At 41.3% G+C, this 57671-nt stretch carries 49 protein-coding genes (1 of these 49 running past the window's edge); 29 read left to right on the forward strand and 20 right to left on the reverse strand.

Going from position 1 to position 57671, the window contains the following annotated elements:
• From D3222_RS15610 to D3222_RS15645, 8 genes are all read left to right on the forward strand, one after another.
• Nucleotides 1-269, forward strand: a 269-nt coding sequence (locus D3222_RS15610; RefSeq protein WP_118986978.1) for an ISAs1 family transposase, incomplete at its 5' end; no start/stop codon positions are given.
• 279 nt (nt 270-548) lie between these two features.
• Nucleotides 549-1559, forward strand: a complete 1011-nt coding sequence (locus tag D3222_RS15615) for a hypothetical protein (RefSeq protein ID WP_118986979.1) — start codon at nt 549-551, stop codon at nt 1557-1559.
• Nucleotides 1556-2050 (forward strand): hypothetical protein, encoded by a 495-nt coding sequence (locus D3222_RS15620; RefSeq protein ID WP_118986980.1) that lies wholly within the window; start codon nt 1556-1558, stop codon nt 2048-2050. Before D3222_RS15615 ends, D3222_RS15620 begins: the two co-directional genes overlap by 4 nt.
• 17 nt (nt 2051-2067) lie before the next feature.
• A complete protein-coding gene (locus D3222_RS15625) occupies nt 2068-6468 on the forward strand; it encodes a condensation domain-containing protein (protein ID WP_118986981.1) in 4401 nt (1466 codons plus the stop codon).
• Nucleotides 6469-6483: 15 nt separating this feature from the next.
• On the forward strand, nt 6484-7650 hold the full coding sequence (locus tag D3222_RS15630) for an efflux RND transporter periplasmic adaptor subunit (RefSeq protein ID WP_232832542.1): 1167 nt from the start codon (nt 6484-6486) through the stop codon (nt 7648-7650).
• Nucleotides 7634-8299 carry an ABC transporter ATP-binding protein gene (locus D3222_RS15635; RefSeq protein ID WP_118986982.1) on the forward strand — a complete coding sequence of 222 codons (666 nt, stop codon included), beginning with the start codon at nt 7634-7636 and terminating at the stop codon, nt 8297-8299. The genes D3222_RS15630 and D3222_RS15635 overlap by 17 nt, the downstream gene beginning before the upstream one ends.
• A gap of 2 nt (nt 8300-8301) precedes the next feature.
• Nucleotides 8302-9525: an ABC transporter permease gene (locus tag D3222_RS15640; RefSeq protein WP_118987026.1), complete on the forward strand. Its 1224-nt coding sequence runs from the start codon at nt 8302-8304 to the stop codon at nt 9523-9525.
• Nucleotides 9526-9561: 36 nt separating this feature from the next.
• Nucleotides 9562-9792 carry a phosphopantetheine-binding protein gene (locus D3222_RS15645; protein WP_118986983.1) on the forward strand — a complete coding sequence of 77 codons (231 nt, stop codon included), beginning with the start codon at nt 9562-9564 and terminating at the stop codon, nt 9790-9792.
• 6 nt (nt 9793-9798) lie between these two features.
• Here D3222_RS15645 and D3222_RS15650 read toward each other — a convergent pair whose 3' ends face one another.
• The 10 genes from D3222_RS15650 to dapA all read right to left on the reverse strand — a co-directional run bounded on the left by D3222_RS15650 (nt 9799) and on the right by dapA (nt 20910).
• The gene (locus tag D3222_RS15650) at nt 9799-10977 is read right to left on the reverse strand and encodes an alpha/beta hydrolase family protein (protein ID WP_118986984.1); all 1179 of its coding nucleotides are present in this window, start codon (nt 10975-10977) and stop codon (nt 9799-9801) included.
• Nucleotides 10978-10993: 16 nt separating this feature from the next.
• The gene (locus D3222_RS15655; RefSeq protein ID WP_118986985.1) at nt 10994-11266 is read right to left on the reverse strand and encodes a type II toxin-antitoxin system RelE/ParE family toxin; all 273 of its coding nucleotides are present in this window, start codon (nt 11264-11266) and stop codon (nt 10994-10996) included.
• Complete coding sequence (locus tag D3222_RS15660) at nt 11263-11529, reverse strand: antitoxin of toxin-antitoxin stability system (protein WP_088374396.1); 267 nt, start codon at nt 11527-11529, stop codon at nt 11263-11265. Before D3222_RS15660 ends, D3222_RS15655 begins: the two co-directional genes overlap by 4 nt.
• A gap of 91 nt (nt 11530-11620) precedes the next feature.
• Nucleotides 11621-13276, reverse strand: a complete 1656-nt coding sequence (locus D3222_RS15665; RefSeq protein ID WP_118986986.1) for an ATP-binding cassette domain-containing protein — start codon at nt 13274-13276, stop codon at nt 11621-11623.
• Entirely contained in the window at nt 13273-14988 is a 1716-nt protein-coding gene (locus tag D3222_RS15670; protein WP_232832543.1) for an ABC transporter ATP-binding protein, read from the reverse strand. Before D3222_RS15670 ends, D3222_RS15665 begins: the two co-directional genes overlap by 4 nt.
• 877 nt (nt 14989-15865) lie before the next feature.
• A complete protein-coding gene (gene purC, locus D3222_RS15685) occupies nt 15866-16579 on the reverse strand; it encodes a phosphoribosylaminoimidazolesuccinocarboxamide synthase (protein ID WP_118986989.1) in 714 nt (237 codons plus the stop codon).
• 409 nt (nt 16580-16988) lie between these two features.
• Nucleotides 16989-18155 (reverse strand): VopS family T3SS effector adenosine monophosphate-protein transferase, encoded by a 1167-nt coding sequence (locus D3222_RS15690; protein ID WP_118986990.1) that lies wholly within the window; start codon nt 18153-18155, stop codon nt 16989-16991.
• Nucleotides 18142-18585, reverse strand: coding sequence for a type III secretion system chaperone (locus D3222_RS15695; RefSeq protein WP_198672832.1), 444 nt, complete (start codon nt 18583-18585; stop codon nt 18142-18144). Before D3222_RS15695 ends, D3222_RS15690 begins: the two co-directional genes overlap by 14 nt.
• Before the next feature lie 359 nt (nt 18586-18944).
• A complete protein-coding gene (gene bamC / locus D3222_RS15700; RefSeq protein ID WP_118986992.1) occupies nt 18945-19994 on the reverse strand; it encodes an outer membrane protein assembly factor BamC in 1050 nt (349 codons plus the stop codon).
• A gap of 16 nt (nt 19995-20010) precedes the next feature.
• Nucleotides 20011-20910 carry a 4-hydroxy-tetrahydrodipicolinate synthase gene (gene dapA / locus D3222_RS15705; protein WP_118986993.1) on the reverse strand — a complete coding sequence of 300 codons (900 nt, stop codon included), beginning with the start codon at nt 20908-20910 and terminating at the stop codon, nt 20011-20013.
• Nucleotides 20911-21168: 258 nt separating this feature from the next.
• On the opposite strand from dapA, the gene D3222_RS15710 reads away from it, so the two are divergent.
• A complete protein-coding gene (locus D3222_RS15710) occupies nt 21169-21714 on the forward strand; it encodes a glycine cleavage system transcriptional repressor (RefSeq protein WP_118986994.1) in 546 nt (181 codons plus the stop codon).
• 26 nt (nt 21715-21740) lie between these two features.
• Nucleotides 21741-22211, forward strand: coding sequence for a thioredoxin-dependent thiol peroxidase (gene bcp / locus D3222_RS15715; RefSeq protein WP_118986995.1), 471 nt, complete (start codon nt 21741-21743; stop codon nt 22209-22211).
• A gap of 115 nt (nt 22212-22326) precedes the next feature.
• On the opposite strand, the gene D3222_RS15720 is transcribed toward bcp, so the two are convergent.
• Nucleotides 22327-23406, reverse strand: coding sequence for an AI-2E family transporter (locus tag D3222_RS15720; protein ID WP_118986996.1), 1080 nt, complete (start codon nt 23404-23406; stop codon nt 22327-22329).
• Nucleotides 23407-23542: 136 nt separating this feature from the next.
• Between D3222_RS15720 and D3222_RS15725 the strand changes: the two genes are divergently transcribed.
• Nucleotides 23543-25006, forward strand: a complete 1464-nt coding sequence (locus D3222_RS15725) for a beta-barrel assembly-enhancing protease (protein ID WP_118986997.1) — start codon at nt 23543-23545, stop codon at nt 25004-25006.
• 9 nt (nt 25007-25015) lie between these two features.
• Nucleotides 25016-25372, forward strand: a complete 357-nt coding sequence (gene arsC / locus D3222_RS15730; protein WP_118986998.1) for an arsenate reductase (glutaredoxin) — start codon at nt 25016-25018, stop codon at nt 25370-25372.
• Nucleotides 25373-25410: 38 nt separating this feature from the next.
• On the opposite strand, the gene hda is transcribed toward arsC, so the two are convergent.
• Nucleotides 25411-26118, reverse strand: a complete 708-nt coding sequence (gene hda / locus D3222_RS15735; RefSeq protein WP_118986999.1) for a DnaA inactivator Hda — start codon at nt 26116-26118, stop codon at nt 25411-25413.
• A gap of 291 nt (nt 26119-26409) precedes the next feature.
• Nucleotides 26410-27042 carry a hypothetical protein gene (locus D3222_RS15740; RefSeq protein ID WP_198672833.1) on the reverse strand — a complete coding sequence of 211 codons (633 nt, stop codon included), beginning with the start codon at nt 27040-27042 and terminating at the stop codon, nt 26410-26412.
• A gap of 383 nt (nt 27043-27425) precedes the next feature.
• Between D3222_RS15740 and D3222_RS15745 the strand changes: the two genes are divergently transcribed.
• The 5 genes from D3222_RS15745 to D3222_RS15770 all read left to right on the forward strand — a co-directional run bounded on the left by D3222_RS15745 (nt 27426) and on the right by D3222_RS15770 (nt 31552).
• A complete protein-coding gene (locus tag D3222_RS15745) occupies nt 27426-27731 on the forward strand; it encodes a PTS sugar transporter subunit IIB (RefSeq protein ID WP_118987000.1) in 306 nt (101 codons plus the stop codon).
• A 28-nt stretch (nt 27732-27759) separates the two neighbouring features.
• Nucleotides 27760-29088 (forward strand): PTS sugar transporter subunit IIC, encoded by a 1329-nt coding sequence (locus D3222_RS15750; RefSeq protein WP_118987001.1) that lies wholly within the window; start codon nt 27760-27762, stop codon nt 29086-29088.
• A 17-nt stretch (nt 29089-29105) separates the two neighbouring features.
• Nucleotides 29106-29447: a PTS lactose/cellobiose transporter subunit IIA gene (locus D3222_RS15755; RefSeq protein WP_198672834.1), complete on the forward strand. Its 342-nt coding sequence runs from the start codon at nt 29106-29108 to the stop codon at nt 29445-29447.
• On the forward strand, nt 29444-30751 hold the full coding sequence (locus tag D3222_RS15760) for a 6-phospho-beta-glucosidase (RefSeq protein ID WP_118987002.1): 1308 nt from the start codon (nt 29444-29446) through the stop codon (nt 30749-30751). Before D3222_RS15755 ends, D3222_RS15760 begins: the two co-directional genes overlap by 4 nt.
• Before the next feature lie 453 nt (nt 30752-31204).
• A complete protein-coding gene (locus D3222_RS15770) occupies nt 31205-31552 on the forward strand; it encodes a type II toxin-antitoxin system HicB family antitoxin (protein WP_011146978.1) in 348 nt (115 codons plus the stop codon).
• 177 nt (nt 31553-31729) lie between these two features.
• Here the strand turns inward: D3222_RS15770 and uraA are convergent, their stop codons facing one another.
• Complete coding sequence (uraA, locus tag D3222_RS15775) at nt 31730-33022, reverse strand: uracil permease (protein ID WP_118987003.1); 1293 nt, start codon at nt 33020-33022, stop codon at nt 31730-31732.
• Between the two features lie 71 nt (nt 33023-33093).
• Nucleotides 33094-33720: a uracil phosphoribosyltransferase gene (upp, locus tag D3222_RS15780; protein WP_118987004.1), complete on the reverse strand. Its 627-nt coding sequence runs from the start codon at nt 33718-33720 to the stop codon at nt 33094-33096.
• Between the two features lie 226 nt (nt 33721-33946).
• Here upp and purM point away from each other — a divergent pair, with 226 nt between their 5' ends.
• The 5 genes from purM (at nt 33947) to ppx (ending at nt 40109) form a co-directional block, all read left to right on the forward strand.
• The gene (gene purM, locus D3222_RS15785) at nt 33947-34987 is read left to right on the forward strand and encodes a phosphoribosylformylglycinamidine cyclo-ligase (RefSeq protein WP_118987005.1); all 1041 of its coding nucleotides are present in this window, start codon (nt 33947-33949) and stop codon (nt 34985-34987) included.
• The gene (purN, locus tag D3222_RS15790; RefSeq protein ID WP_118987006.1) at nt 34984-35622 is read left to right on the forward strand and encodes a phosphoribosylglycinamide formyltransferase; all 639 of its coding nucleotides are present in this window, start codon (nt 34984-34986) and stop codon (nt 35620-35622) included. Before purM ends, purN begins: the two co-directional genes overlap by 4 nt.
• A gap of 123 nt (nt 35623-35745) precedes the next feature.
• Nucleotides 35746-36321 (forward strand): spermidine N1-acetyltransferase, encoded by a 576-nt coding sequence (gene speG / locus D3222_RS15795; RefSeq protein ID WP_118987007.1) that lies wholly within the window; start codon nt 35746-35748, stop codon nt 36319-36321.
• Between the two features lie 182 nt (nt 36322-36503).
• Nucleotides 36504-38573 (forward strand): polyphosphate kinase 1, encoded by a 2070-nt coding sequence (gene ppk1, locus D3222_RS15800; RefSeq protein WP_118987008.1) that lies wholly within the window; start codon nt 36504-36506, stop codon nt 38571-38573.
• Between the two features lie 3 nt (nt 38574-38576).
• On the forward strand, nt 38577-40109 hold the full coding sequence (gene ppx / locus D3222_RS15805) for an exopolyphosphatase (RefSeq protein ID WP_118987009.1): 1533 nt from the start codon (nt 38577-38579) through the stop codon (nt 40107-40109).
• A gap of 50 nt (nt 40110-40159) precedes the next feature.
• Here ppx and D3222_RS15810 read toward each other — a convergent pair whose 3' ends face one another.
• Together D3222_RS15810 and D3222_RS15815 are read right to left on the reverse strand one after the other, a co-directional pair.
• Nucleotides 40160-41008: a DMT family transporter gene (locus D3222_RS15810; protein ID WP_232832544.1), complete on the reverse strand. Its 849-nt coding sequence runs from the start codon at nt 41006-41008 to the stop codon at nt 40160-40162.
• Nucleotides 41009-41020: 12 nt separating this feature from the next.
• Entirely contained in the window at nt 41021-42277 is a 1257-nt protein-coding gene (locus tag D3222_RS15815; RefSeq protein WP_118987010.1) for an ATP-grasp domain-containing protein, read from the reverse strand.
• Between the two features lie 450 nt (nt 42278-42727).
• On the opposite strand from D3222_RS15815, the gene D3222_RS15820 reads away from it, so the two are divergent.
• From D3222_RS15820 to asnB, 4 genes are read left to right on the forward strand one after another with little or no spacing between them, the layout of a single operon-like run.
• Nucleotides 42728-43126, forward strand: coding sequence for a RidA family protein (locus D3222_RS15820; protein ID WP_118987011.1), 399 nt, complete (start codon nt 42728-42730; stop codon nt 43124-43126).
• A 52-nt stretch (nt 43127-43178) separates the two neighbouring features.
• Entirely contained in the window at nt 43179-44483 is a 1305-nt protein-coding gene (locus D3222_RS15825) for a 3-phosphoshikimate 1-carboxyvinyltransferase (protein ID WP_118987012.1), read from the forward strand.
• 27 nt (nt 44484-44510) lie between these two features.
• A complete protein-coding gene (gene aroA / locus D3222_RS15830; protein WP_118987013.1) occupies nt 44511-45866 on the forward strand; it encodes a 3-phosphoshikimate 1-carboxyvinyltransferase in 1356 nt (451 codons plus the stop codon).
• Nucleotides 45867-45901: 35 nt separating this feature from the next.
• Nucleotides 45902-47434: an asparagine synthase (glutamine-hydrolyzing) gene (gene asnB / locus D3222_RS15835; protein WP_118987014.1), complete on the forward strand. Its 1533-nt coding sequence runs from the start codon at nt 45902-45904 to the stop codon at nt 47432-47434.
• A gap of 188 nt (nt 47435-47622) precedes the next feature.
• Here the strand turns inward: asnB and D3222_RS15845 are convergent, their stop codons facing one another.
• The 3 genes from D3222_RS15845 to D3222_RS15855 all read right to left on the reverse strand — a co-directional run bounded on the left by D3222_RS15845 (nt 47623) and on the right by D3222_RS15855 (nt 50550).
• Nucleotides 47623-48285 (reverse strand): Crp/Fnr family transcriptional regulator, encoded by a 663-nt coding sequence (locus tag D3222_RS15845; protein WP_118987031.1) that lies wholly within the window; start codon nt 48283-48285, stop codon nt 47623-47625.
• Between the two features lie 317 nt (nt 48286-48602).
• Nucleotides 48603-49595 (reverse strand): adenosine deaminase, encoded by a 993-nt coding sequence (gene add / locus D3222_RS15850; RefSeq protein WP_118987016.1) that lies wholly within the window; start codon nt 49593-49595, stop codon nt 48603-48605.
• Between the two features lie 25 nt (nt 49596-49620).
• A complete protein-coding gene (locus tag D3222_RS15855) occupies nt 49621-50550 on the reverse strand; it encodes a nucleoside hydrolase (protein ID WP_118987017.1) in 930 nt (309 codons plus the stop codon).
• Nucleotides 50551-51153: 603 nt separating this feature from the next.
• Between D3222_RS15855 and D3222_RS15860 the strand changes: the two genes are divergently transcribed.
• The 3 genes in view from D3222_RS15860 to mdtC are tightly spaced (each overlapping or abutting the next) and all read left to right on the forward strand, a layout consistent with a single transcriptional unit that may run on beyond the window.
• A complete protein-coding gene (locus tag D3222_RS15860) occupies nt 51154-52371 on the forward strand; it encodes an MdtA/MuxA family multidrug efflux RND transporter periplasmic adaptor subunit (RefSeq protein WP_118987018.1) in 1218 nt (405 codons plus the stop codon).
• Nucleotides 52371-55502, forward strand: coding sequence for an MdtB/MuxB family multidrug efflux RND transporter permease subunit (locus D3222_RS15865; protein ID WP_118987019.1), 3132 nt, complete (start codon nt 52371-52373; stop codon nt 55500-55502). Before D3222_RS15860 ends, D3222_RS15865 begins: the two co-directional genes overlap by 1 nt.
• Nucleotides 55499-57671 carry the 5' portion of a multidrug efflux RND transporter permease subunit MdtC gene (gene mdtC, locus D3222_RS15870; RefSeq protein WP_118987020.1) on the forward strand. It continues 914 nt past the right edge of the window, so only the first 2173 of its 3087 coding nucleotides appear in the window; the start codon lies at nt 55499-55501; the stop codon falls past the right edge of the window. The genes D3222_RS15865 and mdtC overlap by 4 nt, the downstream gene beginning before the upstream one ends.

Genomic DNA, 57671 nt, shown 5'->3' on the forward strand with positions numbered 1-57671 from the left:
GTTCGTTGCCTTTAGATGTGGAGCGGGCTGCCACGGCAATAAGAAAGCATTGGTCAGTGGAAAATGAGCTACACTGGGTTTTAGACGTCATCTTTCGGGAAGATGCTATCTCGCTTAAAGATCCTGATGGTGCAGCACAAATGGCTCTTTTTAATCGAATAGCATTAAATGTGATTAAACAAAATACGAGTATAAAAGATAGTCAAGCAGCGAAACGTCGAAGAGCGACTTGGTCAGGAGAATTTCGTAGCCAGCTTCTCTTTGATTAAATTAAATACAAAGTGGAATCCCGCCCTGCCATCCAGCTAATAGTTAGTATCGTCTAACCTTTAATCGAACGGAGGGTAAATTATTCTATGTTTTCCCATTGAGTACTCAGTATGATACCCAAATACCATTATGATAATCATAATATATACTTACAATGAATATCTCTGGTAAGAAATATCAATTAGATAATTATTTCAGTAATGAAAAAATTTAACAAAGAAAGGTTACATATTATCTTAATAAAAAAAGAATTCCGTTAACTTATAAAGGAACGAATTATGAAAAGACGTACATTTATTGGCGTGGCTGCGGGTGCGGCTATTGGCAGTGTCATACCCACCGTTAACGCTCGCACTGATAGTAACCGCCTGTTTGGCGTGCCACGTTCATTACTCTCTCCGGGGGAAGTTGAAGAAAATAAGCTCAGGCTGTCAATGTCAAACGCCAAACTCCCGGTTGAAGTTTGGGAAGAGATCATCACCTATAACCGATTCTGGGAAACCCTACGACAGCAGCCCGATTTAGCATTAGAATACCGGGAATCACCGGAAAAAGTGTTGGCTGAATTTGGCATAGACAAAGATATCGTTAGCCCCGGCTCCGCAGAGGAATTACTGTTATTCATCACTTATGACAAAGACTTAATGAATGCGGTAAAAACCAACGACTATGAAGCGCTCTTTTCCCACCTAAAAACCTATGGTTTAAACGAAAGGGGCTCAAGTCTGAGAAGCCGAATCAATCATCATCTCAATCAAGATGCCAGCCTTGTCGCACATTTTAAAGAACACATCGACTCCTATCAGCTCCAAGATACCGACAGTCCTCCTCTTATCCGGCTGAAAGAAATTCTGGAACCCTTAAACCATGAAGATGACACCAGTATTGAGATTGCTCGCCTGGTGGTAGGGGCAAATGTCGTTGCTGCGGTTAACGTGGCTGTCGGCACCCGAGTTGTCGCGGCAGTGAATGCGGCGGCGGCAGTTAACGTAGCAGCCTACTTGAGCCTGGCGGTACAAGTAGCGGTCACTGTATGCATGGCAAATTATTTACCCAAAATTGATCATAGCGACCTTTCAACCGGCACGGCTTCTCTTCACCTTGCCAGACTCTATAACAACCAAGAAATGGTCGATACACTGGTCAAAGAAGCGGTCAGAAGGGAAATCACCGCTTGCCTGTTTGCAGCGCAAAAGTGTGGTTATATCAATCTGCCCACAACACGCGAAGAACGCAAAGAAGTGATTCATCTCTTTACCGAATTGTCTTTAGGAATGGCAGCAGCATGAATAATATCGTGGGATTAAATCCAGACTTCAAAGTCATATTAATGAATGTCGCGACGCTCGTCCTGATCGCTTTAGTTTTTCTGCCTGTACCATACTGGCTCAGTAACAGCAATCCCAATAAGCTGGCGGCAAGTATTGCGACAACTCTCTTTGTCATCATTGCCTTATTTGTAGGCTATCAACTGTTATCAAATAAAGCCGTGGTCAAGGAAGGAAAATTATTGATGAAGTCCGGGGTATATTCACACGAATGGGTTATTTCCTCATTACGCCAGGAAGAAGGCGTTTCCCTGGAAGATTTTAGTCGCAGTAATGGTATACATATTATCCATTATTCGTCTGGATACTACCACAAGGGACAAAACAAATATTTCATTCTGCGTGTCAGCAAGCGCCCTCTGATCTGCTTTAGCTCAGAAGGTAATATTGGGTTATGCATAGATGAATCTATTTTTGGAAAAATAAAGGGCGAGTTGCAAGGTGAAATATAGTCTGGAGCCGCAAGATAATGGAATATAGTGACAATTATTGGCCGTTGAATTATACCCAGCTCCGCTTAGCTATTGCTAACACTGTTGCTGACGATAAGTCTGTCTTCAATGTCGGTGAATTCGTCAGCTTCCGTGATAATATTAATCTGGCAAGATTGAAGCAGTCCATTATCACCATTCATCACTTCAATGATGGTTTTTCCTTACGTTACCGTATTGCTGAACACAATATTTTTCAGGAAAAGGGATCTACACCCGTCGAAATTATACCAATAAAACTGTCGGATCCCGCAGTAGAACCAGCAGCAAAAGCTGATTTTGCCAAAAGAACAGCTCAACCGCTAGCGCCTGAAAAAGGGGTGACGATAAGGCATTATCTTTATTTTAATGATGTTGGTTGCTGTTTTTGGGGGATCATTGCTCACCATATCGCCACAGATTATTGGGGCATAGGTCAGTTGATTCACGATGTTTTGTCTTGCTATGAACAACAAGCATTCCACTCAACATCAGCGCCTATTTTTACCTATCAGGCTTACCTTGACGATGTTAAATATAAAGCAAACGTGCATTATGCCAACAACAAAGAGTATTGGAATAACTACCTCAACCAACTGCCCAAATTAGAGGATTATGCCCGTAAACGCCTATTTCCCTCAAAAGCAATTAAAGTAAGCCGGACGCTCACCGCAAACAACGGTGGTTTTACCTTTAATGATAAATTAATGATGATATTGGCACTATGTCTGCAAATGACCAAACGAGGTCGCTTATCAACAAGTATCATCAATTTACCTTTCTCTAATCGACGTGATAAAGGAGAATACCGCTATTATCGCCCGACAATGAACACCTTGCCTCTTATGGTTTCTTTAGCCCCGCAAGCAACAATAAAACAGATCCTCGTAGCAATGCAGTCGCAAATTAGCCTGCATAGCAAGCATAGCCGTATTGATATAAATGATTTAAATCATGAAGCAATCAGTCGAGCAGATCAATTCACTGCCGCTCCCTATGTTAATCTGCTACATGAGCTTGAACATGATCTTATGAAAGATAATCGCGCCATTCGCGGTTGTATGACTTCCGGCGCAGTCAACAATTATGGTATTAATATCCGGTTTTCTCCTGATGGAAAATCAGCATTAGTTGAATTGGATGTGGGGAGCCGACTATATAGTTATTTTGCCGCCCATACTCTGATCGACGATTATTTACGTATTTATAGTACTATTGCAGAAAATATTAATGAAACGGTTGAGATATATTGGGGAAAATATAAAGAAATTGAACCAATGGATAATATTATATCTAGCCTGGATAACCCCGAAAATATTGTCATTAATCACCCTATTAAAGAGAATATTATTGCCAGAATAGCACAAGTCGTTGCAGTATCGCCGGACAAAAAATCAGTCATTTATGGGGATCAAGCAGAAATAAACGCCGTGCATTGCCTTAATTACCATGAACTTTACCACAAATTATTAACTTTCAGTCAATTGATATTATCCTGCCCTCTACAAAACCGAAGGGTAGCAGTGTTATTACCCAGAGGGATGGATTCCTTATTATCTCTATTATCAATCCATACTGCGGGACTCTGTTTTGTCCCAATCAATATGACATTTGGGCAAGAAGAAATTAATAGCATATTAGATGGCCTGAATATTTCTTTATTAATTACTGCCTATCGCTACCATGAAAAAGTAAGCGGTATTAATAATACTCATCTTCTCTTTATTGAAGATATAGAAAATCGCCCTTCCGAAATATTCCTGGGGAATGATATAAAACGCCCCGCGGCTCAAGAGGATGAAGCCTATATCTTTCTCACATCAGGCACCACGGGTGTACCGAAAGCAGTACCGATAACGTTTAAGGGGCTTTATGCCTATTTAGCTGCAATGACAGAGCAGTATGATATTAAACAAGATGACGTTATTCTCAATTTCAGCACACCCGTTTTCGATGCTTATATTGAAGAGGTGTTTGGCTGTTTTTATCAAAGCGCCACGTTAGCCATTGCCAGTGATCACATGATCGTTGAGCTTAATGCACTGTTTTCATTTTGCCATGCACAATCAGTCACTATAGTTAATTTTCCTACCAATTATTGGCATCAAATTGTCTTTTTCCTACATGCAGCCATTAAAGAATTAGCGCCTTCGATTAGAATAACAATTATCGGTGGCGATCTGGCAATGGATAAAGCCATTCATCATTGGTTGGAAAAAGTAGGATGTGGCATTTCTCTGATTAACTCTTATGGCCCAACAGAATGTTGCGTTGTGGCTAGCAGTCACAAAATAGATGATAAATTTCAACCCGGTAATATCATTGGCAAAGCGCTAGCAAATACCACTATCGTTATTCGGGAATATGGAACTGACAAGATCATCAATGGCAGTAATGGAGAAATATGTATCCGTGGCGATTCTATCTGTACCGGATATATTAACGATAATCAGTCAACTTCACGTAAATTCTTACAATTGAACGATGGAGAAATCTATTATTTAACCGGAGACCGTGGATTTTACGATGCCCAAGGGAATTTAAATTTTATTGGCCGCCTGGATAAAGAGCGTAAAATTGACGGAAAACGTGTCGATCTGGATGAAATGCAAAAATTACTTACAACGGCGATTAATATTGATGACATTCATTTAACGATAAAAGAAAATGAAACGGGGTACCAATATATTAATATATTTATACCTGATGGATCATGCTCAATTACACGTCACGAAATCGTTTCATTCTTGCGTGGATGTTATCCAAAATTACAGGTGCCTTTTATTGTCGAATTAGCCTCATCCAACGATGCTGCTCCAGTGTCAGAGTTGAATAAAGAAGATAATATTTCTCAAATTAAAAGGGAAAAACGAGAAATATTTTTTACTCTATGGCGAGAAGTTTTTGGCGATAGCGATAGCGTTATTAATGAAGAGACTAATTTCTTTGACGCAGGTGGTACTTCGCTTAAAGCATTATTGTTAATTAATAAGATCCAGCAACGTTTTAATTGTTCTATTCACCTGGAAGATTTCTATCACGCTCCTAGATTAGGTTATCTATTACAATCTGTCATTCAACAAGGGAAAATACCGGTTTTAATCGATAAAAATAGCACTTGCCTGACAGAACAACACGACCAGTATTATTGGATCATCGATACTATCTCTAATCGTTCAGGCGCTCATAATATCCCGTTATATTATCATCTAACCGGTGATATTGATTTAAAGAAACTACGTTATGCTTTGCTGTATACCATGCAATATTTCCCTGCTCTCTGCCAAAGAGTCACCATAACAGATGGGCAACTCTCTTTAACCTTCTCACCGGCTATCGAAGAGAACCTACCTTTCGAATATATCGATTTAACTCATGCTACCGGCATCAATATTGAAATTTCATTACGCAAGATCTTAAATGATATGGCATTTAAGCCGATGGCGTTACAGGATAATCCACCGGTATATTTTAAGTTATTGAAAATAGCAGAACATGAGCACTACCTTTTATTAAATTTCCATCATGCATTTTGTGACGGGATGTCGATTGCTCACGTGTTGCAAAAATTATCTTCCGCTTACGCAGATAATGTACCAAAGATTGCAGCCGCGACGGAAACAGGCATTAATGTCATTAATGTCATTAATCAGCGCATGTCAGACGAAACATTAAATTTTTGGACAGAAAAATTGTTCAATGTACTTTCAGTTGCCGGACAGCGTAATGATACATCAGAAACTCATCAGAGGATCCGGGGCCGACGTTATTCAATGCCGTTGTCTCCTCAATTAATTGCCGCACTATCCAGCACGCGGAAAAAATATGCGGTGACTCTGGAACATATTGTGATTGGCGCATTTCTAATGACCATTAACTCATTACTCAATAAAGATGAGATTATCGTAGGTATTCCTTGTGCCAACCGCGTTCCTCCCATACCGTTTGACAATGTTGGTAGCTTCGCAACAACACTACTGCTGCCCTATATTACGGCGGAAACTTCGCTGATTAACGTATCCAGATATGTCCGCGATTTTCTGGCGGACGCGAATAAACATTCCAATATCTCACTGGCCTATTTAAAACAACATCTTCATCACCACCACAGTATGCAATTACCGGAAATCACCTATTATTTTTCTTCTCAAATAGGATTTGAGACTGGTTTATATCTTGGTGAAATCCATTGCACCAAGGAAAAAATCAAGGGGCTTAAGCCTAAAGGAGATATTGCGCTCGAACTGATCAATTCACCAACTGGGATAGGTCTGGAATGGCTCTACGATGATGATATTTTCTCTGAAGATATCATCAGCGACATGGGGCTGTTTTTGATTGATTTATTGGATTGCATAGGCACTCAGCATGACCTGATGCCTGACGATTCGAAACGATAACAAATAGTAAAGTGGATGCTGATTGTGCTGGTCAAAAAAAAGAAATGGGTGGTTATCACCATCGCCATGATCGTTTTTCTTACCGTGCTTTATAACAACTTTAGCCAAAAAGAGACATCTACGGTTATGGCAGAACAAATCGTCACCGGAACATTAGGTGATGTTATTACTACGGTAAATGCTGCCGGTGTTATACAACCAACCAGTCAGGTCAATGTTGGTAGCCAAATCTCAGGCCAGTTAACCAAGTTATATGTTGAAGTCGGGGATATCGTCGAAACAGGTAAGCGGGTCGCCAGCATTGATGATACTTTTTATCGTACTAAAGTTGAGGCAAGCCGAGCGCGACTAGAAAAATTGCGAGCCATGTTGCAGGAGGAGCAATACGCTTATCAACTTCTGGTCATCACGGAAAAGCGCCAAAGAGAGCTTAACTTGCGCTCCGCAACCAGCCAGCAACTGCTGGATGAGGCTGCTTTTGGCGTCAAGAAAAGTCAGGCAAGAATTGAAAGCCTCAAAGCAGACATCAGGCAAAATGAACATATTTTGCATAGTGAAGAAGTCAGCCTCAGTTATACCCAAATCTATTCGCCTATTGCCGGCGTAGTGACTGCAATCCATGTTGACCCTGGGCAAACTCTGAATGTCAATCAACAGACACCGGTCCTCATGCAAATTGCCGACCTCAAAAATATGACTGTTTATGCAAAAGTTTCCGAAGCAGATATTAACCAAATCGTCACGGGGCAAAAAGCCTCCTTCAAGATCTATAGTACAAATCAGCATATATGGCACGGTAATGTTAAGAAGATTATGTATAAGCCCGATCTCATTAATAATGCCGTTTATTATACGGTGCTATTCGATGTCCCTAATGATAATTTCCTGCTCAAGCCCAGTATGAGCGCGGATGTCACTATTGTGACCCACGAAAGCATCGGAGTAGTAACCATACCCAGTGACATACTGAATAATAAACGACATCAACCTTTGAACGATGATCTAACGACCTATTTTTTACGTGAAATGAGAGAGGAAAATATCGTAGTAAGAAAATTACTCATCGGTCATAACAATGGAAGACGTTCAGTCGTTGTCAGCGGATTGCAGAATAACGAGCAGATCGTTGTACTTTCCAAACAAGATAATCTTGGGAAGAGCCAAAATGATAACGCTAAATAATATCTGCAAAACCTACGGCAATGAGGGTAAACAGCATCTTGTCTTGAAAGATATTTGCTTAACCATAGACCAGAATGATTATGTTGCTATTCTTGGTCGCTCCGGTTCAGGGAAAAGTACCTTATTGAATATAATAGGGCTTTTGGATCTCGCCAGTGCGGGAGAATATCTTATTGACGATCTCACGGTAATTCAGCAAAAGATCCACTCATTGGCGCTTTTACGGCGAAAATATTTTGGCTTTGTCTTCCAGAATTATAACCTGCTCGAAAACTACCGCATTGATGAAAACATCTTGATGCCCATGTACTACTTAAAAAGAAACTTCGATTATGACAGAGAACATTTTCATTACTTAATCGATCGCCTCCAACTTGACAATTTATTAGATAAATACCCGCGCCATCTGTCAGGAGGAGAACAACAACGCGTTGCTGTCGCTCGCGCTTTGATCAACAATCCAAAGTTTATTATTGCCGATGAACCTACCGGCGCGTTAGATACCACTAATGCGACCAATCTCATGCAGCTTTTTGCTGAATTACATCATAATGGATGCGGCATTATCCTAGTAACACATGATCAAGCTATCGCCAAATATGCCAAACGCAAACTATATTTAGATAATGGTTGTCTGGTGACTCAATGAGTATGAGTAAAATAACCTTAAAATTCAACATTTATTCGATGGTTATCCTGTTTAACCTCAAGATGACGGTACGCTCTCTTACCGCTCATAAAACACGGGTCTTCTTGACGCTATTATGCATTGCTATCGGGGTAGCTTCGATTGTGATCATGCAAGCAATTGGTACAGAAACCAAGCATCATATTGTTAAGATGGTCTCTTCAATGGGAAGCAATATCATTTCAGTAAAATACAAGAGACAAGAAAACGGCGCTTTCGATTCCCATCATGATTATCTGACACCAGAGGATATAACGTCACTTTCAGGTAATCCCCATATTAGCCACAGCACCCTATTTTACGCTGCGCCAGGAACGATAGTTTCTCCACAAGGCACTGCTGATGTTCAATTAATTGGTGCCAATGCAGATATCGCGATTATCCGTAATCTGGTAATTGATCGTGGACGTTTTTACACATTACAAGACGATGCTGCCCTAGCAAATGTTGTTGTTTTGGGGGCCTCTCTGGCCGAACGACTTTTTCCACAAAAAGAAACCGCATTCGAGCAAAGCATCAAGATCAACGACATCTCAATGCAAGTTATCGGTATCTTGACACAGAAAGGCGAAGGTATGGATGCAGGAGTAGATAATGCCGCCTTTTTGCCAAGCAACAGCTATCTGGTACGGCTGTTCGGCAATACGCCTCCTAGTGGCATGGCGTTGAAAGCCAAAGACGCCTCTCATATTGAATCAGTTAAATACGCTGTTGAAGAACGGTTGTCACGGTTTAAACATCAACAAAGCTACGAGATACGTAATACCACGGAATTGTTGAAAACGTTGCATGAAACTCAGTCAAAAATTAATCTTTTCCTATTGTCAATATCGTCAGTAACCCTCTTTGTCGCGGGTGTCAGTGTCATGAATACCATTCTCATCAGTGTTAGAGAACGTAGAAGAGAGATAGGTATACGGCTTGCCGTAGGAGCAAGTTATTCTGATATTTTTTACCAGTTTCTTACTGAAGCATTTTTGATTTCATTATCGGGAACACTATTAGGGCTGTTATTCTCATTTATCGGTTTCAGAATTTTATTACTATTTGATATTACGGTTGGTTTCTCTTTCTATTCCTTTTTATTAGCTTCCCTTGCAGCCTGCTTCATTACCGTCGTGTTTGGTGTATATCCATCACATCGCGCAGCCGCATCGGCGCCAATCGAAGGGATCAGAGAGTTGTAGCTTGTTTTATTTAATACAAATTTTTTTGGAGGAATAATGAAAGATCAGCTTCTCTATGAGATTTTACATCGAGAAATCAGAGCACTTTACCCGGAAGTAGAGACAATACCGGAGGATGAAAATCTTTTTGATATCGGTTTCGATTCGATAAAAATGCTGATGCTGGTTGATCGGCTAAATTATGCGGGGTACCCAATTAACTTTGCAGATTTAGCCCGCTGGCCGACAATCAACGATTGGGTCAAACTGCTCGAAAAAGATAAATAGCGCTGTCTATTTCATTGACGAATGGTGGATGATCCATACAGCCAAATCTGCAATTACCTGCACCGGGATCTGACCTGGTTGCAGATAATCCTCTCCACCATCACATCCTATTGTAGGCAATAAAATATGATTCAATCCAGTGTAGAGTTTGAACTCTGCCTGCTTATTATTTTGCAGGGCAGTTTGCCACATCGTGAAATCAACATTATGCAAAATCTGGAAATCCTGATCTCCCTGAGCAAAAAATAACGGTATTGCAGGCAAGCTGTTTAAGCAGCCAAATGCATGATAATTCTCAATCTGTTTGAGATAACTATCCGGCACTGACAAAAAGCTCTCAAGAGATACTGTATCTTGCCCTTTCCCACTGGGTAATTGGGATAAAATCACCCGGAGTAAATTACGGAAAGGCGCCGCCAACATCGCAATGCCCGTAACATTTAAACCCGATTTTTGCTGTAAGTTCTTTGCAATTAATGGGCTGACATATCCGCCGAAACTGTGCCCAACCAGAAATACTGGCATATCGTGAAATTCAATATGTCCCATTAAACCGGTCAGAATATTACAAGCATCGTCAACAATTTCCGTATTGAGATCGACAACCTCAGGGCCCATATTTCTCTGCCGGATACGGTAATAGCGTTTGTCAAAACGTACACTCGCAATGCCATATTGACTTAATTCATGTGCCAACATACGAAATAGTGGATTAGGCCCAACATCATAATCCATCGAATGCGGACCAGAACCCGCAAGCAATAGTACAAGTGCTTTGGCAGTATGGGGTGATGGTAAACATACCAAACCATCCGGGACATCTCTAAGACCAAACGTCTTTAACGTTTTTTCGATAAAAATACCCTGTTTTGCATACGCATCAGGTATTGGGCATTGAGATAATGTGAGAGAATCAATTTGCCGATCTTTAATCCCAATATAAAGATTGAGCTTTCCATTGAGAGTATTTAGCCGTAGATGACAAGCACCTTGCTGCTGATAAATAATATCAATATCTGAGTTACACAAACTGTCTGCCAATATAGTTAAAGCTAAATCATCAGCCGCCATACGCAATGATTCATTCATTAATTCCCTGGCTACTTCCCATTGCTCATTAAGCAATGTGGTTATTAATATCTGTATTTCACTTTCCAATGTGGCAATTAAGTTCTTAATAAGCATGTAATTACTCAACTTCCTACGGCCACAACCGCGATGTATGCACTAAAGCTAAAATCCAGACAGTTTCACTACTAATCTCATAAACCAGTCGATAGTGTTCGTGTGGAAAAAATTCCAAAGTACCAGAGATCTCTCCGGCATGACCGATATAAGGGAAATCTGCTAATCGATCAGCCGCTGACTCAAACAGTTCGTCCATTTTGAGTGCAGCGTCTGGATTTCTTACAATAAGGTACTCCCATATTGCCTCGCTATCGCAAAGCGCCTGAGGTGTCCAAATTACGTTCACTTACGAGCCTTAACCTGTTCTCTTCGAGCCGCAAAAATCGCTTTTACGTCGCTATGTTCAACACCATTACCCTCTTTTACAGATTGGCGTGCGATATCAACCTTTTCCTGAAGGAAAGCACGATATTTATGACGCTGGACATATTCATGCATCAGTTCACGGACAACTTGAGAAGCTGGGCGGTGTTCTGCTGCCGTAGCAGCCATAAAGTGATCACGCAGATCTGATTCAAGTTTCATAGTAAAAACAGCTTGTTTACCCATAGTCCCTCCTCGTTTGATATAAAAAAATATATACCATTTCATTATTGACATCCACTCCTACCGACTTAGCCAGGAGTGGATATCCAATGGATTATGGTGACTCTCTCCGCTGTTGAACGGTAACAATATGATCCGCTTTAGCGAGAAGATCGGCATTATGCGAGACAACAATCCACAAACCAGGCCAATGCTCAGGTAAAACAGTCCATAAACGACGGGCTGTATCCATATCTAATGACGAATCGCAGTTATCAACAATATAAACATCAGCGGGACGACATAACATCCGGGCTAATGCCAAACGCTGACGCTGGCCGCCAGATAATTGACCGGCACGACCAGAATTAATGACGGTATCGAGCCCTCCTGGCAATTCATATGAGCCGGGCGTCAAACCTACCGCCTCCAGCGCCCGCACCATGACATCATCATCGATATCTTTATCACCCAACGCGAGGTTTTGCCTTACAGTTCCACCAAAAAAACCGGCTTTCTGTCTGGCATATCCAATACGTGGATTCCGCCACCAGTTTTCATTTCCCAGAACTTCTCGGTTATTCCAAAGTACACTGCCGGAACTGGATTTTTCCAGACCAATCAGGTAACGCAAAAAGGTGGTTTTACCCGAACCAATATCACCAACAATGCCAATAACCTGATTAGCTGTTGCCTCAAATGAAACAGGGAGTTGAGTTTTTGAATATGCCAGATGATTAACGCTCAGCTTATGCAGAATTTCATCTTGCTCATACTCTTTGGTCTCTTTTTTATCTACTTTATTCGCCAGAAACTGTCTGATTCGCCCATAACACACATCAGCATTTTTATAATAGGCAACTGACCGACCAAAGAAGAGTATCTGTTCACTGATCCAACCGATATAGGTCAAAAATAGTGCCAGATTCCCTACAGTAAAACTGCCATCAACGATTCGTTTACTCACTATCAATAAGACAGCCGACGTCCCAAGTATGACAATATTTTTGAACAACCCAGAAAGAAGGTCAGTAAATACCTGATGTTTGGCTTGAATAGCTCGTCGATTGACAAATTTCTGCGATAACCGCTCAATCTGCCCCTCCATTTTGTTGCCAAGGCGCAGGTCGCGTATACCCGTTAAGACGTCAGTAATCTTGCCGGCAATATCCCCTTGCGATTGACGTTTACTCTGCTGTAAATTCCCTACCTTGCGTTTAAGTATCACCCCGACCCAGAGGCCCACAATCATAGGCATAAGAGCAAGTGTGGTTATTATGTCAGTGTTGATAAGCACAACTAATGCGATAATTAAAAGTAATGCACGGTAAATAAAATCAGAGGTCCAACTCAGAAATTCCGCAATTTCATCACTATCATCACGGATACGGTTTAAAATATCGCCTTGAGAAAAAGTCTGTCTCTGATTGCGGGAACAATGGCTCACGCCCCATAAAACCCGCTCTTTCAGGTAAGCACTGACTTTGAAAATTAACGTAAAGTCAAAGGTTAACCCTAGGAATAGAAACAATGATCGCAAGACCATTGTGGCAATCGCCGAGGCAAGTAACCACCAGACCACAGGGTTAGTCGGCTCATTCATCGCTCTATCGAGTAATTTACTGATTAAGTAACCAATCAACAGAGGAAAACCATGCATCAGTGTCCACACGAACATGGTAATGAAATAGAGAGGAGCAAACTTTTTTATCAGCTCAATCAAGGCTGGTAACATTTTAAGTTTAGTTGATACATTGGAGGATATAGTCATACCATAAGCCCATGATTACTCGTTAACATTGCGATTTCTGTTTCAGGGATTCGTTGTTGAATCCGCCCATCATCGATAATGATAATTTCATCAACCACCGAAAGTGTGTGAAGGCGATGTGCAACCATCACGACAGTACGATTGTGGCTTAACTTTTCAAGTAATTTCAGCCAACTCTCTTCCGTTCGCGGATCAAGTTGAGAAGTTCCTTCATCAATAATGACCAACGAGCAATGCTGTAACATCACTCTGGCACCCGCTATCATTTGAATTTCTCCTGCTGATAGCATCAGACCATTAGTACCAACCGGTGTATCAAGACCATCAGGTAATGCCCTAACCCATTCAAGCGCATCTAATTCCTGGAGAACCTCCCAAATTTGATCGTCAGATATTTCATTGCTGAAAAGCGTTAAATTTTCCCGCAATGTTGCGGAAAACAGATGAGTACGCTGACTCAAGACAGCAATCTTTTTCGCAAACTCTTCCGGCTTAATCGTTGAGACATCGACATTACCCATTGTTACTCTGCCTGAATCGGGTCGCGCGAATCCACACATCAAATTAAGAAGGGTACTTTTCCCCGCCCCCGTTCTACCAATAATGCCAATTTTGCTCCCCGGAGCGACGTAAAAATTAACGCCATGCAAAATCTGCGTTTCTTTTCCGTTATAACTGAAATCAACATTATCGAAATGGATAGAGAGAGGACCATCAGGCAGTAAATTATCCGATGATTTACCCGGGACGCCTTCATTTAACATTTTTGCCGAAAGTGACAAAGCAGCAAATAATTTCTGTATCAGCTCTATTTCTGATGACATATCCTCCACCGGCTCCCGAAGTTTATCAACGTAGAGATAAACCATCGTTAATGTACCGATGCTTAAGCTGTTCTCACCAAGTAATTGCAGCCCAAAACCAAAACCTATACCAAAACAGAGTGCAAAGAAGATCTGAGTAATTGGCCAAAAAGCCCTGCCACCAATATAAGCACTGCGTTCAAATTTGAGCAACATTGACAGCATCTTACGAAATGCAATAGCAGGCCAATGCGCCTGCGACAATGGTTGTAAATCATCCATTGCATGTAATGAATCACCGACAAAACCAAAGATTCGGGCTTTTTCATTTCGCGCAATTAACCAACGACGAACAGAAAGTCTGGTTAACTGAATCAATACATACGCCACCAGTATGACGACGACTGCTATGGCAATACCTGCCTGAGGCATGACGCTGAATATAATAACCAATGTCCCTAATGTCAGCGCTAAATTAGCAATGGCCTTGAAACCTGCTTTAGAAATCGTTTTTCCTATAATATCAGCATTACCTTCAATATTTTCCAGCAATTCTCCCTGTGATCGCCGTTCTATTTCCAATACAGGTAAAACTGTCATCACATGGTGAAAGAGCTTATATCTAATGGTATCAGCAATACCCCAACCGGCTTTGGTGCTCATGTAACTGGTTACCAAACTACCGATAACACCAATCGATGCAATAAAAACATAAATAATTGCCAACACGATAAGTTGATCAACAGTCGTTCCTGATGTCGCCTTATCAACATAATTCCGGATAATATAAGGACCGCTTAGATCGCACGATAATGTAACGGTTAAGGCCAAAAACGCACATACAACTGTCCCCTTAAATGGTATGGCACTCTGTAACAGTATCCGCCATACAGTTAAATTCTTTGACATGACGCTTTTCATCTTTAGGTTATGGCACCTCATTAAAATTAGCGATGTTATTTGCAACAATCAGTATATACCCGTTATCTTTCAAGCTGCCTCTTTGTTGGCTGCACTCACTCACCCCGGTCACATAGTTATCTATGCTCCCGGGGATTCGCTCCCTTGCCGTCGCGATGCAACTCGAAATCTATTAGGTATATGCAGCCAACATCAAGGTTATTAATAACAGATCGATCACAACAGCAAGATCTGGTTCACATTTAGCAAAATGCAATTATCGCAAAATACCCGCATTTATCACGATCTGATTGAAATGTTTATAAACGCTATCACAAGAAAATAACCGAACAATAAAATCGAGACCTTATTCTACAATGTCAATACCTTTATCAGGTCATTTAATAACCTAATTGTCAGGTACATTCTCAATACGAATAATGAACAATATATCCTTCATCTTTCAAGCTGCTGCTTTGTTGGCTGCTTTCACTCACCCCAGTCACATAGTTATCTATGCTCCCTGGGATTCATTCACTTGCCGCCGCGCTGCAACTCGAAATCTATTAGGTATAAATAACTTATTCCAAACAATGAATCATAAATGGAGTAAAAAATAGCAATAATTCCAATGAATTATAATGATTTTTACAAATATATAGCGACTATATAAATGAATTCCTATTCAATATTAACTGCCTTAAATTGCGCGTAATTTAAACAATTCATTACTACAAAGCCCTAGTCTATTCTATATCGAATTAATTCATATTAACTATTCATATTGTCAGATAATATTTGATCATAAAAGGCCAATGAAAAAATCACAACCAGAATCACTTGTGCCAATAAAAGGGCCTTTCGGCCCAAGTAATCGTTTGCGCAATTAGTCCAAAATAACACCGATACGGCGCGCTACCTCTTCATACGCTTCAATCAGACCACCAAGACTTTGGCGAAAGCGATCTTTATCCATTTTGTTCAACGTCTCTTTGTCCCACAAACGGCTACCATCAGGAGAAAATTCATCCCCCAGAACTATCTGCCCTTTGAACAAACCAAATTCCAGTTTGAAATCAACCAAAATCAAACCCGCATCATCAAACAATTTGCTCAATACCTCATTGGCCTTGTAGCTCAATTCTTTCATTTCAGCCAGATGTTCCTTGCTAACCCAATCAAAAGTTTCACAATAAGATTCATTCACCATTGGATCGTGCTTAGCATCATTTTTCAGAAACAGATCGAACAGAGGTGGATTCAATACCAGACCTTCCTCAACACCAAGGCGTCTAACTAATGACCCCGCAGCCCGATTACGCACAACACATTCAACCGGCACCATATCCAGCTTTTTAACTAATACCTCAGTGTCCGATAACAGTCGTTCCATTTGCGTCGGAACCCCTGCTTCCGCCAATTTGCTCATAATGAAATGGTTAAATTTATTATTCACCATCCCCTTACGATCAAACTGTTCAATACGTTCACCATCCAATGCTGATGTATCATTACGGAACTCCAACACTAACAAATCAGGATCATCCGTGGTGTACACCGTTTTTGCCTTTCCACGATACAACTCAGCTTTTTTTTGCATCTTATATACTCCAGAGATATTACTACCATAGATAAATAATAAAACAGATTGTCGATAAAATCCTGTCCAAAGGGCTGATTTTTTCTATAATTATCTGATTAGTCTAAAAAACAGCCAAATTTCATGCTAAAAAACCGTCTGCCTATCAATCTCAAGGCAAGCTGATGACCTTCGAAAAACTTATCCTCAAAGGTCATCTGGTAAGTAAAGCTAACAAAAAAATTGCTCGATTCTGTATTTCTGGAGCGTTAAAAACTCAAAATATCGTGAATATCTTAGCAATATGGTAACCAACGATAGTCAGCGATATTAATTTGAATTTCCTGAGTTTCAGGAAGAAATTATATGAAGGGGATATTCTTAACACAGCGCTATGTTAATAAGCTGGCCTGCACACGCAGGCCCCTTTTCAGTGAATCCCATGCAAAGCATTTTCTGTCTTGACAGAAAGGGGGGAGAATTGACCCGCTCTCAGTTCTGTCAGCGCATAAAGGAGACGTCCCATCCGGCCATTACCATCAGTGAAACCGTGAAAACCGACGACAGCAGCAAAAAGCTGTTTCCCAATCTGAGGATCTTCCTTGTCCAATGTCTCCAAATGATGTGCCAGCATTGCTGCACCGCCTATACTAGAAGGAAGGCTCCCACCGCTGATTGCTGGACCACGATAATCACGCTCTATGTTTGGAACCAGTCGATGATGAAGCTCCTTGAGGGCTTGGCTATCAGTGAGATCTTTTCCATTATGGGTATACTCCTTGAGTAGCGCTGTGAAGTTACTCCATTCGTTCCCCCCCGAAGTGGATGCCTTAAGGATCCAGGCGGTAGCACGGTCAGCATTATCCGTTAACTTACCTGGGTTATAAAACTCTTCAGAAAGGGTTTCTGCATAAATGCCCTGGCTAAGATCTTGGCCTCTTATTGCTTCTTGATGATGTTGGGCTGCCAGCAAGTTCTTCTCTTCCATCATCAAAACTGGCTCAAGACTGTCAACAGCTTTAGCAGCCGAAGGTTGCGTACGTAATTGTTCAAAACTGACAAAAGACTGCTCAGGGGCCGCCAATTTATTGGTCAGTTGAGCTGCGGCCTGGTGCCCTATCAGATCCTGTAATTTCTTACCCGTTTCTGTATTCAGTAGTGACTCGGACATAGCACACTGTAGCAAAAGAGAATGTTCAGCCAACGTTGCTTCCGTCATTTTATGGGTATCTGCTGTTTTTAACCTCTCCAGTACTTGTTCTGGTGTCCGCAAACTGCCATCCTTAAACAACATACGAGCATGGCTAACCGAATCCGTGCTCTGTAGACGCTGCTGTTGCGCCCCTTCGGTAGAAAAGAGGGTTTTAGTCACCTCTTTAGCCACTGAGGCACTACTGCCATGTAAGAAAAATTTACCTACCCCTTCAAGGAAACGGGCAAAGTGATTGCCTTTTGGATGTGTACGCAAAACCTGTTGCAGATCTGCATTAATATGATATGCATGCCCAGCAACTTGCAATTTACCTTCGTTACGAACCTGCTCTTGTATTTGTGATGAGGCATGTTGTAATGCGGTAAGATTCTTAAATTCGATCATAAATTATTCTCCTGTCATAAGACGACGGCAAGGTATTTTTCTGTGATAGTGACGATGGAAATGTATTTGCCCAAGTAATAAATTCAGACAATTCATGCTCCAACTTATTGGCCGTGAGAGGTAGCAAGGGTAATATTCTATACGCAACGACCCCAAGCTCTTGATGCCAACCAACACCAGGTAACTGATTATTTAATGGATTAAGTGCTATATTGAGCAAATAACGAAGAGTGTCAGCATCAGCTGAATCTGGAAGTACCATATCTATCTGGCCAATAATGACTAAATGTTCTTCCTGACGACGCAAAATAACAGGCATAGAGTTATCGATGAGTAAGAAGCAATTTCCCTCTTCATCAAAAGAGAGTCCATTCATACCCAATTTGGTTGCCAGTTCGGTCATTAATATATTAGTGAGATAATCATTCATAGTGGAGAAAGGAAACCCAAGCATCTTGATGATAGGATTTTAAGCTTTCAGCAATATGATGACTGTCAGATCTAGTCTATCTTTTGTATATTGGCAACCAATATTAAGCAGTTATAGATAACAGCCTTACCACAAATAAATTCAAAATTAACAATCGAATCAATTACATAGACTAGATAATATTTAGGCGCCGACTTTTCAGTAGTACCCTTTCCAAGGGAAATTGCGCTGGAAGAGACCATCTTAACCTCGCGGCAAGACCATCTTTTGTACGAGAATTCAATGAAATCAAAGCGCTCACTTAAACAGCCAGCGCTTTGTCAATAATCCGAGGGGGCTTTTCGCCCCTTTAATTAGACCTATAATCCTGTGGTCTGGCTGAAAGCAGCCTTCAACGCTGCAACCAATTCGTCATTTTGTGACTGGGTCAACGGCTTACCTTTATCACTGATAAACTGTAAGCTGCTCCGGTTATTCAAATCACCAACCTGTAATTTGTAATCACCTTCATTAATGGATGGTTCATTAACACCCATTGATTTCCAGCCAGATGAACCGAGGCTTTTATAAGTTACAGTAATAGAGCCCGTTGAACGGCTGCGGCTACCCACTTTCATACCGACTTTTTCCAGTGCTGCCGGTAATCTATCCCAAACAATATTATATGGCGCCCGAACAATCATCTGAGGTAATCCAGATGTATCACCGCCACTCCGTACATCCAATGAACCTAGATTACGCGCCACAGAGTCATCGCTAATGCGTTCACGCTGCTGGTTTACACCTTCAATTAATTCATTGAGCATCAGTGTGTTATAACGTTGGATTTCAAGAGGATCAGTTATCTGATGATCACCTTGTCTCAGCCCTTCATTAGTAACGGATAATTCAATCTGATAGCTCTGGCGTGCAACACTAATACGATGACGAGTCTGATATGGAACATTTTCATCCGCACGCGGCCAATCGAGCCAATCGGTTGTCAATGTCTGGCTAGCATCATCGCGTTGGCTAACTTGGTAACCTTTTTTCAATAGCACATTGTTAATCTGTGACCACAGATGACTATTCTCAGGCGTGCTTTCAAATAGCAACTTACTGCTCTTTGCACTGTTTTCAGTACGGGAACCACTCAATAGGGCGAGTGTCTGAGATGGCGGGCGAATATCAAGCGCTTTCCCAACCTGCCCCTTAGAGGCTATTGCTGGAATATCATATTCACCATTCTGCAATGGCAATACCATACCCGCAGGAACTTTCAACGCCTTCAGGGAAGGAGTTTCAAGATATGTCTCATCATCATTGACTTGGCGCTTATAGCTCTGGTCGTTGGAACAGGCTGCCAATAACATGACAAGTGACATACCAGCAACCTTCATCACCTTCGATTTTTGCAACAATATTGCCATTAAAATTCCCTAAATTTTACAATAATCCGGCCGTTTTCAAGGCTTTTTCAACTGAGACTTTTCCTGCATCCGTCAATGGCGTCATCGGCAGACGCACGGTGTCATCAGCAATCAAACCCAATTTGTGACATCCCCATTTAACTGGAATCGGGTTAGGTTCAACAAAGAGCTGACGGTGTAAATCCATCAGGCGGTTATTTAACTGACGCGCCTCTGCAAACTGGCCGTTTAATGCCAACTCACAAAACTTAGCAACTTCAGGCGCCGCAATGTTTGCAGTAACAGAAATAACCCCTTTGCCACCAAGCTGGATAAAATCCAATCCACTTGCATCATCACCACTCAATAAGATGAAACTGTCATCATTAACCAATTCTTGGATTTGACTAACTCGATTTAAGTTCCCTGTAGCTTCTTTAATTGCGACAATATTTTTAATCTTCGCCAAACGCGCCACAGTTGACGGCAGCAGATCACACCCGGTACGAGAAGGCACATTATACAGAATTTGTGGTAAATCCGTATTTTCAGCAATCGTTTTAAAATGCTGATATAAACCTTCCTGCGACGGCTTATTATAATAAGGCGTTACCGTTAGGCAACCAACAACGCCACTGTTTTCAAAACGTTTCGTTAGGGATATTGCCTCAGCAGTCGCATTTGCACCTGTTCCGGCAATAACCGGAATACGCCCATCAGCCAATTCCACGGTTGTCAAAACAACATCGCCATGCTCATCATGACTCAATGTGGCAGATTCTCCAGTTGTCCCTACCGAGACTATCGCTGATGTCCCACTAGCAACATGGTAATCGATTAACGTTTTCAAACTGGCCTTATCAACCTGACCACTCGCATCCATTGGTGTTACCAGCGCAACAATGCTACCTGTAAATTCAAATCTCCCGCTAGACATTACATAACCCCCTATACAAACAAGAGCTCCATGGTACTTTTTAGTCATTCAGAAGGAAACTATTTAACACAGGATTTCGATGAATTTTGTTAATACCAGATAACCTCTGTTAAAAAGAAGTGATAACCAAAGTAATTTGTTGAAATTCAATGATAGGGAATGGAAACACAATAGAGCAACCTTGATGCAATTGACCTTGGCAGTATGGCCTTTTTATGTTTACCTTAACGAAAACACAGCAGAGAAGGAAAAGTGACTTTGCCACAATCAGAACAACATTTTCTCGTTATAACCGCTTTAGGCGCTGACCGCTCTGGTATCGTCAACACCATTACTCGTCTTGTGAGTGAGTGTGGTTGTAACATTGAAGACAGCCGCTTAGCCATGTTTGGCGAGGAATTCACCTTCATTATGCTACTTTCCGGTAGCTGGAACGCTATCACAATGATTGAATCCTCACTGCCACAGAAAGGGGCCGAGCTCGATCTTCTTATCGTAATGAAACGCACAAAGTGCGATGTCCACACAACATTTCCTTCCACGGTTTCCGTTAAGGTTGATGTTGATGATTCAGCCGGCATTGTTGAGCAGTTTACCAATCTGTTTACTACACAGGATTTTAATATTGCTGAACTGGTATCAAAAACACAGCCACCAGAAGGCGATATCCCTGCTCGGTTGCAGATCCAGATTACCGCCCACAGTCTATTAGAGGATGACGGCATAATTATTAAGCAGGCGTTTAATAAGTTATGTACAGATCTAAATGCACAAGGCAGTATTAGTATTCTAGAACCACTTTAGTTGAAAGATTAAACGGAGAATACAGGATGAACCCATTGAAAGCCGGTGATAAGGCCCCTCAGTTCAGCCTTCCTGACCAAGATGGAGAAACAATCAATTTATCTGATTTCGAAGGCCAGCGTGTTTTAGTCTATTTTTACCCTAAAGCAATGACTCCTGGTTGTACTGTACAAGCCTGTGGTCTGCGCGATGAAATGGATACATTAAAGGAATCAGGTGTTGAAGTGCTAGGCATTAGCACAGATAACCCAAGTAAATTGTCACGCTTTGTGGAGAAAGAAATGCTGAACTTCACATTGTTGTCCGATGAGGATCATCAAGTTGCTGAACAGTTTGGTGTCTGGGGCAAGAAACAATTTATGGGAAAAACCTATGATGGTATCCACCGTATCAGTTTCCTGATCGATACCAACGGTAATATTGAGCACGTTTTTGATAAATTCAAGACCAGTGATCACCACCAAATCGTGGTGGATTATCTGAAACCGCACCCTTAAATAGAAATTTAATCACGCTCATTTAACCGCTCAAGATGCTAGGGGCAAGTACGGGAGGGATATCACCACCCCGTACTTCCCCTAATAACGGGTACCAACATCATTAAAAATAGATTTACTCTTTTATTTCACCGTTTTCTGTTATAACTATCTCTTCCGGCCAGGCTTGGATCACCGCTTTAATCAGCGTCGCCAGCGGAATAGCAAAAAATACGCCCCAGAATCCCCACAAACCACCGAAAGTAATCACGGAAAGAATGATTACCAACGGGTGCAAGTTTACGGCTTCAGAGAATAAAATCGGCACCAGCAAGTTACCATCCAGCCCTTGAACAACTAAATAGGCAATAATCAAAGTCCAGAAATCTGTCCCGACTCCCCATTGAAATAACGCAACCAGTACAACAGGAATCGTGACAATCAGCGCACCCACATAAGGAATTAACACTGACAGCCCAACCAAAACAGAAAGCAGCAATGAATAATCCAATCCAAGAAATGCAAACACCGCGTAGGTACAAATACCAACGATCACCATCTCGGTGACTTTACCCTGAATATAGTTAGTGATTTGCTGGTGCATCTCGCGCCATACCTGCCCGGCCAAAATGCGATTACGTGGCAGGACCCGTTGCAATGCTTGCAACATCTGGTTTTTATCTTTTAGCAAGAAGAAGGCCATCAGTGGCACAAGAATCAGATAAATAGCCAGCGTTAACAAACCAATCAATGAAGCCACCGAAAATTTCACCACAGACTCTCCGGCAGTTGAAATCTTACTGCGCAAATTTTCGGCCATCATATCAATGATGCCAGCATCAACCAAAGCCGGATAACGGGCTGGTAATGTCTGAGCATATTCATTAAACCGATTAAGCATATTAGGTATATCTGACAACAGATTAATTCCCTGCTGCCATACAGTTGGCGCCACAATCAAGATGACCAACAAACTAATACCGGAAAAAATAATTAGCACGATACAAACAGCCACTGTGCGCGAACATCCCAGTTTTTCCAGTTTAGCCGTTGGCCATTCCAACAAATAGGCAAGAACAATCGCCACCAGTAAAGGTGTCAAAATGCCATGTAAGAAATAAATAATGCAAAACCCTGCCAACAAGATGACAAATAACGCAATAACTTGCGGATCAGTAAACCGACGGCGATACCACTGTATAATCATATCCAGCATTGACCAGGCTCCTTGATAGCAATATTCATATTTCTATTTTTCTTAAAAATTGTACTAATTGATTAATTTTAAGGTACCCTTGTTTATCATACACGCATTATCTAAAACGATGGTCAAATGAGAGCATTTTTGTTTTATGAAAATAATGTCTAATCAATCTCTGACAGCAATATTAATCAGTACATTATTGCTAACAAGCTCCCCTGTTCTCAGCGCCTCCATTGAAGATTCATTACCGGATATGGGTACCACGGCAGGTTCAATCCTGAGCATCAATCAGGAACTGGCAATGGGAGATTTCTACGTTCGCCAGATGCGTGACAACGCTCCGCTGATTTATGACCCATTATTAACACAATACATCAATGCCCTTGGACAAAGGCTAGTGGCCCATGCGGACTCAGTTAAAACACCTTTCCATTTCTATCTGATTGATAACCCGAATATCAACGCTTATGCTTTCTTTGGCGGTAATGTCGTACTCCATGCCGCACTTTTTCGTTATAGCCGTAATGAAAGCGAGCTTGCCTCGGTAATGGCTCACGAAATTTCCCACGTCACTCAACGCCACTTGGCACGAATGATGGAAGATCAGCAACGTACAGCACCGCTAGCCTGGGCAGGTATGTTGGGTTCTATTCTTTTACTAATGGCTAGTCCACAAGCAGGGATGGCAGCCCTCAGCGGCACTATCGCCGGCGTACAACAAGGCATGATCAGTTTTACTCAATCCAATGAACAGGAAGCTGATCGTATTGGCATGCAGACATTACGTAAAGCTGGCTTTGATCCTCAAGGTATGCCAGATTTTATGCAAATCATGGTAGATCAAACCCGTTACAGTTCCAAGCCACCAGAAATGCTACTCACTCACCCGTTACCTGACAGCCGCCTTGCTGATGCACGTAACCGCGCTAATCAATATCCGGCCCAGAACCTTCCACAATCTCAAGATTTTCTGTTCGCCAGAGTCCGTGTCATGGGCATGTACACCACAGAACAACGCGGCTACCTTGAACAGATTTTAGAAAATTACCGCAGAGGCACAGCTAAAGAACAACTTGCCGCCGCTTATGGCCGGGCAATCTTACTTTCCCAAGATAAAAAATACACTGAGGCACGAGCTATTCTGGAATCACTGTTAGCAAAACAACCGGATAATGTCTGGTTCATTGACACAATGACTGATATCGACATTGAACAGAACCGAATTGCTCAGGCTATCACCCGGTTACAGAACACTTTGCAGAAACAAAAGGACAATTTGGTATTACAGATCAATCTCGCTAATGCGCTTATTCACGCCAAACAATATCAACAGGCTTTAAAACTGCTCCACCGCTATACATTCAATAACCCAGATGATCCCAACGGTTGGCACCTGACAGCCGAAGCCGCTGCCAAACAAGGTAAACGCCATGAAGAATTATCAGCGCATGCTGAAGAAATGGCACTTCGCGGTCAGTTTGGCAATGCCATCAAATACCTCAGTAGTGCCAGCTCACTCGTAAAATTAGGTAGTGACGATCAAGCACGTTATGATGCTCGTATCGATCAATTACGCCAGCTACAACAGCGTTACAGTCAATACAAACGTTAAGGAACTCTCATGCAACAGGTGACGATTTATCATAATCCCCGCTGCTCAAAAAGCCGTGAAACTTTGGCACTTATTGAAGAACGGGGAATTAAGCCACAGATTATTCTCTATCTGGAGGCTCCTCTCACCGTAGAAAAATTATCCGTTCTGCTAGAACAGCTTAATTTTCATGATGCACGCCAATTGATGAGAACGAAAGAAGATCTATACAAGGAGTTGAATCTGGCTGATGAAAAACTCACTCAGCATGATTTACTGAAAGCGATAATTGCTCATCCTAAACTGATTGAACGCCCAATCGTCGTTTGCGGTGATAAAGCCAGACTTGGGCGCCCACCGGAAAAAGTAACAGAAATTCTTGATTGATCAGAATCGATGTGATGATGGTGACATCACCATCATCTTTAAAGGTGCAAAATATCCTTCACAAATGGAATCGTCAGCTTGCGCTGGGCAACTATCGAAGCGTGATCTAACTGATTCAATGCCATAAACAGGGTCCGCATTTCTCTGTCTAATCTTTTCAGTAAAAAGCGCCCTACATCTTCCGGCAATTCAAAACCGCGTAACTTCGCTCGCAATTGCAAGGCTTGTAATTTCTCATCATCGGAAAGCGGTTGTAATTTATAAATTTGCCCCCAATCCAGACGAGAAGCCAAATCAGGTAATTTAAGATCTATCTGGCGAGGTGGACGATCGCCGCTAATAAGCAAACAAGTACGGCCAATCTCCAGAATGCGATTATAAAGATTGAAAATCGCCATTTCCCACTCTTCATCACCAGCAATGCACTCAATATTATCGATACAAACCAGTGACAAGTGTTCCATGCCATCAAGCACCTCAGGGATAAAATAGGCACGTTTATCCAGCGGAACATAGCCCACGGCTTCATCTTTTAGGGACAATTCAGCACAGGCGGCATGCAACAAATGACTTCGGCCCCCACTATCACGGGACCAGAAATAAATATAGCTGCCATGCGGCTGATTAATGGCCAATTTGATTGCAGCTAACAGGGTGACATTTTCCCCCGGAAAGAAACTGGCAAAAGTTTCGTCATCGGGAAGATACAAAGGTAACGAAAGCTGCGATGGTGTGTTCAGAAGCACCTCAAACAGAGCTGGTAATAAACGCGAACAAGTTTATCACAGAAAATAGTTATAAATGAACTGTATAGGTAAATAATAAAAAAACTATTTTTAGGATTCAATAAGTTAAATCCGTTTCGGCCCCAGAAACGCATAATATTTCGTCATAATACAGAACGGCCCGCAAGCGCCTGTAAAATATTCCGCATGTGAAAATAGGAAAAATTTAAGTTTTTAATCCGATGTTATTTAAGAGCTATATTATCTAAGAAAAAGCCATCAGACAGCGAGTTTTATTCTTTCTTAAAGAAATCAATGCAATAGCTCTTTACTGATAACAAAGAGACGATGATAGTGATAATCTTTGTCATAGCCCCAGCAATAATTAGCCCAGGTTACATAGAAGTCATCCCATGATGTAATTAGGTTCAGCGGACGCTCTTCTTTGATACCATCAGAAACATACACGTGATACTCATTAATACTGATAGCCCAAGCAATCATACGTTCCCAAAACCTACGTCCATCTAATGTTTGCTCACTATCAGACACAATAATGGAGTATCTTTCTAGGAAAAATCTAAAAAACTCTTGTGGCAAACCTCTCACTGCTCCGTCATGTTGAGGAAGGACTGTACGCCACACAAGTATCTGTGTGCATGTTTTTTTTGATGGAACAACATGCTCCATAAATTCCAGCTTCACAGCATAAACCGTCTCAGGCATATCCGCATTAGTCACCAATCTATATTGATTGCCAGAAACAGATGTCAGTAAGCGGTAACCGTATGGAATAACAAATCCAGGCAAAGAAAAGTCTTTCACTCCACGTTCAATGAAAGCCTGTGTGTGTTCTACATTTTTCTCTGTCATGTTAAGTTTGATATTGAAATCGGCTTCAGTGATCAATATTGGCATTTTTTCTTTTACTCTATAATCATTCATTGTCTCCTCCAGCGGTTGTCGGAGCACTTCTGACAAAAAAACCGAAAATCTTTACTTCGACACTGCCTTATCACTGGTTATCAATGCTCACTGTATTAGCAAAATGGTAAATGATCAATGTCTGACCGACTTATAAACTAGCACTCACCCTCATTCCATAAGTGAGAAATCTCGCTGCAACGTCCTACATAACTTGACATTTTCACACTCTGTACAATCCAAATGAAGATCACATTCTATCGCTATTCTTTAAACTCTTCTTGATTAATATGCGAACAAAATCGCAACATATTTAACATAAGTTGCTAGTCTTAGTAAAAAGTGAAAGCTCTCATTAACCATTTATCCCATAAGAAACGATATAACAAACTGGAGACTGAGCAATGAAAAAAATCCTATTGTGTTGTGCGGCCGGTATGTCCACCAGCATGTTGGTACAACGTATGCAAGCAGAAGTGATAAAACGGGCATTGGACATTGAGATCAAGGCTGTCCCCACGGTTGAATTAGAACACCTGATAGCCGACGCTGACGTTGTTTTACTCGGCCCACAGGTGAGGTATCAATTGGCCCATTTTTCCGCTATCGCCAAACCACTCGGTAAACCAATAGACATTATTGACATGATGGATTATGGCACTCTTCGTGGTGATAAGGTTCTCGATAAGGCATTAAGCCTGCTGGAATAAGCCATTTCATCATCACGCGGAGTACCCCATGAGTCTCTATACCTCTTTTATGCGTGTCTTAGAAAACTACATTATCCCGTTTGCCGGGCGAGTCGGCAACCAGCGGCACATTACCGCAATGCGTGACGGCTTTATCTCAGCCATGCCATTTTTGATCATCGGCAGTATGATGTTAATTGTGGCAAACCCGCCATTTGACTCACAAACCACATCCTCATTCGGCCAAGCTTGGTTGTCCTTTGCTAAAACACACTGGGATACCATCACAATGCCTTACTTTATGACGATGGGATTAATGAGTATCTTTGTTTCGGTCGGCACCGCCTACAGTTTAGCTAAATCCTACGGTCTGGACGGGTTAACTTCTGCTTTACTGTCACTAATGGCATTTTTGCTAGCAGCAGCACCACAGATAGAAAACAAAATAGCGCTCGATTTCCTCGGTGGCGCGGGGGTATTTACCGCATTAATTTGCGCTATCTGGTCAGTTGAACTAACGCGTTTACTAAAAAAATATAACATCACCATCCGAATGCCAACACAAGTACCACCAGCAATTGCCCGTTCTTTTGAACTTCTGTACCCAGTCATAGGTATCTTGTTGACAGTTTATCCTGCCAGCTTGTTATTGCAGAGTGAATTCAACCTACTTATTCCTGCGGCTATAATGCAAATGTTCCAACCCCTCATTTCCGTCGGTGATACTCTGCCTGCCATTATACTGGCGCTACTCATTGCTAACTTACTGTGGTTTGCCGGTATTCATGGTGCCAACATCGTTACTGGCTTGATGGCCCCTATTTTTATGGCAAATATTGCCACCAATGCAACATTAATGGCCCAAGGTACTGCTGCAACACAAATTCTCACAGATCCTTACTGGTCGTTTTATATCTGTATTGGCGGCTCTGGTTCTACGTTGGTTCTGGCGATTCTGTATCTGCGCAGCCGCTCTATACATTTGCGTACTATCGGAAAACTGAGCGTGGTTCCATCCATATTCAATATTAACGAACCACTGCTGTTTGGTTCACCGATTGTGATGAATCCAACCTTATTTATTCCACTATTGGTTGTGCCATTGGTCAATGCAGTATTGTCCTACAGCATCCTGCATTTTGACCTGGTGCATAAAATGGTCGCCATTTCGCCCTGGACTACACCGGCACCATTCGGCGCGATGATTTCCGCCGCCTGGGATTACCGCGCGGCGGTGCTGGTTATCGTATTAATGATAATCGATCTCTTTATCTGGTATCCCTTCTTCAAAATTTACGAAAAGCAATTAGTCAATGAAGAAGTTAAACAACAAGAAGGTACGGTATCCACTAGTGTAGAAACTCAATCTCAACCATAAATTTGGAACATTTACACATGAATTTAGAACAAACTATTGATTTAGAACAAACTATTGTAGAACTGCTGGTTCATGCCGGAAGCGCACGCAGTCATGCACTAATGGCATTACAACATGCCAGAAACGGTGACTTTCAAACAGCACAAACACTGATGGCTGAATCCCAACAGGCAATCAAAGAAGCGCACACCATTCAAACCACTCTGATCGGATTGGATGAAGGCTGCGGTAAATTACCTGTCAATCTCATCACCGTCCATGCGCAAGATCATTTAATGAACGCAATAGTTATTCAAGATCTTGCCAGCGATATGATTGAGCTCTATCGCCGAATACCATCACAAGAGGAAAAAATATGAAACGAATCAAAATAGCCGTTATTGGTGGCGGTAGTAGCTACACCCCCGAATTAGTCGAAGGGCTTATTCAACACCAAAAAAACATTCCACTATCTGAACTGGCATTAGTTGACATTGACAGTGGAAAACAGAAAGTAGAAATTATCGCCGCGCTTACTCGCCGTATGTTAGTTCGTCACGGCATGGAACACGTTATCGTCAGCGTCCATTTCACACCAGATAATGCCATTCGCGGGGCCAGTTTTATTTTAACTCAACTACGTGTCGGCCAGCTTCCGGCTCGCGCCGCGGACGAGCGTCTGGGGTTAAAATATGGCTTGATCGGTCAGGAAACTACCGGCGTAGGTGGATTTGCCAAAGCACTACGTACCATCCCCGTTTTGCTAGATATCGCCCACAAAGTTGAACAACTTGCACCAGACGCATGGATGATTAACTTCACCAATCCAGCCGGGATCGTTACCGAAGCGATTTCCCGCTATAGCAAAGCAAAAATTATTGGCCTATGTAATGTCCCGGTCACAATGCATCACATGATAGCTAATATGCTACAACGCCCTTATCAGGATGTGCAGTTACGCTTTGCCGGGCTTAATCATATGGTCTGGGTGCATCAAATACTGGTTTCAGGTCAGGATAAAACTCAACAGGTACTTGATATGCTATGCAATGGTGCAGCCTTAACCATGAATAATATTAAAGAGGCACCCTGGCCTCCGCCACTACTCAAGGCACTAGGCGCCATCCCCTGCCCTTATCACCGCTACTTCTACCAAACCCGCAATATGTTACAGGAAGAGCGCGAGGCTGTGGTCGAACAAGGCACTCGGGCAGAACAGGTCATGAAAGTAGAACAGGAACTATTTGAACTGTATGCTGATCCAGCACTTGATCACAAACCAGAACAACTCAGTTTCCGCGGTGGTTCATTCTACTCTGAGGTCGCACTGGATCTGATTTGCGCCATTTATAACAATCTCGATAGCCAATTGGTGGTCAATACCACAAACCACGGGGCTATTCGGGGTTTGCCGGACGATGCCGTCATTGAAACCAACTGTATTATTAATGCAGAAGGCGCCCACCCGCTGACATTTGGCCGCCTGCCTGACAGTATGTATGCTCTGACACAACAGATAAAAACCTATGAACGCTTAACGATCAAAGCAGCGATTCATGGCGATCGCAATGCTGCACTGTTGGCACTGATCACCAATCCATTGGTTGCCGATGTAGACATTGCTTCACCACTGTTAGATGACGTATTGACGATAAACCGTAATTATCTGCCACAATTTCGATGAATAAGCGGTACCTGATTAGTTAATTTGAAATCAGAACAAGCATAAAATTAAAGTGATATCTGTTACTTCTGACTAATAGATATCGCTAACTGACTTTGTAACCTCTTTTTTTGCGGCGCCGTACGCATTTATCTTTCACATTAATGCACAAGAAACTTGACTTATTTAATATTTGTAACTACTGTTAGTTACATTATTGAGGGAAAAGAAGAGTGTATGAGCAAAGCGGAGAAACTGATAGAAAAGTTTCTTAATAGCCAAAAAACTTTTGAATGGTCTGAACTTGTTGTGTTATTAAGCCTATTAAACTATGAGAAACAAGAAAAGCAAGGTTCGAGGGTACGATTCTTCAATGAATCACACAATTTTAATGCACCGCCCTCATCCTGAAAATTACATTAAAGGTGGTACACTAAAAGCCGTGAAACAGACTTTAAAAGAAGTGGGGTTGATATGAAATATTTAAAATATAAAGGTTATTTAGGTACAATTGAATTTGACCTGGAAAACAATACTCTTTTTGGTAAATTGGAATATATCCGCGATTTAGTGACTTATGAAGCAAAAACAATTGCAGAATTGGAAAATGAATTTAAAATCTCGGTTGATTTGTATTTGCAAGACTGCAAGGAATTAAATAAGAATCCTGATATACCATATAAAGGGATTTTTAATGTTAGAGTTAATCCAGAATTGCATAGAAAAATTGCAGAACTAGCACTTGAAGAAGATGTGACGATTAACGCTTTCGTGAATCAAGCGCTAGAAAATGAAGTCAGTAAACATTATGTAGGGCCTTAATAGCCCCATCGGATTAATGACAAAAGTCTAGCTATCTGGGCCAAGTCTTTGATCTAATAGAGACACTGGAAAATGGGTACCTTGATATACTAAAAGACCCCACACTACAACAATATGATTGACATCAACAGAACCCCACTTTTTGAATGGGGTTCGTCAGCAATCTGGGATGCTCTGTTATTTACCGTGCTTAACAGACCCAACAGAAGATTCAATATACCGTTCTTCGGGACGGAAAACCGTGACCAGGCGGAAAATCAAACTCATACCGATACCAACAATCGTTGCCAGCGCCATGCCTTTAAGTTCAGCAACACCGATATTAATTTTCGCCCCACTGACGCCAATAATAAGAATAACGGAAGTCAGGATCAGATTTTGCGCTTTGTTGTAATCCACTTTGGAATCAATCAGCACCCGAATACCTGATGCGCCAATAGCCCCATAAAGCAACAGCGAAACACCACCCATGACCGGAACCGGCACAGCCTGAATTGCGGCCGCCAGCTTACCGACACAGGAGAGCAGAATCGCCAGTATCGCAGCGCCACCAATAACCCAAGTACTGTAAACTTTGGTAATTGCCATGACACCAATATTTTCACCATAAGTCGTATTTGGCGTTGAACCAAAGCAACCGGAAATCACGGTTGAAAAACCATTTGCGAACATAGAACGGTGCAAACCCGGCTCTTTTAGCAAATCTTTTTTCACAATATTCGCTGTTACCACTAAATGACCAACATGTTCAGCTATGACAACCAGCGCCGCAGGCAAGATTGTCATAATAGCAAACCATTCAAAACGTGGTGTATAAAAAGTTGGCAATGCAAACCACGGTGCTTCACGTACCGGCATCAGGTCAACTACTCCCATCAGGAACGCCAACGCATAACCTACCAATACGCCAATGAGAATCGGGATGATAGCCAGGAATCCACGGAACATAACTGAACCAAGAACGGTTACCGCCAGCGTTACCAGAGAAATGGTCAATGTTGTTGAATCAACATCGGCACCTTCCGCCGGACGCAAACCCGCCATATCAGCCGCAACACCCGCCAGTTCCAGACCGATAACCGTAACAATCGCCCCCATTGCCGCGGGTGGAAACAGCACATTAATCCAACTTCGCCCTGCCACCTTAACAATCAGTGAAACCAGACAAAACAGCACGCCACATATAATAAAACCACCCAAGGCTAATTCATATCCCAGAGGCAACAACAATAAGACCGGTGAAATAAAAGCAAAGCTCGATCCCAAATACGCCGGAACCTTTCCTTTACAAATCACCAGATACAACAATGTACCGATACCATTAAATAGCAGAACTGTCGCCGGGTTGATTTTAAACAAAATCGGCACCAATACCGTCGCACCAAACATAGCAAAAAGATGTTGGAAGCTGAGTGGAACGGTCTGTAAAAAAGGAGGCCGCTCATCTACCCCAATAGTGCGACGGGTCATCTTATTTATCCTCTTAATATTATCGCGCCAGAACCAAAAAAAGCCGACTCAAAAGTCGGCTGGCTAACCTATTATTTCGTACCAAATATTTTATCGCCCGCATCCCCCAAGCCAGGCACAATATATCCCTGTTCATTGAGTCTTTCATCAATAGAAGCCGTATACAGTTCCACATCGGGATGGGCTTTTTCCAGCGCGGCAATACCTTCAGGAGCAGCAACCAAAACCAGCACTTTAATCGACTGACAACCTGCTTTTTTCAATAAATCGATAGTTGCAATCATGGAGCCACCGGTTGCCAACATAGGGTCAACCACCAGCGCCATACGTTCATCAATATTGGAAGCCAGTTTCTGGAAATAAGGGACAGGTTCTAAGGTTTCTTCATCACGATAAACCCCTACGACGCTGATCCGGGCACTGGGAACATTCTCCAATACACCATCCATCATACCCAATCCCGCACGCAGAATCGGTACGACGGTTATTTTTTTACCTTTAATCTGCTCAACTGCTACTGGGCCACACCAGCCATCAATAATGACTTTTTCTGTTTCTAAATCAGCAGTTGCTTCATAAGTCAAAAGGCTTCCAACTTCTGCGGCCAGTTCACGAAAGCGTTTGGTGCTGATATCATTCGCTCGCATCAGGCCGAGTTTATGTTTAACAAGAGGGTGATTCACCTCAACGATCTTCATGGACCTCTCCTACTGTATGTCATGTCGCCAGCAGACAAAAAAACCGCGAGATTATACCTTCTTTTACCCATAACACCACTACCAATCCGTTGATTTTCATCAAACATAGCCCGGCTTACCGAGAACCGAGATCCTAAACAAGAGTCTCGCAAACGTTTGCTTAGACTGTTAGAATTGTTACTATTCTGTCTTAATTTATCAAACGCAACCGCCTTGGGGGCTTCGAGTGACCAACAAAACCTCTCTCAGTTATAAAGATGCTGGTGTCGATATCGACGCCGGTAATGCCTTAGTCAACCGTATTAAAGGTGTTGTAAAACAGACCCGTCGCCCAGAAGTGATGGGCGGTTTAGGTGGGTTTGGCGCTTTATGTGCATTACCACAAAAATACCGCGAGCCAATTCTGGTTTCTGGTACTGATGGCGTGGGTACCAAGTTGCGTCTGGCAATGGATCTCAAACGCCATGACACGATTGGCATTGATTTAGTTGCAATGTGCGTCAATGACTTGGTTGTTCAAGGTGCAGAACCCCTGTTTTTCCTTGATTACTATGCCACCGGGAAACTGGATGTTGATACGGCTGCCAGCGTTATCAGCGGTATCGCGGAAGGCTGTCAATTATCCGGCTGTGCCCTGGTTGGTGGCGAAACCGCAGAAATGCCGGGGATGTACCACGGTGAAGATTATGATGTTGCCGGCTTCTGCGTTGGCGTGGTTGAAAAATCAGAAATCATTGATGGCAGTAAAGTTCAGGCGGGTGATGCCTTGATTGCCCTCGCCGCCAGTGGCCCTCACTCAAACGGCTATTCTCTGATACGCAAAATTCTGGCCGTCAGCAACACCGATCCAGAAGCAACAGAGCTCGAAGGTAAATCACTAGCAGATCACCTGCTCGCCCCGACAAAAATTTATGTGAAATCCCTTTTATCCTTGATTGAACAGGTTGATGTTCACGCTATTGCTCATCTAACCGGTGGCGGTTTCTGGGAAAATATTCCGCGTGTCCTGCCTGAAAATACCCAAGCACAGATTAACGAATCCAGTTGGCAATGGCCGGCCATATTTAATTGGCTGCAACAGACTGGCAACGTTAGCCGTCATGAAATGTACCGCACATTCAACTGTGGTGTCGGGATGGTAATTGCATTACCACCAACAGAAGTTGAGCACGCGCTTGAATTACTTAATATCGCCGGTGAAAAAGCCTGGCAAATCGGTACTATCGCGACGCTGAAAGAGGGTGAACAACAGGTTGTTATTCAATGAAAAATATCGTTGTACTCATCTCTGGCAGCGGCAGCAATCTCCAAGCGGTGATTGACGCCTGCCAGCAGAACAGAATCAATGGGCAGGTTTGCGCGGTATTGAGCAATACCGCGAATGCTTACGGTCTGCTACGCGCTAAACAAGCGGATATTCCCACCCATGTTATTAGCCCGAAAAACTATGCGGATCGTCAGGCTTATGATGAAGCGCTAAAACACGCGATTGATCAGTATCAACCAGATTTGCTGGTCCTCGCGGGTTATATGCGTATTCTGATGCCAGATTTTGTGCAACACTATCTTGGCCGCTTGTTAAACATTCATCCTTCTCTATTACCCAAATATCCTGGCCTGCATACTCACCGCAAAGCGATAGAAAACGGAGATACAGAACATGGTACTTCCGTCCATTTTGTCACAGAAGAATTGGATGGCGGCCCGGTGATCCTGCAAGCTAAAGTTCCTATTTTTGCCGGTGATCAGGAAAATGAGGTTGTTAAACGGGTTCAAACTCAGGAACACAGCATCTATCCATTAGTTATCAACTGGTTTGTCGAAGGGCGCCTAAGTATGGTTAATGGCAAAGCGTATCTGGATGGAAAGATTCTCCCTCCAGAAGGCTATGCCGCAGAATAATCTATTTATTAACGGCTAATTACAGTACAGTGCTGTGGTAACATACCCGGCACTGCGAACTATTATTCATTACGAACTATTATTAATTATGTTCCTTTTTTATCAAAAACACTGAGGTGTCAAATGTCTGGTGGTTCTCATACTCCACCTGTTAGGTTACGCCCCCTTGAGCGGGAAGATCTGCCTTTTATCCATCAATTAGATAACAATGCTAGCGTCATGCGTTACTGGTTCGAAGAACCTTATGAAGCTTTCGTTGAACTGTGCGATCTCTATGACAAACATATTCACGACCAGAGCGAGCGCCGGTTTATTATCGCAAGTTCCGACGCCAAAGTTGGTTTGGTTGAATTAGTCGAAATCGACTATATCCACCGCCGGTCAGAATTTCAGATTATCATCGATCCCGCCTATCAGGGCCAAGGCCATGCAACCAAAGCGGCAAAACTGGCAATGGAATATGCATTTTCCGTACTTAATCTGTATAAACTCTACCTGATTGTTGATAAAGAGAATATCAAGGCCATTCACATCTATAATAAGCTAGGTTTCTATATTGAGGGCGAATTAATAGACGAATTCTTTATTAATGGCAGTTACCGCACAGCCATTCGCATGTGCGTTTTCCAACATCAATATTTTGCATCCAAGGAAGATGAAAAAATGAGTCAACAATTACAGACCATAATATATACCTAATAGATTTCGAGTTGCAGCGCGGCGGCAAGTGAACGAATCCCCAGGAGCATAGATAACTATGTGACTGGGGTGAGTGAAAGCAGCCAACAAAGCAGCAGCTTGAAAGATGAAGGGTATAGCGACAAACGACGCCCCGTCGTATTCAAAGTGCTAATACTTTTACCTCAACACCTGGAGTAACCATGTCCCAAGACAGGCTCTATACCGAGAAAGAACTTAGTTGGTTATCATTCAACGAACGTGTGCTTCAAGAAGCAGCGGATAAGAGCAATCCATTAATAGAACGGATGCGGTTCCTTGGTATTTACTCCAATAATCTGGATGAATTTTACAAAGTCCGTTTTGCCGATGTGAAACGGCGGATATTAATTAATGAAGAACGAGGATCGGCCACTAGCGCTCGAAATGTCTTGAAAAAAATTCAGGCTAAAGTGGCTAAAACCGATCAAGAATTTGATGTGCTGTATAATGAGTTGCTACTAGAAATCGCTCGCAATCAAATTTTTCTCATCAATGAACGACAAATTTCACCCAATCAACAAATCTGGTTACGTCAATATTTTCGTCAACATCTGCGGCCACACATTACGCCAATTCTGATCAATCCAGAAACCAACTTGGTTGAATTTCTGAAAGATGACTACACTTATCTGGCAGTTGAAATTGTCCACGGCCAGAATATTCAATATGCGCTATTGGAAATTCCGTCAGATAAGGTGCCACGTTTTGTTAACTTGCCGCCTGAGATGCCACACCGCCGCAAGTCAATGATCCTGCTAGACAATATTATGCGTTATTGTCTTGATGAAATTTTCAAAGGCTTTTTCGATTATGATTCACTGAACGCCTATTCAATGAAAATGACCCGTGATTCTGAATATGATTTAGCAACAGAGATGGAATCAAGCTTACTCGAACTGATGTCATCCACGCTGAAACAACGGCTGACAGCGGAACCAGTAAGACTCGTTTATCAGCGAGAAATGCCAGATGAAATGGTGGAATTACTGCGTAGCAAACTTGGCTTATCAAACAATGACTCGGTAATTGCTGGCGGACGCTATCACAATTTTAAAGATTTCATTAAATTCCCCAACGAGGGGAAGAGAAATCTACTCAATAAACCTTTGCCGAGATTACGACACACCTGGTTTGATAATTTTCGCAATGGTTTTGATGCGATTCGTGAACAAGATGTGTTGCTCTATTATCCCTACCACACCTTTGAACATGTGCTGGAATTATTACGCCAGGCTTCTTTCGACCCAAGTGTACTTTCCATCAAGATCAATATTTATCGAGTAGCAAAAGACTCGCGCATTATTGATTCCATGATCCATGCTGCCCATAACGGTAAAAAAGTGACCGTTGTAGTTGAATTACAGGCACGATTTGATGAAGAAGCCAATATTCATTGGGCCAAACGGCTAACCGAAGCGGGTGTACATGTTATTTTCTCAGCACCGGGACTAAAAATTCACGCAAAACTGTTTTTTATTTCCCGTCTGGAAGGTGAAGAAATTGTTCGCTATGCCCATATTGGTACCGGTAATTTTAATGAAAAAACGGCTCGCCTCTACACCGACTACTCCTTGCTGACAGCAAATCCCAAAATTACTAACGAAGTGCGCCGGGTATTCAACTTTATTGAGAACCCCTACCGCCCGGTCAAATTTGAAAACCTGATGGTTTCGCCGCAAAATTCCCGCGCAATGCTCAACCAGCTTATTTCACGGGAAATCGCCAACGCCAGAGCGAATAAGCCCGCAGGTATTACGTTAAAGATTAATAATCTGGTTGATAAAGAGCTGGTGGACCGCCTATACGACGCTTCGGAAGCGGGGGTAAAAATACGTCTACTGATACGTGGTATGTGTTCACTGGTACCCAACCAGCCAGGATTTAGCGAAAATATTCAAATCACCAGTATTGTTGACCGTTTTCTCGAACATGATCGGGTTTACGTATTCACTAATGACGGAGACGAAAAAGTCTTTCTCTCGTCTGCTGATTGGATGACCCGTAATATCGACTACCGAATTGAAGTTGCAGTTTGCCTGCTTGATCCACAATTGAAACAACGGGTACTGGACATTCTCGAATTACAATTCAACGATACGGTAAAAGCCCGTTACGTTGATAAAGAGCTGAGCAATAGTTATGTGCCACGGGGTAATAAGCGGAAAATCCGGGCACAACTGGCTATTTATGACTATATAAAAGCCCTCGAACAACCTGAACCAAGAGCTTAATTTATGCCGCTAACACATGACAAGCCAACGCCCAGACCAATAGAAATCGCGGCTATTGATCTAGGTTCAAACAGTTTTCATATGATTATCGCACGAATTGTTAACGACGCATTTCAGATTTTAGGTCGCTTAAAACAACGGGTCCATCTTGCCAACGGTCTTGATAACAACAATCAATTAAGCGAAGAAGCAATAACACGCGGTCTTGCCTGTCTAGCTTTATTTGCTGAACGGTTACAAGGCTTTCCTGCTGATAACGTTTGTCTGGTGGGCACTCACAGCTTACGTGAAGCCAGTAATGCCGAAGAGTTCATCAAACGCGCTAAAGACGTTATCCCCTACCCGATTGAAATTATTTCCGGCCATGAAGAAGCCCGCCTGATCTATATGGGGGTAGAACATACGCAACCAGAAAAAGACCGTAAACTGGTGATTGATATTGGCGGAGGCTCCACTGAACTGGTGATTGGTGAAAATTTTGAGCCATTATTGGTGGAAAGCCGACGCATGGGATGCATTAGTTTCGCTAATCAATTCTTTCCCGATGACGAAATTAACGCAGAAAGATTCCGCCGAGCGCGGCTTGAAGCTGCACAAAAACTGGAAAATCTCTCATGGCAGTACCGCATCACTGGCTGGAATTCAGCGCTTGGCGCATCCGGGACCATTAAAGCAGTGTATGAAGTACTGGTTGCAATGGGAGAAAAGGACGGATTAATCACCCCTGAACGGCTGGAGATGTTGGTCAAAGAAATACTCAAATTCAAGAAATTAAAAACCCTCGACCTACCCGGATTATCAGATGATCGTAAACACTTTTTTATCCCCGGTCTGGCTATCTTATGTGGCATATTCGATACCCTGCATATAAAAGCATTACAACTCTCAGATGGTGCGCTACGTGAAGGCGTTTTATATGAAATGGAAGGCCGTTTCCGTCATCAAGATATCCGCCAGAGAACCGCAAGAAGCCTGGCTGAACACTATAATATCGACAGAGAACAGGCAAAACGTGTCCTGAATACGACTGAAACACTTTACCAACAGTGGGCAATCCAGAACCCTAAATTAGTGCAACCTCAACTCGAAGCGATTTTACACTGGGCGGCCATGTTACATGAAGTTGGATTAAGTATTAATTTAAGCGGATTACAGCGACACTCTGCCTATATTCTGCAAAACACCAACTTACCAGGCTTTAATCAGGAACAACAATTACTGCTGGCAACCCTGGTTCGCTGTCATCGTAAGACAATAAAACTGGATGATTTGCCAAGATTCAATTTATTCAAGAAAAAACAGTATCTGCCATTAATTCAAATTCTACGTCTGGCAACTTTACTCAATAATCAACGCCAATCCACAACCATCCCTGAATCACTCAGACTGATTACTGATGATAGTTATTGGGCGCTCTATCTGCCTTATAATTATTTATCAGAAAACACCCTGATGCAGCTTGATCTGGAAAAAGAGCAAGGTTACTGGCATAACGTTACGGGTTGGCAATTAGAAATAGCCGAGGAATCAATATAATTGCATCACTGTTTCCCCGAATTCTTCGGGGAAACAAGCTATTATAAATGTCATAATTTCAAAAGAATGACACCCGCTATGATTATCACAATACCAATCCACTGAATTTGGCTCAACCGTTCTCCGCGAATAAAAAAGCCCAATAAAGCAGTGACCCCACTTGCCAATGAACTCAGAACGGTAACAACGGCAACCTGTCCCGTTGCAGAACCGTAAGCTAATGAAGCAAACCCGATCAAACTAAAGAAACTAATTGAAAAAACCAGAGCGATAATTGAAATCGGCGGTAATGATAAGTTCCCTTTTTTTAACAGTGTAAAGAACAAAACAACCACAGCGGTTAAATAGTAAATCCATAATGCATTGATAACACCCAGATCTCTAACAGCAAATTCCCCTTGCAACCAGAAGCCTAAACCAAACATCAGTGAAGACAAAAGTGCAAAGAAAATTGAACCGGATGATTCTCGTTGTCCGTCTTTTGATTTCGGTATACTGGTTAGACAGGCACCAACAACACAAATAAATAGACTAAACAGAACCAAAGCGGTCATTGGTTTCCCATTTATTAGTGACAAAATCGTGGTAACGGCACCATAAAGCGAAACAATCGGCACGACAATGGAAGCCTTGCCGATCGATAATGCTTTAAGCAAAAACACCATTGCCATTAAATTGCAAACCGAAGCAACAACACATAGGGTCAATTGAAAGAAACTTGCATTAACAAACGACATCTCAAAATAAAAAAACAGCAACAACGATAAAACAAAAAAACCAAATAGCTGACTGTAGAACAAAGATTTAGCAACGCCGACTTTTCTTGCGACTTGCCCTGCCAAAAAATCAGTACTTCCCCAACACAATGCTGAAATCAACCCCATCAGAATAGCCATCATGATGATCTCTTATTAATTTGTTTTTAACTGAACGCTGTTAGCAATACGTGTCGCATTTTCCATCGCTTGCTCACAGCTATTACCATAAGCCAGAACATAACCGACAATAGAACCAAAATTTTTACTTTTCGATGAACTTTTATTTTTCGATGAACTTTTACTTTTCGATGAAATAGAAAAAGGCGTCTTTTTAAACCCCGCGGAGATAAAATAAGGAATATCAGCATCTATTCTAATATCATCGACAATCCCCTCACCACGATAAAAAACAAATGCATCAGCGACAAATGGATAAACTATTTCCGACGCTGGTGATATAGAACTTTCGATACCACAAACAAAATCGACCAAGTATTTGACCATATTAATCCCAGAGGTCATGAAGATCTGTTGAGCGGCTCTGGCACCCGCTATGCGCAAATTGATTTCAACTAATACAGGCCCACGAGAGGTATAAATAAACTCTACATTTATTGCGCCACCTCGTAATCCCAAAACAGCGACCCACTCTTTAACAAGCTTACAAGCCATTGTAAACTCAAATTCGGATAGCTCCGCAGGATGAGATAAACCTATCATACACAAGCTATCATCAGGAGAAACAAAAATTCTATTGATACCCATTAAATGCCATTCATCATGACTATAAACTAATTCCGCTCCATAAAAATTTCCTTGCAGGAACTCTTCTATCAAAAACTCCTCATTAACTTTACCGAGCATTGACATTGTGCCATTAGATGAAATTTCTGAAATCACATGGTAATAATCATCTAAAGATTTACAAAGTGATACCCCATAAGCCCCCGCATCACGAAGTGGCTTAATAACAAATGGAAAAGGAACTTTAGGATTTTCTGGAATATTATTATAAGAAAAAACCTCGTAAGTAGGTTGCTCATAACCATGTTGTGCCAGGATATCCCTGACATTTTTCTTACTGAATGCGCTCCTCAAACCATTTATATCCGAGTGAGGTAAACCAAATTCTCGTGCTACTTCAGACGCCACAATCATAAAATCATCATAGCAGCCTAAGATCGCAGCAACAGGAATACGGTTATCTTTAATTAAATTAATGATATCTGTACTATTTCTCGTATCGACATAATAAATATTATCAAATAATTCCTTTCTTAAATCATCATATAATCCTTTATTCATTGATTCCATTGAAGTAAATAACACAGGAGAAAACCCTAAATCTCTAATATAATCAATTGCCGAGCATTCAACCGGTCTTGCTTCAATAAAAATAAAAACACTCATATCCACCCCATCGTTAGTTGATATTTATTAATTTATGACGCTTTCTTCATTCCTGAAATAATCTAATTTTATTTAATAATAAAAAAATTCATTAAAATTAAGACAACCTAATCATCATGTATAGTTCCAATTAAGATGACTTTCAAATAAAAAAACCGTCAGAATACAACCAGACTCAGCTCTTTAATACATAACCGATTAAATAATAAAAGAATTCTTTTAATAAAAAATAAATTTACCACCAAGATAAAATATTTATTCATTTTTAAAATAAAAAAATAACCAATTATTCCATTTTAATAATAAATTTCATTTGACATATCAGACTTTATATACTTTTATTAATACTGCATTGATTTACGGATATTTTTAGTTAACAGAATAAATTGTTTAAATTAATTTATTGTTTCCAAATCTTCTTCTTATATATTTTCATTTATAGGAGTATTTATGTCATCTCATGAAATTAGAAAAACAGTATTCAGCCCCTCTCCATGGGAAAATAAAATGGGATACTCAAGAGGAAAAAGAGTTGGTAATCAGATCTTTATTGCAGGATGTGTCGCTTCGGATGGTGATGGAAATGTCATGGGGAAAAATGCTTACGAGCAAACTCTATTTATCATAGAAAAAATTGAGAAATATTTAAAAGAGCTTGATGCAGAACTGACTGATGTTGTCAGCACAGTAACACATTTAACAGATTTCCAACATTTTGATGATTATTGTCGAGCATTTAATGAAAAATTTGGCGATATACGCCCAGTCAATACGACTATTGCCGTTAAATCAATGGTGAAGCCAGAACATTACGTTGAAATTACAACTATTGCTATCGACAGCAAATAGTTAAATTAAAGAATAATACCAATGGTAATTGATCTCTACCTGGAGGCTTGGCATGAATAAAGTTAGCGTGCTCCCCGGTTCCACTCTTAATGGGGAAATAGTCATACCATCATCTAAGCCTCATATCCAAAGAGCGCTACTATTAGCACTGTTGAATGAAGAAATAACAACCGTAAATAATATATCGTGGTGTACCGAAACCGAAGATCTCCTTATTGCTTTACAACAGTTTGGTCTGAAAATTCTGGACAAAAGTGAAAATCACATCATCTTGAAAGGGGCACGTCCAATATATCATTGTAATGGGATCATTAATGCTAACGGTTCTGGCATGTTATTCAGAATCAGTGTCGCTTTAGCATCACTAACAGAAAAGGAAGTTTATATAAAATGCAATGACTCACTGTTTAACAGAGAAAGTCTGTATGATGAATCATTTTTTTCATACCTGAATGTATTTGCAGAAAAGCGAGAAGAAAATATCGTTATTATTTCCAGGAGAATATATCCTTCACAGTCATCATTAAACTTCAATAAGAGTACTCAATTCCTATCATTCTCTCTTCTTGTTTCGCCATTTATTAAAGGGAAAAGTATTATCATTAACAACAACGGCGAAACTAAGAATGGATATGTCGATATGACAATTAACATGATGGCGTTGCTGGGGAGTAAAATCACTCGAATAGGCAGCACATTTATTTCAACTGAATATCAATCAAGGGATATTACGATTAACATCCCTTCTGATTTCACATCACTAAGCTACATTGCTTCGTCAATATTAAGTATTAATCGACCAAGCAAAGTCACCATCAGAAGTTATTATTTGGGTAATACAATTAACGAAAGAGTATTATTTGACATATATAAAAAATTTGGCATGAATTTAAACTATAACCCAATTAAGAATGAACTTAATATCAGCCTGGAGGAGGAGCATAACGCCATTACAGATGAAATCCATTTAAATGAACTTCCTTCCGCTGCCACTAACATTATCGCGGCAGCGATTAATGGTAATCGAGATATCACATTTTCCGGTCTTAATGCTATAAACAATCATAAATGTCAACGAGCATTTATTATCAACGAAAATATACGCATGATGGGAGGAAAAAGTTATTTAATTTTTAATGATACCGGGGCTTTCAACAAAATAAGGATTAACGGTAACGGACCATTAAATGGAGGCGTTGAAATATTCAGCTACTATGATCATCGAATTTGCGCATCCAATATTATTGCATCACTAGGGGCAAGAGAACGAACAACGGTTAATCATATACATAAATTAGATGATGGTTTTCCTGGATTTATCCCATCCTTAAGTTCTCTCGGAGCTAAAATAAGTTAGCTAACAGTATAAAAGCGAGACAAAAATATGAAGTATTATGGTAATAATCATCCGCCATTTATCGAAATAAACAAAACCAAATCATTAAATGGCTCAATAACTTTACCTGCCTCCAAAAGTTCTTCAACCCGCGCCATTCTGACTGCATCATTAACGGAAGGTACAAGTAAAATAAATAACATGGCATCAGGGAACAATACAACAGCAATGAAATTAAACTGTTCCCGCTTAGGGGCATCATTTAATAGTGATATTACAGGGACAATCGTAGAAGGCATGGATATCAGAAAAGTTGATAAAAAAATCATCTTTAACCCAGGTAATTCTGGCGTTGTATTACGGCTATTAATGGGAGTATCCGGTTATTTACCAGATACTGAATTTATTACAGAATACAGTCACTCCCTGGGTACACGATCACAATCAGAAATGGTCAATGCACTAAAATTACTCAATATTCAGTGCACTGCGGTTGGGCCTGATTCACTTTTACCGATAAGCATGAAATCGGATAGAAACATCAGTAGTTACACCGAAATTTCATGCAGAAAGAGTTCTCAATTCCTGAGTGGACTACTTTACTTAGGTGCCATTAGTGAACGAGATCTGCAAATAAAAGTCATCGATACCATTACCGCACCATCAATGGTTCACACGACAATTAATAATTTGCGCAAAGCCGGCATTAATATTGAATATGACGATAAATTTCGCAATTTCTTTACGACAGGAAAGAGTCGATTTATCCCATCAGAATTTAGCGTTGGCGCTGATCCAGCCAGCACAGCGGCGATTCTTGCACTTTGTGCCTCACTGAATGCTGATGTCACCCTAAACGGTTTCTTTGAGGAAGAATTAGGTAATGGCGCAGTGGTAAATTATTTAATTAACAGTGGAACGAAAATCAGCTTCATCAAGGATAATTGTCTCAATATTCGATCTGGCGGAACCCTAAAAGCGCAAGATTTCGATGGTTCACTGGCACCAGATGCTGTACCTGCACTTGCTGCATTAGCTGCGTTTGCCGACGGTAAAAGCGTTTTCTATAACATTGAACATATCCGCTATAAAGAATCAGACAGAATTTCTGATTTTCGACGGGAATTAGACAAAATAGGGATTAGATCAGAAGAGAAGCTAGACCAATTAATTATTTATGGCAATCCCCATGGATATAAAGGCGGTGTTATTGTTGATGGTCATTACGATCATGGATTAATCATGGCGCTCACAACCATAGGTTTACATTGTGATGAGCCCCTCATTATTAGTGATCCATATCATGTTGGTCAGACCTACCCAGAATATTTCGCCGAAATATCCACATTAGGCGCCAATGTGAACGAATTAAAATATTCTGGCCCTATACCAGAAGACATTTAAATATCATTGATAACTCTTAACCAAAGGAATTCACTATGTGTGGAATTGGTGGTGTTTTTAATACAGAAAATAGGCTTATTGATGATATTGAGAATAAGCTACAGACTATAATGTCAAAAATAGCACATCGAGGCGATCCATCTCGGTTTAATGAGAAGATTGTCAGAAATAACTTTTCAATCGCAACCAACAGACTTGCTATTGTCGAACGCGATTCAGCCTATCAACCCATATCGAATCAGGAACATGATCTTCATCTTGTTCTGAATGGTCAAATTTATAATTACAAGTCTCTTCGAAATGAATTAATTAAACAAGGTTATCAATTTAAAAATGGTGGCGATGCAGAAGTTATCCTAATTTCATATATTTGTTATGGCAAATCATTTATTAAAAAACTAGATGGAATGTTTAGTTTTATTCTATTTGATAATAAGAATAATAAATTCTTATTAGGCAGAGATCACGTCGGTATAAAACCTCTCTATTACACCCAAAAAGAGGATAACTGGTATGTGGCATCAGAAATAAAATCATTGATCGAGTTTAACTCAGAAATTAAACCTGTTGAACCCGGTTCAATTTTCGACGGATTTACCAGTGAGAAATATATTAGCTACGGCACAACTATCCCAGCAAGCAGCGATAACTTCGAACAGGCAAAAGAAAAAGTCTATTCACTGTTAGATAATGCCGTCAGAAAGCGAGTTGACACAGACCTACCTGTATCAATTATGTTTAGCGGCGGCATAGACAGTACCATCGTGCTCTATCTTGCAAAAAAATATCACCACGATATTACAGCGATTTCATTTGGATTACCCGGCTCAAAAGACATTGAAATTGCCCAAAGATATTGTTCTGAGAATAAGATAAAACATATTATATATACATTTACTCAGGAAGAATTAATCAATAATATCCAAGACGCTATCTATTATGGTGAATTTTTCGAACAAATTGATGCGATTGATTCAACTATTGCTCACTTTGGCTATTATATTGCTAACCGCCTTGGCTTTAAAATTGCTTTATGTGGAGAAGGTAGTGATGAAATTTTTGCTGGCTACGATTTATTTAAGACCTATCCCGATCCCCATCATCTCTCCCTATATCGATTAAATAATCTTCATAGGACTGATTTACAAAGAGTTGATCGGGCAAGTATGAGAAATACTGTTGAAGCAAGAGTTCCCTTTATGGATTCAGCACTAGTGCCTTATGTTTTAAGCCTGGATTTCTCTTATAAACTCAATAATGGGATAGAAAAACATATTTTACGCGAAGCATTCAGAGGAAAAATACCCGAATATATTATTGACAGACCAAAAATAAGAATGCCAGATGGTAGTGGTGTAAAAAATACTATTATTGATTACGTTAAAGATATTAAATGCAATCTACCAAGAAACACGGTTGACAGCCTTAATTCTATCGGGTTAACCAATCAAAGTTCATTGTATTTCGCTGAAAAATATCTCTCTTTTGGTTATCCACTACCGAAAGAACGCTTCAAAGAATCTGGCAAAGATTTCTCAGAATCTGGTTACTTTAATTTCATATCGTAATTTAACCATTATACCCGTCATCTTTCAAGTTGCCTCTTTGTTGGCTGCACTCGCTCACCCCGGTCACATAGTTATCTATGCTCCCGGGGATTCGCTCCCTTGCCGTCGCGATGCATCTTGAAATCCATAGGGTATATTCTGTTAACAATGCAGCTATTTAGCGATAAAAATAGGATTTTTTATTTTCATCACTTAACGTCAAATTGAAACTCAATATCCTTTTTTAAGAAATCATAACCAATAATTTCAACTCTCTTATTCTTTGATACAATTATTCCTTTTTCATTCAAACTCTTAATAGCTCTATTTAATTGCCTGACTGAAACACCTAAAACAGATGCTAAATCTTCCCTTTTCTCTAATACCAACACAGTTCCATTTCTTTTCGAATGATAGTAAAGAAATCGCTTTAACTTATCCTCAACAGTTAGAAATACTCCCGTTCGAAACAAAGAAGACTCAAAAAGCTTATTACTGAGTTGTTTACAAACAAATTGAAGAAATCCAGGATCTGTTAATCCAAATATTCTTACCGTCTCTAGCGGAATTGATAGCAGTACTGATCGCTCCTGAGCAAAGACAGTATTAATTATGTTATCGCCTTGGGAATGAAAGAATTCTAAATCTCCTATAAGAAAAAGAGGAATAGCAAAGGCAAAAACACAGAATTTTCCATTAATATTATAAAACTCAACCTTTAGTTTACCCTCAACTAAAATATAGAGATGAGTAAAAATTGATGACTGATGTGTAAGATAGGCATTTTTCTTAACTTCAACCACATCTAACTTTGGCATAAATGCTGCTGGGAGAATGCTATCAAGATGATATTTATCAACATAATCTTTCAATTTATTCTCTTTATCCCGATACATATTTCATTTACCATCTCTTAAATCACTCCATAACTAAGTATACCCGTTATCTTTCAAGTTGCCTCTTTGTTGGCTGCACTCACTCACCCCGGTCACATAGTTATCTATGCTCCCGGAGATTCGCGCCCTTGCCGTCGCGATGCAGCTTGAAATCCATAGGGTATATATTTAAACATTTTAGATTTTTCCATTTATTCTCCGTTAATTTCCCCACCAAAGTATTTATTGATAACAAATAATATATTTAATAAATTTTTCTCCACTATACACAAGGATAAATAGAATTTAATTTTTCACCATGGCAATCTCATTATTTCCTTTTCCAATCGTCTTTTCAATTCATTACCACAAAAGGAAGCATATAATGCATTTAAATTTGTTTCAATAAAATCACTATATTGCCAACCAAAATATCGATTAATCCTCAAATATTCTTCACATAAGGTAATGTTTGCAACTGTCCGGGTATCTGTATTAATCCCAATATTTACACCAATCTCTTTTAAAAAATTAACTGGATGGTTTTCATAGATATCATAAATATCGCAAACAATATTACATGTCGGGCAAATTTCTAAATGTATATTTCTTTCTATAAGAAGATCAATAACATCTCGATCTTCAATACTTCTGACACCATGACCTATACGAGAAATATTTAATTTATTGATAGTCTCGCGTACACTTTCAGCCCCTTTCGCTTCTCCTGCATGCGCAATAACATTTCCACCATTTTCCAACACCATTCTAAACGCATTCAAATGTGCATTAAGTGGATATCTTGCCTCATCGGCAGCAAGATCGAGAGCAACAACACCGTAATTAGAATATTCATTGACAAGATATGCGGTTCTCAAACTTTGATCTTCTGAAAAATGCCGCAATGTACATAATATTAAACCTGCTGCTATGCCATATTTGACTGAATAATTTTCCATTGACTCCAAAGCAATTTCTACAATATCGCGATCACTTAATCCTAAGCAAAGATGAAGTAAAGGTGCAAATCTAATTTCAGCATAAATTACATTATCGCTTTTTAATTGTATGAAAAGATCTTCTACAGCATCAGCTATTACATCCCTTTTTTGTAATAAATCCAATGAAGGAGTAATTTTATTTAAAAAATCACCTAAATCATGGCATTTTTCAGGGGCAATATATTTTTCACAAAATGACTTCTGGGTAATATCAGGAATAAATTTTTTAACGAAATGATAACTCAACCCACAATCAAGATGTGTATGTAACTCTACCTTTCTCAGTAAATCAGGATTAAAATTCATCTTTTATCCTCCTATATAACTAAAATTACGATAATAATGTCAATAGTTTATTCTTAAATACCTTACCCTTGATTTCAGTTACCACAGTCATATTATAGGGATGATTGAGAAGATCGGTTGAATCAATAACTAAATGCCCATATGAACGTGAGCTTTGATATTCAACATAACCATACACCTCTAATTTATCCTCTATCATCTCATTCGGATATAAAGCAATAGCCATTGTTATAGGATCGGGCAGATCAAATCCCTTTCTATTCGTTCTTCCCTCATTGAATTCAATCAATGTTCTATTACAGCTCACTGCAAATTGGCCAAGATCACCTAAAGAATTTAATTTATCCATATCGAATTCATCAATAAAAGCCTGTTCCATACCTAACTCCCACCCACAAAAGATAAGAGGCAATCCAGAATTCAATACGATATGTGCCGATTCAGCATCAGAATAGATATTGAATTCAGCTAATGGCGTAATATTACCTGGATTCAATCCAGAACCACCCATAATATAAATCACTTTAATAAATTTATATAAATCTGGCTCTTTTAAGATAGCCATTGCGATATTTGTCAACGGCCCCAAAGTGATTATTTCTATCTCACCAGGAAATCTTTTCACGATATCAATAATTGCATCTACTGCATGTTTATCTTCTGCTATTAGCGAAGACTCTGGTAAATTCATATTACCCATACCATCTTTTCCATGAATATGATATGAAGCATAGTGATCTCTAAATAATGGTTTACTCATCCCTTCATATACCGGAGGAATATATGTTCCTGCTTTTTCAATACTGACTAACGCATTTTTCCTGCACTGAGCAACAGCACAATTACCGGCAACAATAGTAATACCTTCAATAAAAACCGAGGGTTCACGGAGCGCCATCAGTAATGCAACTGCATCATCGGAAGCCGTATCTGTATCAATAATGAAATGTCTCATAGCCTATTTCCCTTTATCATGTTCCTTACATTAGGCTATAAGTTCCGCCAAAAAAAAGTCATATGACCTTTTTCCAGAATCAAGAAACAATGTGCACAGAGATAGATAACCAATATGTGATCTACTTCACAATACATCGTCAATAGATAATTTGAATGAATACGTTCTAAATGGCATATGAACAAAATATTCGGAAAAAATAGCCAACTAAGATAGATAATTAAAATCATTTATTAAACTTATCTCTTTTAAGCCATATTTAAATATGAGTGGAACAATATATTTATATTGATAATATTTCTCCTGCATTTTATAACCAACCTAAATTCTCTCAAAAATTAGGCGATATAACCCAACAACCGTAAAGAAAATGAAGGTAACAGAGATAGCATCATTTGCATAATTTCTGGAGCCGTCTCGAAAAAATTGACAAAAAACGCCATAATTTACCTTAAAAAGCGCTTCCTTGACATATTTTCCACATTTTCTCCATTTTTTAGCCTATCCTCACTGTCTAAACTAATAGCATGTGATTAAACCGATATTTCAGTCGGACATAATCAAGCAACACCTTGGCCTTGCGTTTGAGAGAATGTCGAAGAAATGAATCAAAATAATAAACACCGTACCCTCCTTTTCCGTGTAGTTTTTCGTGTAGTACTGGCCGTTGTTGTCATTGCTGCCGCTATATTTTTCTGGTACCAACTTAAAACCCCTCAACAATCTAGCCCATCTGATCAATCCTCTGGTTTAAAACATTCCCATTTACCCCCGGTTCAGGTTGCCACGGTAAAAGAGCAGGCAGTCCCTCGCTTTCTGGCCGGGCTTGGCACCATTCAGGCCGCCAATACCGCCACGGTAACCAGCCGGGTTGAAGGTCAGCTTATCGCTTTGCACTTTCAGGAAGGTCAACAAATTAAACAAGGGGATTTACTGGCGGAAATTGATCCACGCCCTTTTCAGGTTCAACTCGCACAAGCCAAAGGCCAACTGGCTAAAGATGAAGCAATATTGGCGAATGCCCGTCAGGATCTCAATCGCTACCAGAAATTGGCAAACACTCACCTAATTTCCCAACAAGAAATGGATAATCAACGTGCACTTGTCCGCCAACACGAAGCCAGTCTGAAAGTTGATCAAGCAGCAATTGATAGTGCAAAACTTCAACTCACTTACAGCCATATTACGGCTCCCATTTCCGGTAAAGTGGGCTTGAAACAGATCGATGTAGGAAATTTTATTTCCAGTGGTAACAGCTCTCCTATTGTGGTTATTACCCAAACCGATCCGGTAGATGTGCTATTTTCACTCCCTGAAAACGATATTAATGCTGTTTTACAAGCTCAGAAAACGAATCACGACGTCGTTGTTAGTGCCTGGGATCGCAATAACCAGCAACAACTTGCCGAAGGAAAACTGTTAAGCCTTGATAATCAAATTGATGCTACTACCGGCACAATTAAGCTGAAAGCGCGTTTTTCCAATCAAAATAGCATCTTATTCCCAAATCAGTTTGTTAATGTCCGTATTAAAGTCGATACACTGGAAAACGCAGTGGTGATCCCAAATGCTGCCCTGCAAATGGGTAATGAAGGGAATTTTGTCTGGATGTTAGGTAAAGAGAATAAAGTCAGCAAACATCTGGTCACAGTCAAATTGCAGGATACAAAACGCGTTGTTATCAGTACCGGCTTAGCCGCAGGTGATAAAGTGGTTACTGATGGTATTGATCGCCTGACAGATGGCGCTAAGGTGGATATTGTCACACCGATGGCAAATAAGCCTCAGCCACAAAAACATGATAAAACGGAGAATTCCTGATGCAGGTGAACTCCCCGATCCCAGGAGGCGGGCCATCACGCCTGTTCATTTTGCGACCTGTTGCCACCACGCTGTTTATGGCGGCAATCTTGCTGGCAGGTATTATCGGCTATCGCATGCTACCCGTGTCTGCATTACCGGAAGTGGACTATCCCACCATTCAGGTTGTCACACTCTACCCCGGTGCAAGCCCCGATGTGATGACTTCGGCAGTCACCGCACCACTGGAGCGCCAACTCGGACAGATGTCTGGCCTTAAACAGATGGCATCTCAAAGTTCCGGCGGGGCTTCCGTGATCACATTACAATTCCAGCTAACTTTACCGTTAGATGTCGCCGAGCAGGAAGTGCTGGCGGCTATCAATGCAGCCAGTAATTTACTGCCAAATGACCTGCCTTACCCTCCCATTTACAGCAAAGTTAACCCCGCTGATCCGCCTATTCTAATGCTGGCAGTCACCTCAGATGCAATGCCAATGACACAGATTCAAGATATGGTGGAAACTCGTATTGCACAGAAAATTTCACAAGTCAACGGTGTAGGATTGGTGACACTCGCCGGCGGCCAGCGACCAGCCGTCAGAGTGAAGTTAAACGCCCAAGCGGTCGCTGCACAGGGATTGGATAGCGAAACCATCCGCACCGCTATCAACAATGCTAACGTTAATTCCGCCAAAGGTAGCCTTGATGGTCCGACTCGCTCTGTCACGCTTTCAGCCAACGATCAAATGAAGTCAGTAAATGATTACCGCAACTTGATCATTGCCTATAAAAATGGCTCACCAGTACGGTTACAAGATGTCGCAACCATTGAACAAGGCGCTGAAAATACCAAACTAGGTGCATGGTCAAATACCAAGCAAGCGATTGTGATTAATATTCAGCGCCAGCCCGGTGCCAATGTGATTGAAACTACAGATAATATTCGTCGGATGTTGCCGGAACTTATCAGCAGCTTGCCAAAGTTTGTCGATATGAAAATCCTGACTGACCGCACGACAACCGTTCGTGCCTCAGTGAGAGATGTTCAGTTTGAGCTATTACTGGCAATAGCACTGGTTGTTATGGTGATTTACCTGTTTTTACGTAACGGTATCGCCACACTTATCCCCAGTATCGCCGTTCCTCTTTCCTTGATCGGTACATTCGCGGTGATGTATTTCTGCGGTTTCTCCGTCAATAATCTGACGCTAATGGCGCTCACCATTGCCACCGGTTTTGTCGTGGACGATGCCATTGTGGTCATTGAAAATATCTCCCGTTATATAGAACAAGGCGAGAAACCGATGACAGCAGCATTGAAGGGCGCAGGTGAAATCGGTTTTACCATTATCTCCCTGACTTTCTCTTTGATTGCGGTGCTGATCCCGCTGCTTTTCATGGGCGATATCGTTGGTCGCCTGTTTCGTGAGTTTGCAATCACCCTGGCCGTGGCAATCCTGATTTCAGCCATTGTCTCACTGACATTAACCCCCATGATGTGCGCTCGCATACTGAAACCGGAAGCACAGATAAAACACAACCGTTTTGAACAAGCTAGTGAACGCTTTCTTGAACAAATGATTGCCGGTTATGCCACATGGCTGAAAAGAGCACTGAACCACCCGTGGATCACCTTTAGCATCGCCCTAAGCACATTGGCGCTAACTGCTTTGCTCTATCTGATGATTCCAAAAGGATTTTTTCCATCGCAGGATAATGGGCTGATTCAGGGAACACTAGAAGCGCCACAATCCATTTCCTTTGCTGCAATGGTGGATAAACAACAGCAAGTTTCATCCTTATTACTACAAGACCCGGCAGTAGAAAATATCACCACCTTTGTGGGCATTGATGGCAGTAACCCAACATTGAATAACGGGCGACTGCAAATCACGCTTAAACCACTCAATCAGCGTGATGACAGAATTGTTGACATTATTCCGCGTTTGCAGGAAAAAGTTGCCGCTATACCCGGCATAAAGCTCTATCTGCAACCGATGCAGGATTTGACGATTGACACTCAAGTTACTCGTACCCAATACCAATTCACTTTGCAGGCAACCTCTCTGGATGAATTGAGTATCTGGGTGCCAAAATTGTTGACTGAACTAAAACAGAGAGCAGAACTAGTTGATATCAGCAGTGATTGGCAAGATCAGGGGCTGATCGCCTACGTTAAAGTAGACCGAGACACTGCCAGCCGATTGGGTATCTCAATGGCCGCTATAGATAATGCACTCTACAACGCATTCGGCCAGCGGCTAATTTCAACCATTTATACCCAGGCTAATCAGTATCGGATCATCCTGGAACATGATGTGACATCGACTCCAGGGCTGGCAGCATTTGATAACATCCGCCTCAATGGCACTGACGGCAATATCGTACCTCTCAGAACTATTGCAACTATTGAACAAAGATTTGGCCCACTGGCAATCAATCATCTGGCTCAATTTCCCTCAGCCACATTTTCTTTCAACGTTGCCGAGGATGCTTCTCTCGAACAGGCGGTCAATGCTGTTAGTGATGCAGCACAATTGATCAAAATGCCCAAAGACATCACCACTCAATTTCAGGGAGCAACGCTGGCATTTGAAAGCGCACTGGGCAACACATTGTGGTTAATCGCGGCTGCCATTATCGCTATGTATATCGTACTAGGCATACTGTATGAAAGCTTCATTCATCCAGTGACAATCCTCTCCACATTGCCGACAGCGGGAGTGGGTGCACTACTGGCGCTAATGATGGCGGGTCACGAACTGGATGTCATTGCAATCATTGGTATTATCTTGTTGATAGGTATTGTGAAAAAAAATGCCATCATGATGATCGATTTCGCGCTGGCGGCAGAACGTGAACAGGGATTATCGCCTTACGAAGCCATTTATCAAGCATGTTTATTGCGTTTCCGCCCGATCCTGATGACCACGATGGCAGCATTACTTGGAGCACTCCCCTTGATGCTCAGCACCGGTGTAGGCGCTGAATTACGTCGGCCTCTGGGTATCTGTATGGTCGGTGGATTGATTATGAGCCAGATCCTGACGTTGTTTACTACCCCAGTGATCTATTTACTGTTTGACCGTCTGGCCCACTATCGCCGCCATCGCCAGCTCTCAGTTATTGATCATCAGGAGCCACGGTGAAATTTTTTGCCTTATTTATCCAACGCCCTGTTGCCACCACGCTATTGAGTTTAGCCATAACCCTATGCGGGGTATTGGGATTTACCTTGTTGCCAGTTGCTCCTTTACCACAAGTGGATTTTCCGGTGATCTCCGTTTACGCCTCATTACCGGGCGCTTCACCGGAGACAATGGCCTCATCTGTCGCGACCCCACTGGAGCATGCCTTAGGCCGAATTGCCGGAGTTAATGAAATGACATCCAGCAGCTCCCTTGGCAATACCGATATCACGCTTGAATTTGATCTCAATCGTGATATTAACAGTGCCGCACGGGATGTACAGGCAGCATTGAATGCCGCTCAGAGTCTGCTACCTTCCGGTATGCCGAGCAAACCGCATTATTACAAAGTCAACCCGTCTGACGCCCCGATAATGATCCTTACATTGACTTCTGATACCTATAATCAGGGGCAGCTTTATGATTTTGCGTCTACTCAACTGGCTCAGAAAATTGCCCAAGTTGAAGGCGTCAGTGAAGTCTCTGTTGGCGGAAGTTCATTACCCGCAATCAGAGTTGAATTGAATCCCGGAGCTCTGTTTCATCAGGGAGTTTCGCTCGATGCGGTACGTAAAGCGATCAGCAATGCCAATGTTCGCCGTCCACAAGGATATGTGGATTCCGATCAGCAACACTGGCAAATTCAAACGAATGATGAGTTAAAAACAGCCGAAAGCTATCGCCCGATCATCGTTCACTACAACAACAATTCACCAGTGCGATTACAGGATGTCGCAAATGTAAAAGATTCTGTTCAGAATGTCAGAGCAGCCGGAATGTCTGGCGGTAAACCAGCTATTTTGCTGATCATTCGCCGTGAAGCAGGCGCGAATATTATCGCCACAGTAAACCGTATCCGTGAACAATTACCTGCATTACGTGAATCTATTCCTGCCAGTATTCAACTTAAAGTTGCTCAAGACCGCACACCAACTATTCGTGCTTCATTAGTAGAAGTAGAACGAGCATTGGTGATTGCTATCGGTCTGGTCATTCTGGTGGTATTCCTGTTCTTGCGTTCTGGTCGCGCAACATTGATCCCTGCCATTGCCGTACCTGTTTCACTCATTGGCACATTTACCGCCATGTATCTGTGCGGTTTCAGTTTGAACAATCTTTCCTTAATGGCGCTGACGGTTGCCACAGGATTTGTGGTAGATGATGCGATTGTGGTACTGGAGAATATTTCCCGCCACCTTGAAGCTGGCATAAAACCCATGCAAGCGGCACTACGAGGTGTCCGGGAAGTGGGTTTTACGGTCCTCTCGATGAGTATTTCGCTGGTAGCAGTCTTTATCCCACTGCTGCTCATGGATGGATTGGTTGGTCGGCTGTTCCGTGAATTCGCCATTACCCTAACCACATCAATCGGCATCTCATTATTGGTTTCTCTAACGCTAACGCCAATGATGTGCGCTCATTTACTAAAATCTCAGCTTCCCAAAACACAGAAGAAAATACGAGGATTCGGTAAAGTTCTACTGAAAATTCAGCAAGTTTACGGACGCTCCCTGATGTGGGTTCTTAATCATAGCCGTTGGGTATTGTTAATTTTGGCTGGCATCATTGCCCTAAATGTTTGGCTCTATATCAATATCCCCAAAACTTTCTTCCCAGAGCAAGATACCGGGCGGTTGCTAGGGTTTGTTCGGGCAGATCAAAGTATCTCTTTCCAATCCATGCGTGAAAAAATGAAAAATTTCATGCAGACAATCAATGCAGATCCTACGGTAGACAATGTTATCGGTTTTACCGGTGGTGGGCGGGTAAATAATGGCTTTATGTTTATCTCCCTGAAACCATTGAAAGAGCGTTCAGAAAGCACTGAACAGGTTATTTCACGCCTGAGAACTAAACTTGCCAATGAACCGGGAGCAAATCTATTTCTTATTCCGGTACAAGATATTAGGGCTGGCGGTCGCCAGGCTAATGCCAGCTATCAATTCACATTGCTGGCAGATGATCTGAATGATCTTCGCAAATGGGAGCCTGTTATCCGTAAGGCATTAGGGCAATTGCCGCAACTGACTGACGTGAATTCAGATAAAGAGGATAAAGGCGCTGAAATGGCAATAATCTATGACCGCGATACTATGTCTCGTCTGGGCATTAATGTCAGTGAAGCCAATA

It is taken from the genome of Photorhabdus sp. CRCIA-P01 (assembly GCF_003545805.1).
GTDB classification, from domain to species: Bacteria; Pseudomonadota; Gammaproteobacteria; order Enterobacterales; family Enterobacteriaceae; genus Photorhabdus; species Photorhabdus antumapuensis.

What these genes read in the sequence shown, in the direction of transcription:
- D3222_RS15855 (WP_118987017.1), bottom strand. Translation starts at nt 50,550, where the DNA reads ATGAGACATTTCATTATTGATACAGATACGGCTTCCGATGATGCAGTT.
- D3222_RS15745 (WP_118987000.1), top strand. Translation starts at nt 27,426, where the DNA reads ATGAAAAAAATCCTATTGTGTTGTGCGGCCGGTATGTCCACCAGCATG.
- arsC (WP_118986998.1), top strand. Translation starts at nt 25,016, where the DNA reads ATGCAACAGGTGACGATTTATCATAATCCCCGCTGCTCAAAAAGCCGT.
- D3222_RS15620 (WP_118986980.1), top strand. Translation starts at nt 1,556, where the DNA reads ATGAATAATATCGTGGGATTAAATCCAGACTTCAAAGTCATATTAATG.
- purC (WP_118986989.1), bottom strand. Translation starts at nt 16,579, where the DNA reads ATGCAAAAAAAAGCTGAGTTGTATCGTGGAAAGGCAAAAACGGTGTAC.
- D3222_RS15615 (WP_118986979.1), top strand. Translation starts at nt 549, where the DNA reads ATGAAAAGACGTACATTTATTGGCGTGGCTGCGGGTGCGGCTATTGGC.
- D3222_RS15860 (WP_118987018.1), top strand. Translation starts at nt 51,154, where the DNA reads ATGAATCAAAATAATAAACACCGTACCCTCCTTTTCCGTGTAGTTTTT.
- purN (WP_118987006.1), top strand. Translation starts at nt 34,984, where the DNA reads ATGAAAAATATCGTTGTACTCATCTCTGGCAGCGGCAGCAATCTCCAA.
- D3222_RS15690 (WP_118986990.1), bottom strand. Translation starts at nt 18,155, where the DNA reads ATGATCGAATTTAAGAATCTTACCGCATTACAACATGCCTCATCACAA.
- dapA (WP_118986993.1), bottom strand. Translation starts at nt 20,910, where the DNA reads ATGTCTAGCGGGAGATTTGAATTTACAGGTAGCATTGTTGCGCTGGTA.
- D3222_RS15750 (WP_118987001.1), top strand. Translation starts at nt 27,760, where the DNA reads ATGAGTCTCTATACCTCTTTTATGCGTGTCTTAGAAAACTACATTATC.
- D3222_RS15635 (WP_118986982.1), top strand. Translation starts at nt 7,634, where the DNA reads ATGATAACGCTAAATAATATCTGCAAAACCTACGGCAATGAGGGTAAA.
- uraA (WP_118987003.1), bottom strand. Translation starts at nt 33,022, where the DNA reads ATGACCCGTCGCACTATTGGGGTAGATGAGCGGCCTCCTTTTTTACAG.
- D3222_RS15670 (WP_232832543.1), bottom strand. Translation starts at nt 14,988, where the DNA reads ATGTCAAAGAATTTAACTGTATGGCGGATACTGTTACAGAGTGCCATA.
- D3222_RS15815 (WP_118987010.1), bottom strand. Translation starts at nt 42,277, where the DNA reads ATGAGTGTTTTTATTTTTATTGAAGCAAGACCGGTTGAATGCTCGGCA.
- D3222_RS15725 (WP_118986997.1), top strand. Translation starts at nt 23,543, where the DNA reads ATGAAAATAATGTCTAATCAATCTCTGACAGCAATATTAATCAGTACA.
- D3222_RS15760 (WP_118987002.1), top strand. Translation starts at nt 29,444, where the DNA reads ATGAAACGAATCAAAATAGCCGTTATTGGTGGCGGTAGTAGCTACACC.
- D3222_RS15770 (WP_011146978.1), top strand. Translation starts at nt 31,205, where the DNA reads ATGAAATATTTAAAATATAAAGGTTATTTAGGTACAATTGAATTTGAC.
- bcp (WP_118986995.1), top strand. Translation starts at nt 21,741, where the DNA reads ATGAACCCATTGAAAGCCGGTGATAAGGCCCCTCAGTTCAGCCTTCCT.
- D3222_RS15645 (WP_118986983.1), top strand. Translation starts at nt 9,562, where the DNA reads ATGAAAGATCAGCTTCTCTATGAGATTTTACATCGAGAAATCAGAGCA.
- ppk1 (WP_118987008.1), top strand. Translation starts at nt 36,504, where the DNA reads ATGTCCCAAGACAGGCTCTATACCGAGAAAGAACTTAGTTGGTTATCA.
- aroA (WP_118987013.1), top strand. Translation starts at nt 44,511, where the DNA reads ATGAAGTATTATGGTAATAATCATCCGCCATTTATCGAAATAAACAAA.
- D3222_RS15625 (WP_118986981.1), top strand. Translation starts at nt 2,068, where the DNA reads ATGGAATATAGTGACAATTATTGGCCGTTGAATTATACCCAGCTCCGC.
- add (WP_118987016.1), bottom strand. Translation starts at nt 49,595, where the DNA reads ATGAATTTTAATCCTGATTTACTGAGAAAGGTAGAGTTACATACACAT.
- D3222_RS15720 (WP_118986996.1), bottom strand. Translation starts at nt 23,406, where the DNA reads ATGCTGGATATGATTATACAGTGGTATCGCCGTCGGTTTACTGATCCG.
- D3222_RS15755 (WP_198672834.1), top strand. Translation starts at nt 29,106, where the DNA reads ATGAATTTAGAACAAACTATTGATTTAGAACAAACTATTGTAGAACTG.
- D3222_RS15640 (WP_118987026.1), top strand. Translation starts at nt 8,302, where the DNA reads ATGAGTAAAATAACCTTAAAATTCAACATTTATTCGATGGTTATCCTG.
- bamC (WP_118986992.1), bottom strand. Translation starts at nt 19,994, where the DNA reads ATGGCAATATTGTTGCAAAAATCGAAGGTGATGAAGGTTGCTGGTATG.
- D3222_RS15630 (WP_232832542.1), top strand. Translation starts at nt 6,484, where the DNA reads ATGCTGATTGTGCTGGTCAAAAAAAAGAAATGGGTGGTTATCACCATC.
- speG (WP_118987007.1), top strand. Translation starts at nt 35,746, where the DNA reads ATGTCTGGTGGTTCTCATACTCCACCTGTTAGGTTACGCCCCCTTGAG.
- D3222_RS15810 (WP_232832544.1), bottom strand. Translation starts at nt 41,008, where the DNA reads ATGATGGCTATTCTGATGGGGTTGATTTCAGCATTGTGTTGGGGAAGT.
- D3222_RS15865 (WP_118987019.1), top strand. Translation starts at nt 52,371, where the DNA reads ATGCAGGTGAACTCCCCGATCCCAGGAGGCGGGCCATCACGCCTGTTC.
- asnB (WP_118987014.1), top strand. Translation starts at nt 45,902, where the DNA reads ATGTGTGGAATTGGTGGTGTTTTTAATACAGAAAATAGGCTTATTGAT.
- D3222_RS15825 (WP_118987012.1), top strand. Translation starts at nt 43,179, where the DNA reads ATGAATAAAGTTAGCGTGCTCCCCGGTTCCACTCTTAATGGGGAAATA.
- D3222_RS15665 (WP_118986986.1), bottom strand. Translation starts at nt 13,276, where the DNA reads ATGACTATATCCTCCAATGTATCAACTAAACTTAAAATGTTACCAGCC.
- D3222_RS15740 (WP_198672833.1), bottom strand. Translation starts at nt 27,042, where the DNA reads ATGAATGATTATAGAGTAAAAGAAAAAATGCCAATATTGATCACTGAA.
- D3222_RS15650 (WP_118986984.1), bottom strand. Translation starts at nt 10,977, where the DNA reads ATGCTTATTAAGAACTTAATTGCCACATTGGAAAGTGAAATACAGATA.
- upp (WP_118987004.1), bottom strand. Translation starts at nt 33,720, where the DNA reads ATGAAGATCGTTGAGGTGAATCACCCTCTTGTTAAACATAAACTCGGC.
- ppx (WP_118987009.1), top strand. Translation starts at nt 38,577, where the DNA reads ATGCCGCTAACACATGACAAGCCAACGCCCAGACCAATAGAAATCGCG.
- D3222_RS15695 (WP_198672832.1), bottom strand. Translation starts at nt 18,585, where the DNA reads ATGAATGATTATCTCACTAATATATTAATGACCGAACTGGCAACCAAA.
- D3222_RS15820 (WP_118987011.1), top strand. Translation starts at nt 42,728, where the DNA reads ATGTCATCTCATGAAATTAGAAAAACAGTATTCAGCCCCTCTCCATGG.
- D3222_RS15660 (WP_088374396.1), bottom strand. Translation starts at nt 11,529, where the DNA reads ATGGGTAAACAAGCTGTTTTTACTATGAAACTTGAATCAGATCTGCGT.